The following is a 57,671-nucleotide window of genomic DNA, read 5'->3' on the forward strand; positions in this document are numbered from 1 at the left end:
AAGAAGGAAAAGCAAAAATGGCAATTATTACAGGTAATTTAGTCGCAACAGGGTTAAAATTCGGCATTGTGTGTGCGAGATTTAACGATTTTATCAACGATAAACTGTTAAGCGGTGCGATTGACACACTCGTTCGCCACGGTGCAAGCGAAAGCGATATTGATACCGCTTGGGTACCTGGGGCATTTGAAATTCCGTTGGTTGCGAAAAAAATGGCGGAAAGCGGTAAGTATGACGCAGTAATCTGCTTAGGCACAGTAATCCGTGGCTCAACTACGCACTATGATTACGTTTGTAACGAAGCAGCAAAAGGCATTGGTGCAGTGAGCTTACAAACAGGTGTTCCGGTTATTTTTGGTGTATTAACTACCGAAAATATCGAACAAGCTATCGAACGTGCAGGCACAAAAGCTGGCAACAAAGGCTCTGAATGTGCGTTAGGCGCGATTGAAATGGTGAATGTGTTAAAAGGTCTATAATTTGCAAAATAGTAAGCGAAACTGACCGCTTGTAGAAACAATGAGGGGCTGACATCCCAGCCCTTATTTTTATGTTTAACTTAACGGCTTATTATTCATATTGATTTTCCGCCCACCAGGCAGCACCGATCAAACCGGCATCTTGTGCATAATAGGCTGGGATAATTTCCGGTCTGTATATCGATGGCATTTGCGCTAAAAAATGCTCAACGCGCGCTAAATAACCACTTGTCAAACCGACACTTCCACCCAATGCAATCCGTTGAATATCCAAACCGATTTTTAAATCTGCGATTAAATTGGCAATAGCTTTTGCCGATTTATCCACCAACATTCCTGCCTGCGGATCACCGGCTCTAAAACGTTCGAACACTTCCGGCGGTTCACACGGGTTTTCCCATTTTGCCGCTGCACGCGCAATCGCACGCCCAGCAGCGACTGCTTCTACACATCCGACTCTCCCACAGCCACAAAGCTCCCCGTTTGGATCCGCTAAAGTATGACCGATATGCCCTGCAACACCATTTGTACCAGTAAATAATTTACGGTTAAGAATAATTCCGCCTCCCACACCGGTAGATACCGTAATAAAGGCAAAATTTTCAATATCCTCTTGGCGCAGAAATTCCGCACAGCCGGCAGCTTGTGCGTCATTGAGCAAGGTAATCGGCTTATCCGTATGTTTTGCAATACTTTGTTGTAAAGGGAAAAAGGCAAGATTGCCTAAATTTTTCGGATTAAGTGCGGTTAATATACCGTTCTGAATAATCCCCGTGGATGCCACTGAGACTTTTTCGAATTGTCCTGAAAATTTCTGTAGGACTTCCGCTAACGCATTATCCAAAGCCTCTGCACTCGGGTTTTGCGGTGTGTGAATTTGAATGCGTTGTTCCACCAGTGCATCTTTATCTTTTAAGGTGACCAGCGCAGCCGCAATTTTCGTTCCACCGACATCAATCGCTAAACAAGCGGTCATTTTAAGCTCCTTTTTTGCAATTATCGATCGCACTGACAAACCAGCTGACTATATGCTCCAAGCGGGTCAATGCCGATCCGACCGTAACGGCATATGCACCGTTTTCAATTGCCGCAGCCGCCAGCTCCGGCGTATTGTACCGTCCTTCCGCCATGACACGACAACCACTTGCGACCAAATCACGTACAAGTTGTACATCAGGTTCATCAGGCGTTTCACCGCCGGTATAGCCTGACATGGTGCTGCCGATCAGATCAACTCCCAGCGCTTGGCAATACATACCTTCTTTATAGTTTGAACAGTCGGCCATCGACATGGCGCCGAGCTCTTGAATGCGCTTTGCACAGGCTTCAATCGTCGTCGGGCGAATGCGATCCGTACCATCGAAAGCAATAATATCCGCACCGGCATGATAGAGATCATCGATATCTTGTAAAAACGGTGTAATACGTACCGGGCTGTCAGGCAGATCCCGCTTAACGATACCAACGATAGGGACATCAACAACAGCTCGTACCGCTTTTAGATTATCAATGCCTTCAATACGTAATCCTGACGCCCCTCCTATGACTGATGCTTTTGCCATTGCCGCCACGATTTCCGGTGAATCCATCGGACCGTTATCCACGGGCTGGCAGGAGGCGATTAGCCCGTTTTGTAACTGCGCTAAAATTTGTGCCTTGGTTAATCTAGACATAATTACTCCACAATTTATTATAAAAAAGAAGATTTACTCCAAATAATAATCCTGTTAAATACACAAATCAATAAATACCGCTTAAAAGTGAGAGGTAGATCAAATTTTTTATCTTTGCCTGCCATAATACTGATATAACTATAAAATTTTGAAGATTTTGACAAAAAAAGGCGGTATCATAAACACCCTTTTTCATGGTTGCTGCGGTGTTCTTATTTGGCAATCAATTTTCTGTTAAACTTTTTCGAGGTTGTAAAAATGGATACATTTATGAGCCTGTTAGGCATTGTTGTACTCCTTTTAATTGCGTTCTTGTTATCCAACAATAAAAAAGCAATTAACTATCGTACCGTTTTCGGTGCGCTAGCAATTCAAATCGGTATCGGCGCTATTATTCTCTATATCCCGGCTGGACGCGATGCTTTGCTTGCCGCATCAAAAGGGGTCAGCGCCGTGATTAACTACGGTAATGACGGTATCAGTTTCTTATTTGGCGGTTTAGTCAGTGATAAGATGTTTGAAGTATTCGGTGGCGGCGGTTTCGTCTTTGCTTTGCGCGTGCTTCCACCGATTATTTTCTTTTCGGCATTAATTTCCGTACTTTACTATCTTGGTATTATGCAGATTGTCATCAAGCTCCTTGGCGGTGCGTTACAAAAAGCATTAGGTACATCAAAAGCGGAATCGATGTCTGCGGCGGCAAATATCTTTGTCGGTCAAACCGAAGCCCCGTTATTGGTAAAACCATATATCAAATCAATGACGGACTCTGAATTGTTTGCCGTTATGTGTGGTGGTTTAGCCTCCGTCGCCGGCGCGGTAATGATTGGTTATGCCGGTATGGGGGTTCCGCTTCCGTACTTAATCGCAGCATCATTTATGGCAGCGCCGGGCGGTTTGCTCTTTGCCAAAATTCTACACCCGCAAACAGAATCGTTTAAAGATGAGTTAAGTGAAGACGATATGGATGACAAACCGGCCAATGTCATTGAAGCGGCGGCAGTCGGTGCATTCTCCGGTTTACAACTTGTCATGAATGTCGGTGCAATGCTATTAGCGTTTATTGCATTAATTGCGATGTTAAACGGCTTTATCGGTTGGGTTGGTGGCTTAGTCGGCTTCGAAGGCGTTACATTACAATCTTTATTAGGTTATGTTTTCCAACCGCTTGCTTGGATTATCGGCGTACCTTGGGGAGTCGAAGCACAAGTAGCCGGTTCGTTAATCGGACAAAAACTGGTCGTAAACGAATTCGTTGCTTATGCCGATTTTGCCAACTACTTAAAACCGGAAAGTGCGCCGGTCGTATTAGGTGAAAAAACGATTGCGATCATCACCTTTGCACTTTGTGGCTTTGCAAACTTGAGTTCTATTGCTATCCTTATCGGCGGTTTAGGCGGTATGGCACCGAATCGTCGTAGTGACGTAGCGCGCATGGGAATCAAAGCCGTTGCGGCGGGTACACTCTCCAACTTAATGAGTGCGGCCATTGCAGGTTTATTTATCGGTATCGGCGGCGCCGTATTGTAATCGATAAAAACACATTCTCAACACCACAGGAAACTGTGGTGTTGTCGTTTATAGCCAAGTTAAACGATTGCGTTTATAAGGAGTAACCATGAATTTGAAACAAATCGCACAACAAGCCTTATCTTTAATGGATTTAACTACATTAAACGATAATGACACAGATGACAAAGTTATTGCGTTATGCCAACAAGGTAAAACCGAATTCGGTACGCCGGCAGCAGTGTGTGTTTACCCACGTTTTGTCCCTATTGCACGTAAAGCGTTAAAAGCGCAAGGTACGCCACAAGTGAAAATTGCTACAGTAACCAATTTCCCTCACGGTCACGATGATATCGACATTGCCGTTGCCGAAACCAAAGCGGCAGTGGCTTACGGCGCCGATGAAGTAGATGTAGTTTTTCCATACCGAGCCTTAATCGCCGGCAATGAGAAAGTAGGATTCGAATTGGTCAAACAGTGTAAAGCGGTTTGTACTCAAGCTAATGTTGCTTTAAAAGTCATTATTGAATCGGGTGAATTAAAAACACCTGAATTAATCCGTCAAGCCAGTGAAATTTCGATTAAAGCGGGAGCGGATTTTATCAAAACCTCAACAGGTAAAGTGCCTGTTAATGCGACGCTTGAATCTGCACGTATTATGCTTGAAACGATTCGTGATTTAGGTGTTGCGGATAAAGTCGGCTTTAAAGCGGCCGGCGGCGTCAAAACCACCGAAGAAGCGCAACAATATCTTGCCTTGAGTGCTGAAATTTTAGGAAAAGATTGGATCAACCAAGCGCATTTCCGCTTTGGCGCCTCCAGTTTATTAGCAAATTTGCTTGCAACCTTAAAGGATGAGCAAGTAAATCAAAACGTAACGGGATATTAATCTCTCCATTCTAACTAAGAGGAACATAACATGACTCCACATATTAACGCACCTGCCGGTGCATTTGCCGATGTCGTTTTAATGCCGGGCGATCCGCTTCGTGCGAAATATATCGCTGAAACTTTCTTAGAAAACGCAGAACAAGTAACGAATGTACGCAATATGTTCGGTTATACCGGAACTTATAAGGGGCGCCGTATTTCTGTAATGGGACACGGTATGGGTATCCCGTCTTGCTCTATTTATGCCAAAGAGTTAATCACTGAATACGGCGTGAAAAAAATCATCCGCGTCGGTTCTTGCGGAGCGGTTCGCCAAGACGTGAAATTACGTGAAGTGGTTATCGGTGTCGGTGCTTGTACGGATTCAAAAGTCAACCGTATGCGTTTTAAAGATCACGACTTTGCGGCAATTGCCGATTTTGATATGACGGCAGCGGCTGTTCAAGCGGCAAAAGAAAAAGGCGTAAATGTCCGTGTCGGCAACTTATTCTCCGCCGATCTTTTCTACACACCGGATCCGTCTATGTTTGATGTGATGGAAAAATACGGCATTTTAGGGGTTGAAATGGAAGCCGCGGGAATTTACGGCGTTGCCGCAGAATTCGGTGCCAAAGCATTAACTATCTGTACCGTTTCGGATCACATTCGCACTCACGAACAAACCACGGCAGAAGAACGTCAATTAACTTTCAATGATATGATTGAAATTGCATTGGAATCCGTTCTTATCGGTGACCGAACATAATTTGCAAAATAATGCACCAAAATAACCACTTGTAAATAATGGCACAGTAGACAAAAAATGCCGAATAATAACGTATTCGGCATTTTAATTTAACTCTTCAAGTTTAGCACTAGATAAAGACTTGCCCTTGAACTTGAAAACCTTGCGGTACTTCGGCTTTATCTTCAAAAGTGACAAATTCCCACGCAGTTTCATCCGCTAACACAGTCCTAAGCAGTTTATTATTTAAACCGTGACCGGATTTGTATGCGCTGAAATCACCTAAAATATTATAACCACACATAAATAAGTCACCGATTGCATCAAGCATTTTATGGCGAACCAATTCATCTTTAAAACGCAAGCCTTCTTCATTCAAAATACGGTATTCATCTAATACGATAGCATTATCCAAACTACCGCCTAAAGCTAAACCGATTGATTGTAGATATTCTACGTCTTTCATAAAAGTAAAGGTTCTTGCACGACTTAATTGTTGAATAAAATGTTGTGCTGAAAACTCCATTTTATAGTTACGCACATCTTTAGTAATCATAGGGTGCGTAAAATCAATGGTAAAATCTAATTTAAAACCGTTATAAGGCTTAAACTCAGCCCATTTATCCCCTTCTTCAACACGTACATTATGTTTAATACGGATGAATTTTTTAGTAGCATCCTGCTCTTCGATGCCGGCGTCAAGTAATAAATAGATAAACGGGCTTGCACTGCCGTCCATAATCGGAATTTCAGCCGCATTCACTTCTACAATAAGGTTGTCTAAGCCTAGTGATGCCATTGCTGCATTTAAATGCTCTACCGTTGAGATACGTACTCCGTCATCGTTAATCATACAGGTACATAAAGTAGTATCACGAATAGAATCCGCACTTGCAGGAAAATAAACGACAGGATCGAGATCCGTACGCGCATAAATAATTCCTGTATTGGCTGGCGCAGGACGCAGAGTTAGCGTCACTTTTTTGCCGCTATGCAAGCCAATACCGGTTACTTTAGTCGCTTGTTTAAGGGTTCTTTGTTTAATCATATCGTTTCCTTATTTCCCCAATGGTATTTTACTGACCATTTCTCATAAACCCGGGAATCGAGCTCGGGGAAAACATTTGAGAACTATCTACTTGTTGCGGTTTTTGCGCAGATTGTTGCTGCTGTTGCTGCTGCCCAAACTGATTTTGTTGTGGGTAACCACTCATAAAACCGGATTGCTGCTGATATCCACCTTGATGATGCATTGGTTGTTGCTGAGGATAGCCCTGCTGTTGAACCGGTTGCATTTTTGGTGGCATATGTAATGTTTCATCCGGTTGACCAATACCGGTCGCCACTAAAGTTACACGAATTTTACCTTCCATTTCAGGATAAAATGCTGAACCGAAAATAATAGCAGCATCAGGATCCGCAAAGCTAGTTACATATTCCATAATAGTGTTTACTTCTGCAAGTTCAATATCTAAACCTGAAGAAATATTTACTAAAATGCCTTTTGCACCGGATAAATCCACATCTTCCAATAATGGGCTGGCAACAGCTTCTTTTGCAGCATTTTCAGCTCGGTTTTCACCTTCTGCAATACCTGTTCCCATCATAGCGCGTCCCATTTCCGACATCACTTTTTTCACATCGGCAAAGTCAACGTTAACCAAACCTTCCGAAGTAATCATATCGGTAATACCTAGTACTGCATTGCGTAATACATCATTAGCAACACCAAAAGCTTCATTAAATTTAACGTTTTTAGGCAATACTTTTAATAATTTGTCGTTTTGAATGATAATGAGAGAATCAACATGTTTAGCCAGTTCGCGAATACCTTGATCTGCGTATCCTGAACGTTTTTTACCTTCAAAGGAAAAAGGTTTAGTAACAATACCTACTGTCAATGCACCTTGACTTTTTGCAATTTCCGCGATGACTGGGGCTGCACCGGTACCGGTACCACCACCCATACCGACTGCAATAAACACCATGTCCGCACCGGCAATCATATTGCTTAAGGCTTCACGGTCTTCTTCTGCCGCCTGATGACCAACATTCGGGTCTGCGCCGGCACCTAATCCTTTAGTTACGCTTGCACCTATTTGAATTGTATTACGCACTGCACTACTACGTAATACTTGCGCATCAGTATTAACTGAAAAAAACTCAACGCTCCCAACATCTGTTTGGGTACTGCTTACCATGTGATTAAGCGCATTACCGCCGCCGCCGCCGACACCGATAACTTTAATTACCGCATCTTGAGTTGCTTCGTAAATAGGTTCAAACATTCTTGATTCTCCCTAAATGTGCTGATAACAGATCAACACTCATTAAAAACTTGATTTTGCCCAATTATAAACTTTCTTAACACCACGACCAAAAATATCAATAATGCCACCGACTTTCTCACCGATTTCACCGCTTGAACTATTATCAGCATCGTTGTAATGACTATATTGCAAAAGTCCTAATACCGTTGCATATTGTGGTTTATTCACATAATCCGTTAATCCGGTAATATTTAACGGGTAACCGACACGAACCTGTGAACCAAATACAGATTTTGCACATTCTACAATATCTTCAATTTGAGAACCACCACCAGTTAAAACAATTCCCGCAATTAATTCTTGTTTTATACCTTTTTGTGACAACTCACTACGTAATTGTATTAATTGTTCGACGACAAGCCCCAATAAATCGTTATAACATTGAGCCGTGACTTTAGACAATTGTTCTTTAGTAAAAGTTCTTGGCATTCTGCCGCCAAGCCCGGCTACATCAATTTTCTTCTCAGGGAAATGGGTAGGAGGAGTAATTGCACTACCGTATTGTACTTTTATATTTTCAGCCTCATTACGAGAAGCCGCAAACATCTGAGCAATATAGTCCGTCACATTATTACCGCCGAAGGGGATAACTTTACTAAAACGCAAAGCACCATCGGTATAAACCAGCACATCCATCGTACCGCCACCAATATCAATTAAACAAACGCCTAATTCTCTTTCATCATCAGTCAATACGGAATAACTGGATGCCAAACCCGAAAAAACGATTTGATCGATTTTTAATTTACTGCGCTCCACCGCATTTTTCAAATTACGCAGCCAATCATTATGACATGCAATTAAGTGCGCCTGAGCCTGTAAGCGCATACCGGACAAACCCAACGGGTTTTTAGTTGCGGGCAATCTGTCTACTCGATATTCCTGAGGGATAATATGTAATGTTTCTAATCCGTCAGGTAATTTTACCGAACGGGCAATATGAATCGCATTATCCAAATCTTCAGGATTCACTGCCCCGGTAAGCGGAACTGTGCCACTCTCATTTAAAGCGGTAATATGCGGACCGGAAAGTGCTAACGTCACGCCCATAATCTTACAATCCGAAACAGACTCCGCTTCTTCAATAGCTCGTTGAATGGAGCTTACCGTAGCATCAAGATCAACGACGCCACCGCCATATACGCCTTTTGACGGACTAACCCCCGAACCGATTACATTAATAACGCCGTCGGGTAATACTTCCCCTACAACCGCTACTACTTTATGAGTACCGATTTCTAAGCCAACAACTATTTTAGATTCTGCTACTTTTGTCATGATTAATTATGTTTGCGAATAATAAATTATTTAATACTAAACCCTACGGATGCTCCGTGCTCATAACGGAGATCTACATAGGACAACCGTTTTCCTTCCGGAATTTCAATTTCCGGGAATATTGTTACAAAGCGATCTATTTTCGGGAGCCAGTTTCCACGACCTAACCTCAATTCTACGCCGTTATCTAACGTAATAGTCCAAGAGCCTCGACTATTCATTGCAATTGAAGCCAACTCTAAATTACGCGATTTCAGGTCATGCTGTATTTTTGACCAAGCCTCTAATACTACTTTGCTTTCGGAGTCAGGACCGGCTAATACCGGCAGCCCGCTTCCGTCAAAACGCCCTTTGGGCAAACTGAATACCACGCCTTGATCGGAAAGATATTGTTCTTTATTCCAAAGAGCGACGGGACGATGCTCCAATAATGTAATACTTAAACGATCAGGATAAACCTTTCTCACTACAACGTCTTTAATCCAAGAAACCGCTAAAAACTTATCTTTAACTTCTTGAATATCTTGTTCAAAATAGCCTTTCAACAGAGGTTCTTTCGATAAGATTTCACGAATATCCGTATTTGTTGTAAATTGAGTTTTATGAGTCAGCGCATACGATTTAATCGGTGTTTTATCTAATCTGGCTAACCAATTCGACCAATTATTATAAATTACATAAATAAAAACGGCACATAATAGCACAATAATCGGCTTAATAAACATTAACCAATTTGTACTATTTTTCGGCTTACTCAAATTTGTTCGAATCACCGAAGTCGGTTTTTTACGAAAAACCACCGCCATTAAACACTTAACTCCAATACACGCTCAACTAAACGCTCAAAACTGTAACCGACAGTTGCTGCAGATTTAGGGAAAATACTGTGGCTTGTCATACCTGGGCTTGTATTCACTTCAACCAAACGGAAATTGCCTTTTGCATCTTCCATGACATCAATTCTGCTCCACCCACGACAACCCACTACATCATAAGCCTGTTTAACCAACTTGGCGACTTCTGCTTGACGTTCGTCATTTAATACCGGACAAATATATTGGGTATTGTCCGAAATATATTTTGCATGATAATCATAGAATTCGCCTTCCGGGATGATTTGCACCGCCGGCAAAACCTCACCGTCAAGTACCGGCACGGAGTATTCTGCACCAGCCAAGTTCTCTTCCACTAAGACGATAGCATCATATTTTAACGCTTCCTCAATTGCCGGAAGGAGTTGCTCGGCTGTCTTCACTTTGCTGACACCAACGCTTGAACCTTCACTGGCAGGTTTAACAAAGAGAGGTAAACCCAATTTTGCAATAATTTCGTCACAACTGACCGCTTGTCCGCGCTGCACAACTACCATGTCGGCCGTCGGCAGACCTATTGCATTCCATAATAATTTGGTACGAAATTTATCCAACGTAATTGCCGAAGCCATCACACCGCAACCGGTATAAGGAATACCAAGCTGTTCCAATGCTCCTTGTAATACACCGTTTTCACCAATACCGCCGTGCAAAATATTAAACACGCGCTGAATACCTTTTTCTTTTAGTTTTTCAATCGGAAATGTTTTAGTATCAATCGCTTCTACGTTATAGCCCAAACTTTGTAATGCGCTGACTACCGCCGCGCCTGAATTCAGTGATACTTCACGTTCGGCAGAAACACCACCAAACAATACCGCAATTTTTTCGTTTTTTAAGCTCATTCTCTTTTACCTTACCACCTGTTAACTCAAGCTTCCTACTTATGCTAAAAACGCTTGTATCAGGCTTATATTTCTATTAATTTTTCCAACTTGCTGCCAAATCACGTGAAAGTTTACTCACATTTCCCGCCCCTTGAGCCAAAATCAGGTCACCATCATGAATAATTCGATCAAGCACTTCACCTAATTGCGTACTGTCGGACACCAAAATCGGATCAACTTTACCCAAATTACGGATTGAACGACATAATGCCTTACTATCCGCCCCGACAATCGGCGCTTCCCCCGCTGCATACACGTCTAACATGACCAAAGCGTCCACCTGTGAAAGCACCTGCACAAAATCATCGAACAAATCACGAGTCCGTGAATAACGATGTGGTTGGAATACCATAACCACACGTTTGTTTTCCCAACCTTGACGGGCAGCTTTGATAGTCACATCTACTTCCGTTGGATGATGACCGTAATCATCAACCAACATTACTTTACCATTCGGACGAATAAATGAACCTAATTGATCAAAACGACGCCCCGCACCTTGGAAATTCGCCAGTGCGGCTAAAATTGCTTCATTACCGAGCCCTTCTTCTTTTGCGACGGCCAATGCCGCAGTCGCATTGAGCGCATTATGTTTACCCGGTACGTTAAGTAATACTTCAATACGTTCACCAGACGGGCAAATAACGGAATAATGTCCTTGAAAACCGGTTTGTTGATAATCTTCGATACGATAATCCGCTTTTTCACTAAAGCCATAGCTAATAACTTGACGACCAACTTTCGGTGCAATTTCCATCACGACCGCATCATCGGCGCACATTACCGCTAAACCGTAAAACGGCAAGTTACGTAAAAAGCGCACGTAAGTCTCTTTCATTTTTTCAAAATCACCACCATAAGTATCCATATGATCCGGCTCAATATTCGTTACTACCGACACCATTGGCTGTAAATGTAAGAAAGACGCATCACTTTCGTCTGCTTCTGCGATCAAATAACGGCTTGCGCCTAAATGGGCATTTTTTCCGGCTGATTTCACCAAACCACCGTTTACAAAAGTCGGGTCAAGCCCCGCTTCTGTATAAATCATGGATAACATTGCGGTTGTTGTCGTTTTACCATGCGTACCGGCAACCGCAATACCATGACGGAAACGCATAATTTCCGCCAACATTTGTGCGCGTTGAATAACTGGAATACGCAACGCTTTTGCCGCAACCACTTCAGGATTGCTGTCATTAATCGCACTGGAAATAACAACCACACTTGCTCCGGCAACATTATCACCTTGGTGACCGAAATAAATTTTCGCCCCTGCTTTAGCTAAACGTTGAGTGACCGGACCGTCGGCAATATCCGAACCACTGATTTTATACCCTTCGTTTAATAGAACTTCAGCGATACCGCTCATGCCCGCACCGCCAATCCCGACAAAGTGAATTTGGTTTACACGGCGCATTTCCGGTACAAGTGTTTTGATTTCATCTTGGAAATTTTTCATTGTTATTACCTTATGTTATTACAAGCGGTCTGTTTGCAAGCTTAATTTGCAAATCTCCGTTCCTAACTGACCGCTTGTACTAAAAAATATTAATTTGCTTCTTGAGTGATCACTTCAGCAACACGCTTGGCTGCAAGCGGTGTCGACTTTTGGCGCGCTTTCACTGCCATTTCAGTGAGTAAACGGCGATCCGCCACTAACGGTTGCAGAGCCTTCAATAAACTTTCCGGAGAAAAATCTTTTTGTTCGATAATAATCGCCGCTCCGGCTTGTGCCAAATATTCGGCATTTAAAAATTGTTGGCGATCTTTATGTTGAAACGGCACAAAAACAGCAGGCAACCCGGCAGCGGCAATTTCACATACCGTTAATGCGCCGGAACGACAAATCACTAAATCCGCCCATTCATAAGCGGCTTTCATATCATCGATAAATTCGCTGGCGATACCATTACCGGTTGCTTGATAAACTTGTTCGACGCCCTCTAATTTGCCTTTACCGACCTGATGGCTGATAAAGACGCTTTCCCCTAAACGTTTTGCAACTTCCGGCACGGTTTTATTAATGACCATTGCCCCTTGGCTGCCTCCCATCGCCAAAATATTGATCGGATAACCTTTTTCAGCGAAACGTTGCTCCGGCGGTGCAATGTGAAAAAGATCTTGTCTTACCGGATTGCCGACCACTTCCGCATTAGGAAATGCCGATGGAAACGCTTGTAACGTTTTACGGGCAATTTTGGACAACCATACATTGGTCAAGCCTGCTACTGCATTTTGCTCATGAAGAATAATCGGCACACCGCATAATTTTGCCGCAATACCGCCCGGACCTGACACATAGCCCCCCATTCCCAATACCGCATCAGGTTGGTAATTTTTGATGATTTTACGCGCTTGTAATACCGCACGGAAAATCGCAAATGGAGCGGTAAGTAATGCTTTAATCCCTTTACCTTTCAAACCTGAAATCTGAATAAACTCAATCGGGATACCGTGTTTCGGCACTAAATCTGCTTCCATACGATCTTGAGTTCCTAACCAGCGGATTTCCCAACCTTGCTGCTGTAACTCACGGGCAACGGCAATGGCGGGGAAAACATGCCCGCCTGTTCCGCCTGCCATAACTAATAATTTCTTTGCCACTTTTTATTATCCTAATACTAATCGTCAATTAAATGAGCGTGTCCCACTTTCGCCAGACGGTTTTCATGATCTATTCTTAATAACACCGCAATGGCAATCGACATAATCACTAAACTTGACCCACCATAACTTACCAATGGAAAAGTTAATCCTTTGGTCGGTAATAGTCCGGAAGCCACGCCAAGATTTACAAAGCCTTGAATAAAAATCCAAACGCCGATACCAAAGGCAAAAAAACCTTTAAAACGTTGCTCTAAAATTAATGCTTCACGGCTGATTTTCAGTGCACGTAACGTTAAGGCAGTCAATAACAGTACAATCACGCCGATGCCGAATAAGCCAAATTCTTCACCAACCACGGCCATTACAAAGTCCGTGTGAGCTTCCGGTAAATATTCTAATTTTTGTACAGAATTACCTAATCCTCTTCCCCACCATTCTCCCTGACCAAATGCCATTTGTGAGTTGGATAATTGGAAACCGTCACCATAAGCGTCGGCAAAAGGATCCATAAAGGACGTTACACGTTTTAAACGATATTCGGAACTCAATACCAAAAACGCAAACGCTAATCCGCCGGTAATCACTAATAAGAGGAACTGGAACTTTCGCGCTCCCATAATAAACAACATTGCAAACGTGAGAACAAATAATACCGCTGTACTACCTAAATCAGGTTGCAATAACAGTAATATACTAAACAGCCCTAAAATCACCATTGGTCGGACAAAACTAAAACTTCTGGTACGCATTTCATCAAATTTACGCACATAAAAACTAGAGAAATAACAAATTACCGCTAATTTTGCCAATTCTGCCGGTTGGAAGTTAATGGGACCAATCGGAATCCAACGAGTCGCCCCGTTTACGTTTTTACCGACGAATAAGGTTGCCAGCAACAAACCTAAAGAAATAACGAAAAACCAGCCGTTAAATCGCTCCCAACGTTCGCTCGGTACCTGTACAAAGAATGCACAAGCACAAATTGCCGCAATAACATACAGACCGTCACGAACAGCAAAGTGAAACGGATCATTATACAAACGGGTACTGATCGGAATGGAGGCCGATGTTACCATCACTAAGCCAATCATCAGTAACACGATAAACAGCCAAATCAAACTGCGATCATAAAGAGCATTCGGAGGGGTTAAATTCGTCCACTTTGCCCATTCCTGTTTCACACTCTCAAGCATTAGGAGACTACTCCCTGCGCAAGTTCGGCAAATTGTTTACCTCGTACTTCAAAATTCGGGAATTGATCCAAACTAGCGCACGCAGGTGAAAGCAAAACCATATCACCCGCTTTCAATTGCGGACGAATCGCTTCTACCGCCTCTTTCATCGTTTCAATCAACACGCTTCGTTCACTTAATTGCGCGAGCTGCGCACCATCTTTACCGAAGCAGTAGCAAATAATATTTTCTTTATTAATCAAAGGTTTCAATTCAGTGAAATCGGCATCTTTACCATCACCGCCCAACAATAAATAGAGCGTTCCATCCACTTTTAAGCCGTTCAACGCTGCTACTGTACTGCCGACATTAGTCGCTTTAGAATCATTAATCCAACGCACTCCGTCATGAGTCGCTACAGGCTGGAAACGGTGCTCCAAACCACAATAACTTTTCAGGGCTTTCACAATACCTTCGCGCGGAACGCCTGCCGCTTCAGCCAACGCTATTGACGCTAAAGCGTTCATCTCATTATGGCGACCTTTAATTACCATCTCTTTTATCGCAATTATCGGCTCTTCACCGGAATACAGTACCCCATCACGGACACTGTAATCTGCCTCATGTTCTGCAAATTTACGCAAAGATCCGACCGCTTGTAACGGGTAAGTTTGCGGATCCTCACCGTTTACAATGATATGTTCCGCATTTTCATAAATGTTGAGCTTCGCTTGGCGATAATCTGCAATACTGTCGTAACGATCCATGTGATCTTCACTCAGATTTAAAATCGTCGCCGATTTTGCTTTTAATGAATGGGTTGTTTCTAATTGAAAACTTGAAAGTTCAAGCACATAGAGATCATAATCGCCACTCAATAAACTTAAAGCCGGCACACCGATATTACCGCCCATACCAACTTTAATTCCCGCCTGTTTCGCCATTTCGGTCGTTAAAGTCGTCACGGTACTTTTACCGTTTGAACCGGTAATCGCAATAATCGGCGCTTTTGCTTCACGACAAAACAACTCAATATCGCCCACCACTTCAATGCCTGATCGAATAGCTTGCTGAATTTCAGGTGTAGCAATCGCAAGCCCCGGACTGATTACAATCAGATCAGAGGCAAGTAACCATTCAAGATTAAGACTTCCGGTATGTAGCGGAATATCTTTCGCCAACTTATCTGCACCGGCAGGCTGCTGACGGGTATCAATGACCTGTACTTTTGCCTTTTTCTCTACTAAAAAATCGACACAAGATAAGCCGGTTTTTCCTAAGCCGATAACCGTTACTAATTTGTCTTGATATTGATTTTGCATATTTTATTCTCTTCCAATTTTTTGAATTTGGCGGATAAAACCCACCATGCAAATTTTTAACGCAGTTTTAATGTCACCAATCCAATCAACACTAACATTAATGTGATAATCCAGAAACGGACGATAACACGAGGTTCCGGCCAGCCTTTCAGTTCAAAGTGATGATGAATCGGTGCCATACGGAAAATACGTTTTTGGCGAAGCTTATAAGAACCGACCTGTAAAATTACCGACAAAGCTTCCACCACAAATACACCGCCCATTACAACTAACAGTAATTCCTGACGAACCAATACTGCAATGACACCCAAAGCACCGCCCAGTGAAAGTGAGCCGACATCGCCCATAAAGACTTGTGCCGGATAGGTGTTAAACCACAAAAAGCCTAAACCAGCCCCAATAATTGCGGTACATAAAATCACCAATTCACTGCTATATTTGATATAAGGAATATGTAAGTATTGAGCAAAATTATAGTTCCCCGTCGCCCAAGCGATAAGTGCAAATGCACCCGCTACCATAATGATCGGCACGATCGCCAAGCCGTCTAAACCGTCGGTTAAGTTCACTGCATTACTGGTGCCGACAATGACAAAATAGGTCAATACAATGTAGAACAAGCCAAGTTGCGGCATCACATCTTTGAAAAATGGCACAACGAGCTGAGTTGCAGCGGTATCTTTTCCAATCGCATACATACCAAAAGCAGAAATCAATGCAATGACCGACAACCAAAAATATTTCCAACGGGCAATCAAACCATCGGTGCTTTTACGCGAAATTTTCCAATAATCATCAACAAAACCAACAACGCCATAGCCTAACAAAATAAATAATACAAACCAAACATAAGGATTTCTCAAATCCGCCCAAAGTAAAGTACTCGCACCAATCGCAAATAGAATCATTACCCCGCCCATTGTCGGCGTGCCGCGTTTTTTGTAGTGGCTTTCCGGACCATCGTGGCGAACTTCTTGACCGAATTTTAAAATTTGTAAGCGACGAATCACCGTCGGACCAATCCATAAACCAATAATCAGCGCAGTTAATAACGCCATAATTGAACGGAAAGTAATATAGGACACCACATTAAACGCAGTATTAAACTGCACAAGATACTCAGCTAGCCAAACTAACATTGCTAAATCCTTAAAAGAACAAAAAATAAAAAATCTAAAAAACTCGAGTTAAATGCCTAAGGAACGACATAATGCAGCCACTAACTCTTCCATCTTACGGCTACGAGAGCCTTTTACTAATAATACAAGCGGTCGGTTTTGCGCAATTTTTTGCAAAATAATCGGCAAAAGAAAATCATGCATCGCCGTTTTATCCGTAAAATGATGTGCCGAATTGTGACTGATTACCCGGCTTTCATTCCCGAAACTCACCACTAAATCCAGCTCTGCATCAGCAACGAAATCCGCGACATCTTGATGACAAGCCGCACTTTCTTTGCCCAATTCCGCCATATCTCCGACCGCCAAAATGCGGAAAGCCGGATAATTTTTCAACACCGACACTGCCGATTTCATCGAATCGACATTGGCGTTGTAACTGTCATCAATGAACAGCACATTTTGATTGATTTCTATCGGATAAAGACGCCCTTTTACCGCCGAACGCTGTTCTAATCCTGCTTTCACTGCAAGTAAGTCAGCGCCCACTGCCATCGCTAAAGAAGCTGCCGCCAAGGCATTACTGACATTATGCGCCCCCAAATAAGGCAAATTGATCTCCATTTCCCCTTGCGGCGAATGCAGCACAAAACGCGAACCGTTTAGCAGCAATTCCACATTTTCCGCCCAATAATCAGCGTAAGAATCTTTATCTTCACCGCTATAACTGAACGATTGTAACGGATGATCACCAATTTCTTTCTGCCACTGCGGGTAATAATGAGCAAGGTTAACAATCGCAATACCTTCCGGTTTTAAACCGCGATAAATCTCGCCTTTTGCTTGCGCTACGCCTTGTAATGAACCAAAACCTTCCAAGTGAGCGGGTGCTACGTTATTGACTAAACAAGCGTCCGGCTGAGCAATCGCCGTGGTATAGGCGATTTCACCGATATGGTTGGCACCTAATTCAATGACAGCAAACCGATGTTGCGGAGTCAAACGCAATAACGTCATCGGCACACCCAAATCGTTATTAAGATTACCAAAGGTATAAAGCACTTCATCTTCGCAAGCGGTCACTTTTTGCAAGATTTTTGCAGTCATCTCTTTTACGGTCGTTTTACCTGAAGAACCTGTCATCGCGACGGTTTTCGGATTTAACTCCGCTTTAAGCCATTTTGCCAGTTCGCCAAGAGCCAAGCGGGTATCTTCCACAATAATTTGCGGCACATTCACCGCCAATTCACGCTCAACGACTAAGGCGACACAGCCTTGTTCAATCGCTTTTTCCACATAATCGTGAGCATCAAATTTTTCGCCTTTTAATGCAAAAAATAAACCTTTTTCAACCGCTTGACGGGTGTCTGTACTGACGTTTTCAACAATAATCTCGCTACTACCGAGTAGTTTACCCTTTAGGATTTGGGCGAGTTGTTGGGTGGTTTGTTGTATCATTTATTACCTTATTTGTATTAACCCACCATACTAGATATGGTTCGGTAGAAATTAAAGGCATAGTTCATGCCGTAGGTCATCACCATCATCACAGCGACGATGTTAATGACGAAAAAGAACATCACCACTTTAGCATTACCTTCTTGCCAAAATAACTTCACCGTTTGCCAAAAACTCAGCGGTGTGTTGACTTCTATATTCTGCAATTCTTGTAAAGCTTTTAATGCTTTCTTAGCAAATGAGGCGATATTAACCGCCATAGTGCTGATTGCAATAAAGAGTGATCCTAAAGAAAACAACACCATGCCTACTTTTTCAAGGCTCCAATTTGGATTCTCTAATTCAGGCAATCCAAAAAACGCCAAAGAAAGAAAAAGTACCGTTGGAGTAAGATTCCTTAAAAATCCTAAATAATCGTCACCTAATTTAAAAATAAAGGCAGTAATCGTAATTCTTTGTTTATTCATCGATCCTAGCCAAGAAATTTTTTCGCCCATTCTTGATCCGAAAAGTGATATTTCTTCGTGCCAATAATTTGGTAATCTTCATGTCCTTTACCCGCAATTAAAATCACATCTTTTGGCTCGGCTTGGGCGATCGCTTGTTCAATAGCATATTGGCGAATATGCATAGACTGTACCGCTTTTGGTTTGCGGAAACCTTTCATAATATCGTTAAAAATCACATCAGGATCTTCGGTACGTGGGTTGTCATCGGTCACAATCACTCTGTCTGCTAACTGTTCGGCAATGCGAGCCATTAACGGGCGTTTACCGGAATCTCTGTCACCACCACAGCCGAAAACACACCATAAATTACCGTCACAATGTAAACGCGCTGCCTCCAACGCTTTTTCCAATGCATCCGGAGTATGTGCGTAATCAACAATCACCATCGGCATTTCGGCATCGGTTTCGCTGACCAAGCACTCCATACGCCCGCTCACACCGCTAAGCTGTGGTGCAGTTTCAATTAATTTTGCCAAATCATAGCCTAAAGCCAATAAACCGCCGAGTGCAGTCAACAGATTGCTGACATTAAAAACGCCGATTAAACGGCTCTCCAATTTGCCTTTTCCCCAAGAAGAGTCAAAAGTAATGGTTGCGCCTTTTAAGGTAAATTCGACCGTTTGTGCCTGAACCCATCGCTGTTGTGATAATTTATTTTTAGGATCGATGCTGATCGCCACCGCTTCCGGTAATTTCGCTAACCATTCACGTCCGATTTCATCATCGGCATTAATCACCTGCTGTTTGGAAGTCAGTTCACTGAACAGGCGAAATTTTGCCTGCGCGTACTCTTCCATGCTGTTGTGGTAATCAAGATGATCACGACTTAAATTGGTAAATAACGCTAAATCAAAATCTAATGCTTCGGCTCGATGCTGTACCAAGCCGTGGGAAGAAACTTCCATTGCACAAAAATCTGCGCCTTGTTCGACAAAACGGGCCAAATTATGCTGAATTTCAATAGCTGAACCGGTAGTGTTTACCGCTTCTTGTACTTGTCCGTATAACCCGTTCCCGATAGTCCCCATTACCGCAGATTTCCCGCCGAGTAAATTATTCCATTGAGCGAAAAGTTGAGCCGTGGTAGTTTTACCGTTGGTGCCGGTAATGCCGACTAACGTCAGTTTCTTGGAAGGTTCGCCATAAAATGCACCGGCGACGGCAGAAAGAATTTGTGGAAGGTTTGGCACGGAAAGGACTTTACAAGCGGTACGATCCGCATTGAATTTTGCAAATTTCGGCTCTAATTCAACTGCTTGTTGAGGCGCATTCGCCTCGGCTAACACTAATTTTGCCCCTTGTGCAATGGCTTTTTCAATAAATTGGCGACCATCAACCTGATGCCCTTTTAAGGCGACAAATAAGTCACCTTGCTGAACTTGGCGGCTGTCTAAAGTCATATTATTTAAATCGGTCAGTTCAGTCCAAGTTGTCAGTTCCGGGAAAAAAGGAAGTAAACGGTTCATTATTGCCTCTGTTATCTTATATTGATGCAACGATGTTGGTTGCACCGAATTTTCTGCTGTTTTAAAAACGCTCAAGGCACGAGCAATGCTCGCGCCGAGATATTTGTACTAGTTTGTTTGATGTCCCCGAATTTCCCTTACGGCACTTTTCATATCCTCCGTCAGGTTATCGGGTTTTATATTACGTGCCTTAAGTGTATAGCCCATAATGCTTGAAAATAACGGTGCGGAAATTGCTCCACCATAATAGGCACCAGCTTTCGGTTCATTAATCAGTACGACTAAAGCAAAACGCGGATCGCTCGCCGGCGCAATACCTGCAGTGTAAGCGATATATTTTTCAACATATCTGCCTTTTTCCAATTTACGCGCCGTACCGGTTTTGATTGCTACACGGAAACCGTCTACCGCCGCTCGCGCACCACCCTCACCTTTATGGGCGACACTTTCCATCATATGAACCACTTCACGGGTAATTTTTTCAGGAAGTACACGCTCACCAATCACCGGAGGATCGACTTTAGTAATCGAAAGTGGACGATAAATCCCAAAGCTTCCTAATGTTGCATAAGCTCTTGCTAACTGTAACGGTGTGACATTCAAACCGTAACCGTATGCCATAGTGGCTCGCTCAATTTCCGCCCAACGTTTGCGGTCACCGTTTGAACCGCGTTGCTCACCTAGCCCTAATCCAGTATCTTTACCAAAACCGACTTTAGAATAGGTATCCACTAATGCAGTTGAAGGCATACGCAAAGCTAAACGGCTCACACCAATGTTACTCGATTTTTGCAAAATACCGGTCAAACTTAAACTTTCACGCGGTGCAACGTCTTTGATCGTATGCCCGTTTACCACAAACGGACGAGTGTTGATTACTTCACTCAGATAAGTGACTTTATTTTGTAAAGCCGTTAATACTACCAATGGTTTAACCGTCGAACCCGGTTCAAAGGTATCGGTAATTGCTCGGTTACGCGCTAATTCCGATTTGAATTCACTTCGATTATTCGGATTGAACGACGGTGCGTTTGCCATTGCCAACACTTCGCCGGTTTGAATGTCAACCAAAACCGCCGTACCTGACTCTGCTTTATTTTCAATTACGGCTTTTTTGATTTCACGATAAACCATTGATTGCAGTTCTTCGTCAATGCTTAGTATTACATCTTGCGCATCATATTTTTTCTCATCACGCACATTTTCAATCACATTACCGCGTGCATCCTTACGGATAATTTTTTTACCGTCTTTACCAATCAATAATGAATTAAAACTACGTTCTAAACCTTCACTACCGTTTTTATCGTCTTTATCGGTGAAGCCGACTAATTGCGAGACTTCCTCTGCCAACGGATAAAATCGACGAGATTCAATTTTTAACACTAATCCATTAATTTTTAAGGCTTTTGCATAATCCGCCATCGTTTCTGATTCATGACGTGAAATATAAAAAAAGCGATCATCTGAAGCCTCATATAATTTGTCCATTAAGGCGTTATATTTCATCCCCAAACCTTTAGCGAGTTCTTGCATTTTCTCACGATCAAGGGATGCGGCTGAGTTTTCAGCATAGATGAAAGCAGAGTCCGGATTATTACGTACTTTCGCAATTAATTCGTTATAATCCAAGCCTGTAGAACGGGCAAGTAAGGTCCAATAACCTTCATTTTTTGTATTCAAAATAACCCGCGGATCATACTTTTTCTCTTTCTTTTTGCTATCGGTTTTACTTTTAATAAAATTATTTACACTTGCTTCTATTTTTCCTGCAGACACGCCCATTTCCATCGCCAATTTACGCCATTGATCTTTGTTGCGTCGCAACTTAGTATCAAAATATTCTTTCGGATCAATGGTAATTGAATACATCGGCACGCTGATAGATAATACCCGACCGTTACGATCTAAAATCTTGCCCCGTGTAAAAGGAAGCTCTGTCGTGCGAAGAGAACGGTCATTTGCCTCAGAAATTAAACGTGCTGAATCCGTCACTTGTAGAAAGAAGCTTTGAGCGATCAATGCAACAACCATTACGGCAATAAAGACATAAACCATCCAAAAACGCGAAGGTAAGAAACTCGGCTCGCTTTTAATACTTGCCGCTTTTTGTGATTCTAACGCCGATACCTCTTTTTTTGGCTTAAACTTAACTGACTTTCTCATTGTTACTCTACTAAGATAATTTCTTGTGATTTTTGAACAGGCTGTAAACCGAATTTTTCAGCGACCGCTTCAATTCGGGATTTTTGGCTTCTGGAATTTTCTTCTAGTTGTAAATGTATATATTGGCTTTCCAATTTTTGATGTATTTGAGCTAACTTTCCTTGCTCTGCCGTTAATAAACGGGTGTGATGAGTGAGCCAAATTGTTGCAATTGCACTTACAATCACCCCCACCAATAAAATTAGAGCAACTTTATTGTGGCTGGTTAAATCGTCTAAGATAATTTGACGTAACGGATAGCGTTCATTTGACATTATCTTTTCTCCGCAACTCTAAGCACGGCACTACGTGAGCGAGGGTTCGCATCAATTTCCGCATCACTTGGCATAATTGCTTTACCAATTGTTTTCAAAGGAATATTTTTATTTAATTCACTTTCTAAAATCGGTAATCCTTTCGGCACACTTTCCCCTTTACTCTGTTTTCGCATAAATTGTTTTACCATTCGATCTTCGAGAGAATGGAAACTGATAATGGATAAACGCCCTTCCGGCGCCAACACCTTTACTGCCGATTGCAAGATTTTTTCAAGTTCATCTAATTCGCTATTAATAAAAATACGGATTGCTTGAAAAGAACGCGTTGCCGGATGTTTATGTTTATCCTTAAACGGCACGGCGTCGGCAATAATTTGCGCGAGTTGTAATGTGCTTGAAATCTTCTCATTTGCAAATTTATTGAAAGAAACGACCGCTTGTGCGATACGTTTTGCAAAACGTTCCTCTCCAAACTCTTTTAATACCCAAGCGAGATCTTCAACACTCACTTGCGCCAACCATTCCATTGCGGATAAGCCTTTGGTAGTATCCATTCTCATATCCAACGGACCGTCTCGCATAAAGCTAAAGCCGCGTTCCGCTTCGTCAAGCTGTGGAGATGAAACACCTAAATCCAATAAAATACCGTCAACTTTACCGATCAGCTGTTGCTCTTCACAGATTTGCGGAATCTCTGAAAATGTGGTGTGAATGATCTGAAAACGAGGATCGTCAATAGTTTGTGCTTCTGCGATCGCTCTCGGATCACGATCGATTGCGATTAAGCGACCTTTTTCTCCCAATTTACTCAGAATCAGACGAGAATGTCCTCCTCGTCCAAAAGTACCGTCAATATAGATACCGTTTGGCTGAATATTTAATCCATCAACGGCTTCATGTAATAATACCGTGATGTGTTTTTGGGTATCGCTCATCTTATTATTTTCCAATCTCTACGTTTTCTAATGACTACAAAGAGAGATTTTTTAACGCATCACAATTCAGCATTTCCGCCGAACTGCCTAAAGCAAGATCTTCGGCAATTTGTGATTGCCATTGTTTGTCTTGCCAAATTTCAAATTTATTTAACTGCCCGACCAACATAATGTGTTGTTCTAATTCTGCATGTTGACGTAGCGCCGGACTTAATAAAATACGTCCTGCCGAATCCATTTCACATTCCGTAGCAAAACCTTGCATCACTCGCTGAATTCGACGCTGCATCGGATCAAAGTTAGAAAGCGCTAAAAGTTTTTGCTCAACAATTTCCCATTCATGTAACGGATAAAGCAGTAGACAAGGTTGGCGAATATCCACCGTACAAATCAATGCACCTTGATGTTTTTCAAGCAATTCTGCACGGTAACGCGTTGGAATTGCCAAGCGCCCTTTGCTATCCAAATTGATTGAAGCTGCTCCACGAAACATGACTGCCGTACCTTAAAATCGATCCTTTAACGTTAATATTGATGTTAAGAAATGAAAAAAGTTCTCCACAAAACACCACTTTTTACCACTTTTTTGGAATTCTATCGATTTAACATTAGAGGAGCAAGCTGTTTTCAAAAATAAACGAGATAAATCTTAAAAACGGCGTCGAATGAAATGGTTAAAAAGTGAAAAAAGAAAAAATAAATAGATGAGGCAATTAATGATTATTTTTTATTCAACATAAAAATGACGGTAATTTATACACTGTACTATGCCTATAAAAAAACCTCCTGATACAATATAGGAGGTTTTAATAATATATAAATTTAATTAATCACTACTATATTCAGTAGGTTAGATAAATTTAACCGCCAAAATTTGCCGGTAAATTCTTTAACATATCAGTCCAAATTGACGTACTCATTTGGCGATTAAGCGCCATACAATTTGCAGCTCTAACCGGATCATTACTTTCACAAGCGGCTTTGAGCTCCTGATAAAAAGCAAAGATTAATTGACGCGATCTCGGTTCAGCAAAAAATAGTGTGGCTATTTGCAGATAAAGATCTTTAAAACTGTTTAAGATCAATCCGTAAACCGGTTTATTCGCAATAAAGGTAAAACTGCGATAAAGCGCATAATCAAATTCAGCATAATCTTGGGCAGAGTCTTGTAAAGTATCGAGAGGTTTGAAAAGTTCAAGGGAAGATTTGGAATCAAGGCGAATCGCTTCCGGAATATAATATTCCCCCATCCTTGTACGCAGTGAAACGACGTTTGCAATAATCATCGGTACAACGGAAGCATCTAATTTTATCAAAGTACTAATAATATTAGGTCCGGCTGTTTCCCATACATTATTCACCCTGGTAGGTTTACCGTGTTGAATATTCAACCATCCATCCCGAGCCAACCTTTGCAAGACTTCGCGTAATGTTGTTCGAGTGACGCCGATAATATCGGCCAATTCCCGTTCGGCTGGTAAATCTGAACCTGCTGGAAAATGATTATTCCAAATACTTTTTACTATATATTCTTCAGCAAGAGCCGCTGGGCTTTGTGCTTTTAAAATGTCAGACTTATCCATAGTGAGATCCTGATAAAGAGTTGGAGAAGAACTCCATAATAATCATCAAAAGTGTGATTTAGTTATCAAAAATGAAAATGTTATACTGCTAAGATAACTTTCTGTATTATCCTTTAAACCAAACTATATTACAATCCGCATATCTTTATCTTAGCTAAAAATATACTATGACTAACGCTGATGCTTTTTTTAAGAATTTTTTAGGTAAAACGCCAGAATGGTACAAAATTTGTATTATCGGTTTTCTGATCATTAATCCCCTACTTTATTTTTTTATCAGCCCTTTTGTCGCAGGGTGGGCATTAGTTGCCGAATTTATATTCACTCTTGCAATGGCATTAAAATGCTATCCTTTGCAACCGGGCGGATTACTTGCCATTGAAGCCGTCATTATCGGCATGACAAGTGCGGAGCACATAAAAAAAGAAATTATGGCAAATTTTGAAGTCGTCTTACTTTTAATGTTTATGGTTGCCGGTATCTATTTCATGAAGCAACTTTTGCTTTATGTCTTCACAAAATTAATCATCTCCATCCATTCCAAAAAAGCCTTATCTTTAGCATTCTGTTTAAGCGCGGCTTTCCTTTCTGCTTTCTTAGACGCATTAACCGTTATTGCAGTAATAATCAGTGTGGGGATCGGCTTTTACGGTGTGTATCATAAAGTGGCTTCCGGTAACAGTTTCGAAGATTCTACCGATATTACCAATGATGATAAAATCATCACTAATAAACAAATTTTGGAACAATTCCGCGGTTTTCTACGCAGTTTGCTGATGCATGCAGGTGTCGGCAGTGCGCTAGGCGGCGTAATGACTATGGTCGGCGAACCACAAAATTTAATTATTGCCGCTCAAGCGGATTGGGGCTTCAAAGAATTCTTCTTAAGAGTTTCACCGGTCAGTTTTCTTGTGTTGATTTGCGGCGTGGCTACTTGCTATTTGGTTGAAAAATACAAATTATTCGGTTACGGCGACAGATTACCGCGTAAAGTGTGGATTGTTCTTGCTCAGTATAATATCCAAAAAGAACGTAAAATGACGAAACAAGATCGCTTAAAACTGGTCGTTCAAGCGGTTGCCGGCGTTTGGTTAATTATTGGTCTTGCTTTGCATTTGGCCGAAGTCGGCTTAATCGGTTTAACCATTATTATTATTTGTACCGCATTCTGTGGTATCACAGACGAACATGCATTAGGCAAATCCTTTCAGGACTCATTACCGTTCACTGCATTATTAGTGGTATTCTTTTCCATAGTTGCGGTAATTGTAGATTTAAAATTATTCGATCCTATCATTCAGTTCGTGCTTTCCGCCGAGCAAGATTCACAATTAGCGCTGTTCTACGTTTTCAACGGATTACTCTCAACCATCTCCGATAATGTTTTTGTCGGAACCGTCTACATTAATGAAGCAAAAAATACGTTTGCTTCCGGAGCCATTAACCGTGAACAATTTGATTTAATTGCTGTCGCAATTAACACGGGAACAAATCTTCCTTCCGTTGCAACACCAAACGGACAAGCTGCATTTTTATTCCTTTTAACATCATCGCTTGCTCCATTAGTAAAATTATCGTACGGTAGAATGGTCTATATGGCATTACCTTATACGATTGTACTCTCTGTGGTCGGCTTCTTATGCGTAGAATTTGTACTGCCGCCATTAACTGCATTAATGAATAACTGGGGTTGGATATTGACCCGCTAGTATTTAAGGATTCTTATGTTTCAATATTTTAAAGAGCTTTCTCTGACTCGAGGCGCATGGTTACTCTTAGTCATCAGTTGCGCCGTTTTGGAAGGAATTGCGCTTTATTTTCAACACGGTATGGGATTAAATCCCTGTGTGATGTGTATTTATGAACGCATTGCATTATTAGCCATTTTAATTGCGGGTCTGATAGGTTTACTTGCTCCGCGCTTTGCGATTATTCGTTGGTTAGCATTATTACTCGGCTTATACGGCGCAGGTAAAGGCTTAGCGTTGGCGGTTAAACATACGGACTATCAACTCAACCCCGCTCCGTGGAATCAATGTTCGCCTTTTGTAGAATTTCCGTCTACATTACCATTAAATAAATGGTTTCCGAACTTATTTGAAGCAACCGGAGATTGTAACCAAATTACTTGGCAGATGTGGGGGCTTTCCATGCCACAGTGGTTGATTGCCATTTTTGCGGTTTATTTAGGGATCCTCCTTTTAGTCACATTAAGCCAATTTAAACGTAGCCGACGCCGAGGACGCGATCTGTTCCACTAGCATCAATATAACAAGCGGTCTGTTTTCTTGATAATTTTGCAAAATATCCTTGAAATCCGACCGCTTGTTATTGGCTTTCCCTACACAATCTCACCTATTTCCGTTACAATCCTCACAATTTTGAATAAAAACGGTAAAAATAAAATGTCGAATAAACAACGCAAAATTTTAGTCACTTGTGCTTTACCCTATGCTAACGGCGCAATCCATTTAGGTCATATGCTTGAGCATATTCAAGCGGATATTTGGGTTCGCTTCCAACGTATGCGCGGACACCAAATTTACTTTGTCTGTGCCGATGATGCACACGGCACACCGATTATGCTGAATGCCAATAAATTAGGCATTACCCCGGAACAACTTATCGAGCAGGCAAAAACCGATCACATCGCTGATTTCTCCGGTTTTAATATCAGTTTTGATAACTACCACTCTACTCACAGTGAAGAAAATCGCGAAATCACCACATCGATTTATAATACCTTGAAAGCCAACGGTTTTATTAAAAATCGTGTGATTTCACAGCTCTACGATCCTGAAAAAAATATGTTTCTGCCGGATCGTTTCGTGAAAGGAACCTGCCCGAAATGCAAAGCGGAAGATCAATACGGGGATAACTGCGAAGTTTGTGCCTCCACCTATAGCCCAATGGACTTAATTAATCCCCGTTCTGTCATTTCCGGATCTACACCGATCGTGAAAGAATCCGAACACTTCTTTTTCGATTTACCGGCTTTTGAGGAAATGCTTAAAGAATGGACTCGCTCCGGTTCTCTACAACCGCAAATTGCCAACAAAATGCAAGAGTGGTTTGAAAGCGGCTTGCAACAATGGGATATCAGCCGAGACGCACCTTATTTCGGTTTTGAAATTCCGGATGCGGAAAATAAATTTTTCTATGTTTGGTTGGATGCACCTATCGGCTATATGGCCTCTTTCAAAAATTTATGTAACCGTACCGGCATAAATTACGATGAATTTTGGCAAAAAGATTCCGACACAGAGCTTTATCACTTTATCGGTAAAGATATCGTTTACTTCCACAGCCTATTCTGGCCGGCAATGTTGGAAGGCAGCAATTACCGTAAACCGACGAATGTTTTTGCGCACGGTTACGTCACCGTTGACGGCTATAAAATGTCGAAATCACGCGGCACCTTTATACAAGCAAGTACATACTTAAAACACATCGATCCGGAATGTTTACGCTACTACTACGCGGCAAAACTCAATGATCGTATTGAAGATCTGGATTTCAACCTTGAAGATTTTGTCCAGCGCGTTAACAGCGATATCGTGAATAAAGTCGTGAATTTAGCGTCGCGCAATGCTGGCTTTATCACCAAACGCTTTGAAGGAAAATTAGCCTCCGAATTAGAAAATCCGCTACTTTTCGCCGATTTTGTTGCACAATCGGAGCAAATTGCCGCTTATTATGAAAATCGCGAATATAATAAAGCGATTCGTGAAATTATGGCGCTAGCGGACAAAGCGAATAAATATATTGATGAAAAAGCACCGTGGGTGATTGCCAAAGAAGAAGACAGAGATGCCGAACTTCATGCCGTTTGCTCAATGGGCTTAGAAATGTTCCGAGTGTTAATGAGTTACCTCAAACCGGTTTTACCCGAACTGACCGCCCGCGCAGAAAGTTTTCTACAAACCGAACTACGCTGGGACAACATCGACACACCATTATTCGGACGTTCAATCACACCGTTTAAATCGTTGTTCTCCCGCCTAGAGAAAAAACAGATTGATGCCGTTGTGGAAGAAACCAAAGCGCTTTTCGCAGAAGCGAATAAAGCGGAATCTGCAAAAAATCAAGCAAAAGAGACCGCTTGTAATCACCTAAAAGTCGAGCCAATCGCTGCTGAAATCACGATTGATGATTTTGCCAAACTCGATTTACGCGTGGCGAAAGTGCTCAAATGCGAAGCGGTACCGAAATCAGACAAACTATTACGTTTCGAGCTGGATTTAGGTGATCACACCCGCCAAGTTTTCTCCGGTATTAAAGCTGCCTATCACAAACCGGAAGAGCTGGAAGGTCGTTTTGTGATTATGATTGCCAACCTTGCGCCACGTAAAATGTCATTCGGTATGTCGGAAGGAATGATTCTCTCTGCCGGCAGCGGCGGTTCCGATCTATTCTTACTCTCCGCCGATGCCGGTGTCACAGCAGGTATGCAGGTTAAATAGTTTTACAAGCGGTCGTTTTTGCACAGAAATTTGCAAATTCTGCCTTCATGGCCGATGCCAAATTCATTCTTTATTAGCGCTCTTTAGAAGGAGAGTAAAATGATCCAACAAACGCTCGCAATCATCAAACCCGATGCAACAAGCCGCCATCTTATCGGTGAAATTCTCGCCCATATAGAAAAAAATGGCTTGACGATTAAAGCGCTAAAAATGCTCCAACTTACTCCGGTACAAGCTGAAGGTTTTTATGCGGAGCATAAAGGTAAAGCATTTTTTGAACCGCTGATTGAATTTATGCTTTCTGCACCGATTGTCGTTGTCGTACTTGAAGGAGAAAATGCCATTGCACATTATCGCGAACTAATGGGTGCAACAAATCCTGAACAGCGTAAGCCCGGCACTATTCGCAAAATGTATGGCTTAGGAACAACACAAAATTCAGTGCACGGCTCGGATTCTGAGGAATCCGCAAAACGTGAAATTGCCTATTTTTTCACTCCAAATGAAATAATTCATTAACCCTAAAATAAATCTTCCTCCATTACAATCCTTTTTTGTGATCTATCTCACAAAAAAGGATTTTTTATTTAAGAAAAGATTGATTAGCTAGATCGATTTAGCAAAAAATAGAGTACAATCCGAGTAATTATTTTATTTTTTAAATTAAATCCATAAGGAGTTTCAATGCTAAATTTATCTGCACAAAATATCCGTTTAAACGGCGTAGCCGGTAATAAAGATGAGGCTATTCGCCTTATTGCTGCCGGCTTAGTCGAAAATGGTAATGTTGCCGAAGGTTACGAAACGGGAATGCTTACCCGTGAAACCCAAACCTCAACATTCTTAGGCAATGGTATTGCGATTCCGCACGGTACATTAGATACTCGTGATTTGGTAAAAAATACCGGCGTGCAAGTTTATCAGTTTCCACAAGGCGTTGAATGGGGAGAAGGTAACACCGCTTATGTCGCGATAGGCATTGCCGCTAAATCGGATGAACATTTAACATTGCTCCGCCAATTGACTAGTGTATTAAGTGATGAAGCCGCCGCAGAAACCTTAGCCAAAACAACAAATTTAGATGAATTTATTGCAATATTAAGCGGTAAACGTAACGAACCACTCACTTCAACTGACCTCATTTCTTTAAACGTCGATACCACAAGCCTCATCACGCTCTCTGCAATTAACGCTGCCAAACTCCAAGAAAAAGGTTATGTAAACCAAGCCTTTATTAGTGAAGTTGTCGCCAATGCACCGTTGGCTATCGGTAATAACGTTTTTATTGCTGACAGCGCAAAAGGCAATCAAATTAATTGTGTTGCCGTTGCCCGAGCGAAAGACGGAAAAACATTGTTAACCGTTGCAGCAACCGATGATAGCCTCCAATCGCAACTCACGAAACTATTAAAAATCGCAACCCGCCAGCAACTCACCGTGGCACCGGCCGAACAAATTTTAGCGTTATTCGGCATAAATACACCGGTTAAAGAAAGCTCGGCACCGGTGGCTGCAGAGCCTGTAGCAGAAACTTCTGCCGCAGCGGGGCAGGTAATCGGTACATTTACCGTCCGTAACGAACACGGTTTACATGCTCGCCCTTGCGCAGTCTTAGTCCAAACGCTTAAACCATTTGCGGCAAAAGTCACGGTGGAAAATTTGGATCGCCCTACTGCACCGGCAAATGCTAAAAGTACTATGCGCGTTGTAGCATTAGGCGCAACCAAAGGTCATCGTTTACGTTTTGTGGCTGAAGGTGAAGATGCGCAACAAGCTCTCGAAGCATTAGGCAAAGCGTTTGCGGAAGGTTTGGGTGAGCCGCCTAGCGTTATTCCGACGGTAGAGGACACGATTGAAGTTAAAGGTTCCGCCGGTGTTGCAGCGACCATTGCGACTGTTGCAACAACCGCGGCAACAGCAGTACAAGCGGTCGAATCGGTAGCAAAATTTGCAAATAGCGATGAAAACGAAGTGGAAGCCACATTTACCGTGAAAAACGAACACGGTTTACACGCCCGCCCTGCAGCCGTATTAGTTAACGAAGTTAAAAAATATAATGCTACCGTTCAAGTACAAAATTTAGATCGTGAAGGTCAATTAGTGAGTGCGAAGAGCTTAATGAAAGTGGTCGCACTCGGTGTACAAAAAGGTCATCGTTTGCGTTTTGTCGCAACCGGTGAAGAAGCGCAAAAAGCATTGGACGGTATCGGAGCCGCAATCAATGCCGGTTTAGGTGAATAGCAGCGAATAGGTGGACAACATGGCTCAACAATTACGTATCGCAACCGTCACGCTCAATCCCGCGTTTGATTTGGTCGGGCGTTTAAAACGTATCGAAATCGGTGAAGTAAATACCGTGGAAACACTGGGATTATATCCGGCAGGCAAAGGGATAAACGTGGCGAAGGTGCTTGCTGATTTAGGTGTAAAACTAAGCGTAACTGGTTTTTTAGGCAAAGATAATCAGGGAGATTTTATCCGAGCCTTTGAAGAAAACGGCATGAATGATCAGTTTTACCGCATTCAGGGCAAAACCCGTATTAACGTAAAAATTACCGAAACGGAAGCCGACGTTACTGATTTAAACTTTTTAGGCTTTGAAATTCAACCAAACGATTGGGCGGAATTTACCAAACTCTCCCAAAATTGGCATACTCAATTTGATCTGATTGCCGTTTGCGGCTCCTTACCACGCGGCATAACACCTTCACAATTCGCCGATTGGTTGAAATCATTGCATAACCAAGGTTTAAAGGTCGTCCTTGACAGTAGTAATGAAGCACTTACATTCGGTTTAAAAGCAAATCCATGGTTGGTCAAACCGAATCGCCGTGAATTGGAAGTATGGTCAAACCGTTCATTAAATACGTTAGAAGAGATTATTGATGCCGCACAACAACTACGTGCCGAAGGTATTGAAAACGTCATCATTTCTATGGGTGAAAAAGGTTCCGTTTGGCTAAACCGTGAAGGGGTTATTCAAGCGCAGCCTCCGCGTTGTGAAAATGTAGTGAGCACAGTCGGTGCCGGAGATTCTATGGTTGCGGGCTTAATTTACGGCTTTGCTCAAGGTTGGAGTAAAGCAGAAATTTTAGCTTTTGCCAGTGCTACGTCTGCGTTAGCCGTTTCCCAAAGCAATGTCGGCGTAAGTGATAAAGCCGCATTAGACGCAATCTTGACTCAGGTAAAATTAACAACCGTGTAATGATGATAAGGTGAGGATTCTCTCATCCTTAACGGATACAAAAATTTATCAACTATTAAAAGGTAATCGACAATGAATATTTCATTTGTATTTCCGGCACAAGTTGGCAAGGCTCGTTCATTCCTTGTTAATGAAGTGCTTTCTGCCGCCGCAAAGCAGCAAGGTCACAATGTAGTTGCGATAGAGCAAGCGGATTTTGTGGTGTTATTTGACGAACACATTCCGGCTAATGTTGCAGGTAAAAAAGGTGCGGTCGTTAGTCTTGATCAAGCGTTTACCCAGCCTGAGACGGTGCTGCAACAAGCGGTCACTTCTGCTCGAAATTTTGCAAATGCCACTGTTCCAGCAGCAGACGCCAGCGCTTCAACCGTAAAAAATATCGTGGCAATCACGGCTTGCCCAACCGGTGTAGCACATACCTTTATGTCAGCGGAAGCGATTGAAAACTATGCGAAAGCACAAGGCTGGAACGTAAAAGTCGAAACGCGCGGTCAAGTCGGTGCAGGCAATCCGATTTCCGCCGAAGAAGTCGCTGCGGCAGATTTAGTCTTTGTGGCGGCGGATATTGATGTCGATTTAAGTAAATTCCAAGGCAAACTGATGTATCGCACATCAACCGGTTTAGCGTTGAAAAAAACCGCTCAAGAATTTGAAAAAGCCTTCAAAGAAGCGAAAATCTACACCGGTGGTTCTTCTGCGTCACAAGCTTCCGGTGAAGCCAATACCGGCGAGAAAAAAGGTGTCTATAAACACTTAATGACCGGTGTTTCACATATGCTACCGTTTGTTGTTGCGGGTGGTTTGTTAATCGCAATCTCGTTTATGTTCGGTATCGAAGCATTCAAAGATCCTAGCATAGCTGGCGGCTTACCTAAAGCGTTGATGGATATCGGTGGCGGAGCAGCGTTCCACTTAATGATTGCGGTATTCGCAGGTTATGTTGCCTACTCCATCGCTGATCGTCCGGGTTTAACTGCCGGTTTTGTTGGCGGTATGCTGGCGACAACGGCGGGGGCTGGTATTTTAGGCGGTATCATCGCCGGTTTCCTTGCCGGTTATGTAGTGAAATTCCTCAATGAGAAAATTCAACTGCCACCAAGTTTAACCTCACTAAAACCGATCTTAATCCTACCGCTTTTAGGCACGACAATCGTAGGTCTTGCTATGGTTTACTTAATTAACCCACCGGTTTCAAGCATTATGGAAGCGCTTTCTAACTGGTTGAAATCCATGGGTGAAATCAATGCCATCGTATTGGGAATCATCCTAGGAACTATGATGTGTACCGATATGGGCGGTCCGGTAAACAAAGCGGCTTATACCTTCTCCGTCGGTATGTTAGCGTCTGATGTCAGTACACCAATGGCAGCAGCAATGGCGGCAGGTATGGTTCCACCTATCGGTATGGCGATTGCAACTTGGATTGCCCGTAACAAATTCACTGTAAACCAACGTGATGCGGGTAAAGCATCATTCGTACTAGGTCTATGCTTTATCTCTGAAGGTGCGTTACCGTTCGTAGCGGCAGACCCTGTACGTGTAATTGTGACCTCAATTTTAGGTGGTGCGACAGCAGGAGCAATCTCGCTTGGTTTGGGTATTAGCTTACAAGCACCACACGGCGGTTTATTCGTCATTCCATTCGTTTCACAACCGTTGATGTATTTGGCTGCGATTGCAATCGGTTCATTAGTTACCGGAGTGCTCTACGCAATGATTAAACCTAAAGCTGAATAATTTCAATATGTTAGCCCCCTTTAAATTTAAAGGGGGTTTTATTTACGTCTTTTTTTCTTTCTATAAACTAGCGTATAATTGCCGGCAATTTTTGTTCATACAGGATCAGGTTATGAATCATCTATTGAGTGCAAATGCGGCATTGGATCTCTATGCACAAGCAATTACCCGTCTTAATCAAAATCTTTCAGATAATTTTAATCAAGTTGTTGAAATGATCTTACATTGCGAAGGTCGTGTTGTCGTTGCCGGCATCGGCAAATCCGGATTAGTCGGAAAAAAAATGGTGGCAACCTTCGCGTCAACCGGTACACCAAGCTTTTTCCTTCACCCAACGGAAGCCTTTCACGGTGATTTAGGCATGCTTAAACCGATCGATGTTGTGATTTTGATCTCTTATAGCGGCGAAACCGACGATGTCAATAAATTGATTCCAAGTCTGAAAAACTTCGGTAATAAAATTATTGCCATGACCGGTAATCCGAAATCGACACTTGGAAAACACGCCGATATTGTGTTGGATATCAGTATCGAACGCGAAGCCTGCCCGAATAACCTTGCTCCGACTACATCCAGCTTAGTGACAATGGCATTGGGCGATGTGCTGGCGATTGCATTGATTAAAGCCCGTGATTTCAAAGCGGAAGATTTTGCCCGCTTCCACCCGGGTGGCAGTTTAGGGCGTAAGCTGCTCTGCCGTGTACGTGATGTTATGCAGAGCCGCTTACCGTTGACCACACCAAGCAGCTTATTTACCGAAATTTTAAATGTGATTAACGAAGGCAGGATGGGGGTAGCGGTTGTGATGCAAGGCGATCAACTGCAAGGCATTATCACTGACGGAGATATCCGTCGCACATTAGCCAAATTCGGAGCCGAAAGCCTGAATAAAACCGCAGAACAAATCATGACACGTAATCCAAAAACAATTTTGGATTCAACGTTCCTCACTCATGCGGAGGAATTTATGAAAGCGCATCACATTCACTCATTAATTGCCGTTACAGAAGAAGGCAAAGTGTCCGGTATCGTGGAATTCTCAAGCTAATGACAAAATCAAATCATATTACTCGCGCCGGCTGGCAAGCTCTTGACCAAGAACTAAAATATCTGTGGAAAGATGAACGCCCGAAAGTCACTCAAGCCGTTTCAGATGCCGCAGCGTTAGGCGATCGCAGCGAAAACGCCGAATATATTTACGGTAAACGCCGATTGCGTGAAATCGATCGACGAGTGCGTTTCCTCAGCAAACGTTTAGAGGTACTACAAATTGTGGATTATCATCCAAATCAAGAAGGTAAAGTATTTTTCGGCGCTTGGGTTGAACTTGAAAACGAAGAAGGTGAGGTCAAACAGTACCGTATTGTCGGAGGCGATGAATTCGATCCTGCCAAACAATGGATTTCTATTGATTCACCGGTTGCTCGGGCGCTCATCGGCAAATCGGTTGATGATGAAATCCGTGTTGAAACGCCGTTGGGTAAGGTAACCTTTTACATCAACAAAATTTGGTATGAAAAATAAAGCAAAACGGCACATAACATGTGCCGTTCGACTATTTAATCGCCTCTAACCGCTTAATCAGCGCCTCTGCCGGTACGGACTGAATCTTACGCATATTGTAATAGAGCAAACCCGCTGCAATGCTCAACGAAATACAAAAAACCAACCAAAACCCGGCTGCCGCCATCGGCTGAGTCAACCAATCCGTACGGGAAAGTATTGTACCGAGCGGCATTCCTATTGCCCAATAACAGATTAATGTAATAAACAATACCGGTTTAGTGTGTTTATAACCGCGCAAAATTCCGTTACAAACCGCTTGAATCGCATCCGGAATTTGGTAAACCGCAGCAAAAATCAGCAACGCTGCAGAAATTGCAATCGAGGTTGGATCGCTGGTAAAAATATACGGAATCATCTGCCTAAAGGCTAAAATAATCACCGCCATCAACAGTGCCATCCAGATACCGGTAATAATAGCGTGGTAACTAAGATATTTTGCGTTCTCGACTTCTTTTTTCCCCAAAGTTTGTCCAACCAAAATGGTAGTAGCAATACTGAATGAAAGCGGAATCATAAAAAACAACGAACTGGTTTGTAATGCAATTTGATGACTCGCCACAACCTGTGAGCCTAGCGGAGACAGAATTAATGCCGAAGCGGAAAACAGCATGACTTCGGTAAACAGCGCAAAACCTATCGGCATACCCAGTTTAAATAATTTGAGTAAAGTTGTACCGTTTGGTCTTTCCAACCATGTTGAAAACACATGAATATCTTTTTGTGCGCGATTCGTTGCACAATAATGCACCATCATACCGAACATCAGCCAATTTACAATTGCCGTTGCAACGCCACAACCGACCGCTCCTAATTCAGGCAAGCCGAATAAACCGAAAATGAAGATATAGTTCAACGGAATATTAAGCGTTAAGCCGATAAAGGTAATCACCATGGCCGGTTTCGGATTAGACAATCCATCGTTCATACAACGTAGATTTATCGACAACAGCGCCGGAATAATGCCGAAAGAGAGCGCAAAAATATACTGCTTCGCTTTTTCTGCAAAAACAGCCGGCGTGCCCATAAAATCTAAAATTACGCCGCAGCTTAAATAAATGGCAATCAACGGAATACTTAACAGCAGAACAATCCACCCCCCCTGACGTACCTGATGTCCGATTAAATGTCGTTGGTTTGAGCCGTTCAGATATGAGACCGTCGGCGTAATGGCATTTAAAATGCCGAGCACAAGCAGAAACAGCGGAAAATAAATTGAGTTGCCGACAGCAATTGCCGAAACATCATCATCACTGACTAATCCTGCCATAATCACGTCCGCCAACCCCATTCCCGATGCGGCAAGTTGAGAAATAAAAATCGGCACCGAGAGTCTAAGTAAACGCTTGGTATTTTCAGGATACTTTTGCCATTGTAAATTCATAAAAACCTCTAAAAGTAGAACGGCATTATACGCAACAAGCGGTCTGTTTCTTGCAATTTTTTACAAATTATTCATCGAAACAGACCGCTTGTCGGGCGACTGACGTTAAAAATCCGCTGCTGCGCTAAAGGTCATCGGCTCACCGCTAATCGGATGGGTAATCGAAAGGGATTCTGCGTGTAGGCAAAGACGCGAAGATAAGCTCCGTGCCAACGGATTGGCATAGAATTTATCGCCAACAATCGGATGCCCTAAAGATAAACTATGTACGCGCAATTGGTGAGAACGACCGGTATAAGGCGTTAGTTTTACCCTTGTCGTATTATTCGGATAATGTGCAAGAATTTCGTAAAAAGTAACCGCTTGTTTACCGCGCTCATAACAAACTTTCTGGCGCGGGCGATTTTCCCAATCACAAATCAACGGCATATCAATTTTTCCGGTTTCACCCACTTTTTCGCCTAATTTTCCCCAAAGCAATGCAATATAGTGTTTTTTCGGTTCACGCTCACGAAATTGGCGTTTTAACTCTTTTTCCGCCACTTTGCTTAATGTAAACAACAATAAACCGCTTGTTGCCATGTCTAAACGGTGCGCCGGTTCAGTAAATCCGTATTTCTGTTGTACGCGGGTCATCGCACTGTCTTGATATTCAGGACGATTACCCGGTACGGAAAGCAAGCCGCTTGGTTTATTAATTACTAAAATGTGGTTATCTCGGTAAACTTCGTCAAGCCAAGGTTCTGTCGGTGGGTGATATTCGATTAATGCCATAATGATTCGAAGTTAAAAAATTTTGACTATCTTATCATCTTATCAAAGATAAACCGATTCCTAAAACGAATCGCAAAAATCGCTTGTTTTTTATTTAAAATCGAGTATCTTTCCGCCGTTCACTATGAACATTACAATTTGTTTACATTTCTTTTTGGAGAATACCATGAAAACTCTTTTTGCAAGTCTTGCAACTGGTTTCACCGCACTTTCCGTGCTATTCGGCTCAGTTGCTCACGCTAATTCTACTCACCAAACATTTAAAATCAGTGCCATTCCTGACTATAACGCGACAGAAATGACCCGTTCATTCGATAGTTTTGCTGATTATTTAAGCAAAGAAACCGGTTTAACCGTGCAATATGTCCCGGTTACCGACTATGCCGCCGTTGTTACTGCATTTCGTCGCGGTGAAATTGATTTGGTTTGGTTCGGCGGTTTAACCGGGGTACAAGCCCGTGCCCGTGTTGAAGGTTCTGAAGCCATTGCACAACGTCCTCAAGATGAAAAATTCAAATCCGTATTTATTAAACAAAAAGGATTGGATGCAGTGAAAGAGCTCAAAGATGTGAAAGGTCATACCCTTGCATTCGGTAGCGAAAGTTCAACGTCCGGTCACTTAATGCCTCGCTTTTTCTTAACTGAAGCCGGTGTTAACCCTGAAAAAGATTTAGATGCACAACCGACTTACAGTGGTTCTCATGATAAAACTTACGGCTTAGTTGAAGCCGGTACGGTACAAATCGGTGCGGTAAACAAGCAGTACTGGGATAAAATGGTCAACGAAGGCAAAGTAGATAATACGAAAGTAGAACTGTTTTATACGACATCGGACTACTACGACTACAACTGGACTATAAACCTCGTAGATAAAAAATTCGGTGAGGGTACCAAAGAGAAAGTCAAAGCTGCATTATTAAAAGCTGACGCATCCAGTTCTCAGGTGATGAATTTATTATCCGCCGACAAATTTATCGAAACCAATAACGACAACTATAAAGACATTGAAAAAGTTGCCAAAGAATTAAAGTTAATTAAATAGTTTTATGTCAATCGGTTTGCTATGTACCTCGATAAAGGTGCGTAGCACCTTTTATCATCTAAATCCGGTGCTGAAACAATGTCTCAATCACTTCTTTCCTTCCGACACGCCATCAAACGCTTCGGTGATAAAACTGTATTAAACGGCATTTCCCTTGATATCCGACCGGGTGAAATTGTCGCATTAGTCGGACCAAGTGGCTCCGGCAAATCAACTTTAATGAATGCAATTATGCGCGCAGTCTCGCTCAGTGAAGGAGAGATTTTTCTCGATAACCAAAATATTCAGAATTATCGCAATAATAAAATTTACGCCCAAAAAGTTGGTATGTTGCATCAACAATATGATTTAATCAAACAGCTTGAAGTGGTGCATAACGTGCTGGCTGGTAGGTTAAATCAATGGGGATTCTTTCAATCTCTATTATCTCTGATTAAACCGCAACAACGTGAAATTGCAGAAAAAGCATTGGCGTCGGTCGGTTTAGCCGAAAAGATTAACCAACCGACTGGTGAGTTGTCCGGCGGTGAACAACAACGTGTAGCGATTGCACGCTTGTTAGTACAAAATCCAATGTTGATTTTAGCCGATGAACCGATTTCTGCTCTAGATCCGATCAATGCTCAAAATGTATTGGCATTATTAACCGAACTAGTGCGGAAGCAAGGCAAAACCTTAATCGCCAGTATGCACTCGGTGGAATATGCCAAAGCCTACTTTGACAGAATGATCGGTATTCAAGCTGGTAATATTGTGTTTGATCTACAAACTAACCAAGTTACTCAGACTCAACTCAATGCATTATATGGATTGGTCCAAGATGAAAATCCGTCTGAATGAACGTCGCAATCGACTTACCGCAATCTTATTGCTGGTTTTTGCACTTAGCCTTTTCACCGTAGATAGTGAAAAAGGGCTGATGTTTCCCGGTGGTTGGGCAACCTTACAGCGACTATTTGCCAGCTTGCTTCAACCCGATTTTTCTGCCGATTTACTCAAACTGGCTTTTAAATCCAGCCTGCTAACCTTTGCTTATGCTCTGATCACCATTTCTCTCGCGTTAGTCGGTGGTTTTTTGTTATCGATTTTCGCCTCAGGCATATTAGTTCCATCCATTTTATTACAAGGCTTGGCCCGGGCTATTCTCGGTTTCTTACGCGCTATCCATGAGTTAATTTGGGCATGGTTTTTTGTTGCCGCTGTGGGATTGAATCCGATTGGTGCGGTCTTTGCATTGGCAATTCCCTATTCGGGTTACTTGGGAAAAATCTTTGCCGACACCTTACAAGCGGTGCCAAACAAGCCGATTTTTGCACTTAAAGAAGCGGGAGCCACACCGTTACAACTGCTAATTTACGGCTACCTTCCGCAAGCCTTCCCTAGTATGTTGAGCTATACAATGTACCGTCTTGAATGTGCAATTCGCTCATCTTCGGTACTTTCGTTTGTCGGCTTAGGCGGTATAGGTATGCAAATTCAACTTTCTCTGCAAGATCTCAAATACGACCAAGTCTGGACATTTCTACTCTTTTTAGTCGGATTGATCGTTTTAATTGACCGTTGGAGCTATGCGGTAAGGAAGCGGGTGAAATAATGAATACTTTCCGACATCATATCGATCGTCATTTTATTAAATACTCTTTTTTTACCGTACTCTGCTTGATCGCATTCTCTTGGCTCTATATTTTAAAAGATCAACCCTCTGCACTTGCCGATCTGTTTCGTGCCGACAACTGGATTTATCTGCGTGAATTTATTGAAAGTATGCTTGGAATCGGTGAAGAAATACCGGCTTATTTAGATCCCGAAATGTGGCAAAATGCCTTGTGGCTCAGTGGTGAAACCTTTGTGATGAGTATTCTTGCCACAGGTCTTGCTGGCATCGCAATGTTCATTTTAGTTCTCCCTTCCGCCCGTAATATGGCGCAAGGGAAATTAGGTTTCAAGTCCTGTTGGTATCATAAAATTGCCTATCATATCAGCCGATTCTTGTTTCTCTTCAGCCGTGCCGTACCGGAGCTGATGTGGGCAATGATTCTAGTCTTTATTTTTAAACCGGGTATCGTACCGGGTGCGCTTGCTTTAGCTATTCATAATTTTGGAGTATTAGGAAAATTGTGTGGCGAAGTTATCGAAGATATGGACGAAAAACCTATTCGCCATTTGGCACAGAACGGAGCATCGCAAGCACAATTACTGTTCTACGGTATTTACCCGATGGTAATGCGTTCGTTTCTAAACTATATTTTATATCGAATGGAGAATATTATCCGTGCGACGTTAATCGTCGGTTTTGTCGGAGCAAGCGGATTAGGTATGCAATTCAAATTAGCTATGAGCTTTTTCCATTATTCGGAAATTACACTTTATTTGCTCTGCTATTTAATTTTGGTTTATATTACCGACCTGCTTTCGGCAATCGCCAAAAAATATATTGCCGAAAAGTAGTGAATTATTTGATAAAAACTTTGTCTATTGCACTATCGTCTTACACTCAAAAAAGGAAACAATATGAACTTCAACGATATTCTTAACGGCGTATTAAAATCTGTCGGCAACACGGCTAATCAAAGCAAGTCCGACTTAGGCAGCTTACTTGGTTCGGTATTAAATACCGCGAAAGATTCTGCCAGAGAAATCAAACAAGGCAATACCGATACCATCGCAAAAGTAGGTGGCGGTGCGGCATTAGTCGGTATTTTATCTATGGTATTGGGTCGTAACGGCGGTGCAAGCTTAACTAAATTAGGTTCACTTGCAGCCCTTGGCAGCCTGGCTTACAAAGCATATCAAGACTACCAAAAAAACAAACCTAACCAAGCAACCGATCTTTCTGCAACCGCATTTGAAGATGACAGTTCGGAAGAAAAAGGGGCGATCTTATTACGTACAATGATTGCCGCAGCTGTGTCTGACGGTGCATTGGATGAAAATGAAGAAGCATTGATTTTAAAAGAAGGCGGCAATGATCCCGAATTACAACAATGGCTTATTCAAGAAATGCACAATCCGATTTCCGTGACAGAAATCGCACGTGTTGTCGGCGAAGATACTGCCCTTGCATCACAAGTCTACTTAGCGGCACGCTTAGTTTGCCAAGACTTGTCCCGTAAAGAAATTGTGTTCTTATCACAACTTGCCGAAGCACTCGGTTTAGATGACGCGTTAGTGGAACAGTTAGAAAAACAAGCCGGTTTCTAATTTATATTTCATTTAACCTAACGGCAGATCATTTCTGCCGTTTTTTATTTTACAAGCGGTCAGTTTTAGCCGAAAATTTGCAAAAAAATCGCTAAAACCGACCGCTTGTATCACCGATAAATCAAAATTATCGGATTACCGTCACTCTTTATTGCTCACAATCACCCTTAAACTATCTAACCGCCAGTTGGCTTGTTCAAGTTGCGCGAGAGAGTCTTCCCTGAGCTGCTCTAAAGCCTTAACCTCATCTACTCGGATATTTTTATTAACCGCTTGCAAAGACGTTAAACGATGCCATTCAGCAGTTAACGTATGATCGGCATTGTGCTTCGCCTGAGCAATCAAGCTTTCCGCTTGAGGGGCAATTTTTGTTTCCCCTAAAGTAATCAGTTTCTCAATTTCCGTACGAGCCATTTTGGCAATTTTGTTTGCCATTTGCTTATTCACCGGTTTAAGCTGCTTTTCCAAACCGGCAAAAGAAACTTGTGATGCGATATCGTTGCCTTTAGCATCCAACAATACTCGCACCGGTGTCGGCGGTAGGAAACGGGTTAATTGCAATGCTTTCGGCGCCTGCACCTCCACAATATAAATCAATTCAAGCAACAAGGTACCGGCAGGTAGATTTTTGTTTACCAATAACGAAATCGCACTTTTACCGATATCTCCCGAAGTAATCAAATCAATACCGTTACGAATCATCGGGTGATCCCAAGTTAAAAACAGCACATCTTCACGCATGAGTGCTAACTCACGGTCGAAAGTAACGGTATTGCCTTCCTCGGATAGTCCGGGAAAATCAGGCACGAGCATATGCCCCGTCGGGTTAATCACAATACTTTTTTCACCCAAATCTTCCTGTTCCAATCCTATAACATCAAAAAGATTTAGTGCAAAATTAATGAGTTTAGGATTTTCATCCTGCTCTGCAATTGCTTGAGCCAGCTGTTGTGCCGATTCTCCACCGTTTGAATTGAGTTCAAGCAAGCGGTCACGCCCTTTTTCTAACGCGAATTTCAACTGTTGCTGGCGTTTATAGGTTTGTTCAATAAAGCGTTCGAATTCTTCCGAACGTGCCGGATTTTGTAAGAAATAATCTAAACTTTCGCCAAATTCACGGAACAGATTCGCGCCCATCGGACAAGTTTCTTCAAACGCATTTAAGCCGCGTTGATACCATTCTGCCAATACCATTTGCGCGGAATTATCAAAGCATGGCACATGAATTTGGACATCGTGTTTCTGCCCGATACGGTCTAAACGCCCTATACTCTGCTCTAACAAATCAGGGTTATCCGGTAAATTAAACAGCACCAAATGGCGGGCAAATTGGAAATTACGACCTTCGGAACCGATACTCGAACTTATCAGCACTTGAGCACCGTCCTCTTGTTGGGCAAAGTAGGCAGAGGCTTTATCTCGCTCTACAATCGACATTTTTTCGTGGAATACCGCAGAACGAATGCCTTCTTTTTCACGCAAAATTTGTTCAAGCTGAATCGCAGTATCTGCATATTTGCAAATAACTAAAATTTTCTCACTACGATGATTTTTCAAAAACGTAATCAGCCATTCAATACGAGGATCAAACTCAAACCATTTGGCATTCGGATTCATTCTTTGGAATATTCGTTCAGGATAAAGCCTATCTATTTTCTGATTCCCGGGCTCTAATCCTAATGTATTCAACACACTATGATATTCATTCGGCATATCTAAGGTGATTTGATTAAACAGACGATGCGGGAAACCTTTTACTCCTTGACGGGTATTTCGGAATAAAACACGACTGGTTCCATGGCGGTCAATCAGCTCACTAATCAGTTCTTGACGAACGTCTAAACGCTGTTCGGGGTGAATATCCGTCGCATTAATAATACGAAACATCGGCTCAACATCTTCTTCCGCCAGCAATTCGCTGATACTTTCCTGTTCTTGGGCGTTGAGCGGTTTATCGTTTAATAAGCTCATCACAGCATCTGCAACGGGCTGATACTGTTTTTGTTCTTCTACAAAGGCTGAATAACTGTAAAAACGATCCGGATCTAATAGCGATAACCGGGCAAAGTGGCTTTCCTGACCAAGCTGCTCCGGAGTTGCGGTTAGCAATAATACCGATGGAATTTGTTTAGAAAGCGTTTCGACAAGCTGATAAGCAACACTCGGTTGTATTTCATTCCATTCTAAATGATGGGCTTCATCTACAATCAGCATATCCCACTCGCTTTTTAACACTTGTTTTGCACGTCGCGGGGTTTCCGATAACCAATCAATCGAAGCAATCACAAGGGATTCACTGTCGAACGGATTCTCGCTGATATCATTGCCGTCATCATCCTGTTTATTAAAATCGGCGCAACGTTCCTCATCAAATAACGAAAAATTCAGACTAAAGCGACGGAGCATTTCGACCAGCCATTGATGCTGTAAACTTTCAGGCACAAGCACGAGAACACGGTCAACACGTCCTGAAAAAAGCTGTTGTTGCAAAATCATGCCCGCTTCAATCGTTTTTCCCAATCCGACTTCATCGGCAAGCAACACTCGCGGGGCAAGGCGCTGCCCCACTTCTTTGGCGATATGTAATTGATGCGGAATTAAGCTCGCCCGAATGCCACGCATACCGCGTAAAGCAGATTGAAATTGAGCTTGCTGATGCTGCAATGCCCGATAACGTAACGCAAAACGATCACTACGATCGATTTGCGCAGAGAACAAGCGGTCTTGTGGTTTGCTGAAACTAATCTTATGGTCTAACAACATTTCAGGCAGAACGCTCTCCTCTTGCGTATCTGCCCGTTTACCGAGATAAATAGCCACACCTTGATTTTCTACTACCTCCGTGACATCTAACTGCCAACCGTCCTGACTGGTAATCCTATCGCCTTTTTGAAACTGAACGCGAGTGAGTGGCGCGACTGCCACTGCATAAACACGCTGTTCCTCCGATGCGGGGAAAAAAATAGTGACAGTACGATTATCGACTGCTTCAACAATACCTAATCCTAAATTATTTTCCGACTCACTGATCCAACGTTGCCCGACAACAAAGCTCATACCCACCTCTCTGTTCTTATATTTTTTTGATTGTTGTAAATTCGTCATTATTTTAACTGATTTTAACGCAACAAGCGGTAGGATTTATTCAAAGATTTGCAAGGCTGAATGCGTTTTGCCAGCTTTTTTACTATAAACTTTGATACAGCTTAAACGCCTGCCCGTCGGACATACTCGCCAAATAATCACAAATCACGCGCGGGCGTTTTTTTTCTTCCGTCTTTAGCCAACGTTCGGAAACAGTCTTCGGCAATAAACGGGCGGGATCACAACTGAGCATATCGAACAAATCCATTAAAATCCGCTGACCTTTATATTCCACTCGTTGTGTTACCACATCACAAATCACATATTGATAAACAAACTCTTTCAACACATCCAACACGGCTTGAACATCTTCCGGCAATACAGCGTTGAATCGCAATAACGGCTCACTGAAATCGGCAGTTTCCTGCCATTTCACATTGGTAACAAAATAGTTCACCAATGCACCAATCACATCTTTACGCTCATAACGATGGGAAGAAAACAGTTTTTCACTGATTTGCGGAAGCATCTTTTGAATCCACGAGGATTTACATTTCAATAATTCCGTCTCGGCATGTTGCCACGATTGTGGTGTAACCATTCCGCCAACAATGGCATCTTCTAAATCATGTACGCCGTAAGCAATGTCGTCGGCAAGCTCCATAATGCTGCAATCTAATGATTTATAAAGTGTTTTACTTGGCAGCTGTGGGTCATTGCTTGCTTGAATAGTGCCAAGCAATGCACGATCTGTTTCGCACAGCGGTGCAAGTACCCAATCAAAAAAAGGCTTATCATCACGGAACAGCCCTTTGCTGGTTTTAAGATCGTGTAAATTAATAAAACGAGCGGGGGGAATCGGCTTCGGATTCACCGGCAACGTTTGATCAAGCATCACCGGATATTTAATGATGCCGAGCAAAGTACGGCGGGTTAAATTCATTCCGGCGTGTTCCGTATAAGGCTCTAATTGCGTCACGATTCGAAACGATTGCGCGTTACCTTCAAAACCGCCGTGAGCCTGCATTTTATAATTCAACGCCATTTCTCCGCCGTGTCCGAACGGTGGATGCCCGATGTCGTGAGCAAAACAGAGGGATTCGATGAGGCTTCGGGAAGGCAGCAATGTACTCAGGTTATCGGCAAAATTTGCAAATTTCGGCGCCAAACAGACCGCTTGAAAACCTGACTGATCTTCTTCCAGCTTGGCGCGCAAGCTATTACCGATTTGAGCGACTTCAAGAGAATGCGTAAGACGAGTGCGGTAGAAATCATCTTCACCAACGGCATGAATCTGAGTTTTTGCCTGTAAACAGCGGAAAGCTTCTGAATGCAAAATTCGCCCGCGGTCGCGCTGAAAAGGTGAACGGTGATCATGTTCACGTTGTTTATCGGCTAAATAGCGCGCTGCCCAAATGGTTGAAATCATCGTTTCTCCTTATTATTTTCTCTTTCAAGAGGTTAAAGGGATTTAACTCACATTTTTCGCTATAATACTCCAATATGATTTCTGTTTAAACATGACTCGCATGGCACTCTTTTACTCTGAAAAATTTGCAAAAAAACCGACGAAACCGACCGCTTGTCAACGACTTACCATTCAAGATTTGGATTATCAAGGCTTAGGTGTAGCCAAAGTCAACGGCAAAACTTGGTTTGTTGAAAATGCGTTGCCGGGTGAGCAAGTTGAAATCAAAATTTTGGAAGAAAAGCGTCAATACGGGCGAGCGCAAGCGGTCGGATTTTTACAAAAAGCTACAAATCGCCGCACACCGAGTTGCCCGCTCTACGGTAAATGCGGAGGGTGCCAAATGCAGCACATCCCGCTGGCGTTACAACGGGAAACCAAGCAAAAAGCACTCTTTCAACGTTTGCAGAAATTACAACAAACGCCGATCCGATTTCAGCCGATGATTGCCGGTGAAGATAAGAATTATCGCCGTCGGGCAAAATTGAGCATTGCTTTACAGAAAAAGACTTTAGTACTCGGCTTCCGTCAAGCAAATTCTCAAGAAATTATCCCGCTTAATCAATGTGAAGTTTTGAACACGGAGTTAGCCCAACTTTTAACGCCGTTACAAGCGTTGTTTGCCGATTGGAAACAAAAAAAACAGCTAGGGCATATCGAACTGGTTCTCGCCGATAACGGTATCACACTACTCTTACGCCATATCGGTCCACTTCATCAACAAGATCGGGAAAAATTGATGGAATTTGCACATCTGCAAAAATTAATGCTGTTTGTCATGACCGAGAAAGATAACATTGAGCAGTGGTTCGGTGAGCAGCCTTACTATCAAATTGACGGACTCACACTTTATTTCTCCGTTCGTGATTTTATTCAGATTAATGCAACGCTGAATCAACGAATGGTCGATACGGCGATAGAATGGTTGGCACTTTCTGCGCAAGATCGTGTTTTGGATCTCTTTTGCGGGATGGGTAACTTTAGCTTACCGATTGCAACGAAAGCGGGCAAAGTTGTCGGGATCGAAGGCGTTGCGCCGATGGTGATACAAGCGCGTTTTAACGCTGAAGTTAACCGAATCCATAACGCCGAATTTTATCAAACCGATTTAGATCAACCGTTCGCTAATCAGACTTGGGCGGGTGAGCCGTTTAATAAAGTCTTGCTCGATCCCGCGCGTAACGGCGCTTATTTTGCGTTAGATCATTTATGTCGATTACAACCTGATTTGATCGTTTATGTGTCGTGTAATCCCGCCACATTGGTGCGAGATGCGGAAAAATTGATCGCTGAAGGCTACCGTTTAGAAAAATGCGCAATGATCGATATGTTTCCGCATACCGGGCATTTGGAGTCAATTTCGCTGTTTATGAAAAACTAACTCGTTTATTGCCCTTCACTCTGCCTCATGTTCATCCAGCTCATCCGCCATAGCGCTTAATGCATCACGGGTGAGCTGCGCCAATGCTTTATAGAAACCGTTATCAAAAGCTTCAACCTTACCTAAAAATTGACTTAAACAAGGTAATAGGAAAAATTCAAACAAAGCCTTTTGTGCGGTGGTGGAATCTAAATGATCTTCAATCCATGACGCAGTCAGCAATAATAGTGCTACATGATCAGCTTGATCCAATACCGGCATTCCACGTTGTTGACGGAAAAGGAGAAATTCTTCGACCGATAATCCATAGGCAGAAATTGTTGTAGCAATATCTCCGTTTACAGCAAAAAGTGCTTGATAACTTGCTTCAAGTTCCGTAGGGTTGGCAAGTTTTTCAACAATATTCAGTGCGTGTTCACTCTGTGCATCTGTTGATAATGCCCAGTTTTGACGAAGATTACCTTGCTTCAACCAAGCAAAAGTGCCGCTCAAAATCGGATCGGTCGGGTGACGATAAAATAAATTACCAAATAAACGGCAAAGTAGTGAAAAATCATTAATGGTTGTATTACTCATCATTTAGCTCGTATAAAAAGAAAAGCGTATGTTACACCAATCGCAGAAGGAAAATAAGATGAAATATATCGGTGCGCACGTAAGTACATCCGGCGGCGTTGAAAATGCCGTGTTACATTCAGTAGAAATCGGAGCGAATGCATTTGCGCTCTTTACTAAAAATCAGCGTCAGTGGAAAGCTCCTGCACTTAAAGAAGAAACCATTGAAAAATTTAAACGTTTTTGTAAAGTTCACCACTTTTCCGCGGATCATATTCTGCCTCATGACAGCTATTTAATTAACCTCGGCAATCCGGAAAAAGAAAACTTAATTAAATCCCGTGAAGCCTTTATTGATGAAATGCAACGTTGCAATCAACTTGGTTTAAAATTACTGAATTTCCATCCCGGCGCTCATCTCAATAAAATATCGGAACGCGATTGTTTAGCGCGTATTGCCGAATCAATCAATATTGCGATTCAAACAATACCCAATGTGGTTGCTGTAATCGAAAATACGGCAGGACAAGGTTCTAACCTTGGCTGGCGTTTTGAACATCTTGCTGAAATTATTGAACACGTGGAAGACAAAAGCCGTATTGGCGTATGTTTAGATACCTGTCACTTATTTTCTGCCGGTTATGACATCAGCTCCTATGAATCAAGCGGTCTGGTTTTTGAAGAATTTTGCAAAATCATTGGTTTTGAATATCTGCGCGGAATGCATTTAAACGGTTCTAAAACACCATTGGCTAGCCGAGTTGACAGACATCACAGTTTAAGAGAAGGCACAATGGGTACTGAAATATTCAAATTTATTATGAAAAACAAGCAGTTTGACGATATTCCGCTCATTTTAGAGACGATTCAGCCTGAAATTTGGGCAGATGAAATAAAATTTTTACGTGCATTGGAACAAAATTAAAGTATACTAGTCTCAGTTCTGAGGCTCTGTGCGATACAGAGCCTTTTCTTTTTTCACCATTTTAAGGTATTACCTACTAGGAGCACTTCGCTTTTTTTGTTCTGGCGAGACCGGTTTATATTATGCAAAAATCCTTTTTATCTTTAGCAAAACCGCTTTTTTTATCTGCACTAATTATTATTTTCAGTGGCTATTCTTCCAGCACTTTCGCAAGTTTAAGTACTAAGCCTGCGACTCCAAGCCAAATTATCAATAAAGTAAAAAAATCGACAGAAAAGTCGCTTACAAAACACAGCCAAGCCAATGCAAGCCAAAAAGTATTAGCGGCTTACCGTAACTGGGCAGGAACCCGTTATCGCTTAGGCGGTACGACTAAAGCAGGAATCGATTGCTCGGCATTTGTTAAAGCCACGATGAACAGTGCATTTAATATTCATCTTCCCCGCTCTACTGCTGAACAAAAACACGCGGGCAAATCCATTTCTAAATCTGATTTACGCCCGGGAGATTTAGTCTTTTTCCGTAAAAACCGTCACGTTGGGGTTTATATCGGTGGAGGTAAATTCATTCATGCCAGTTCAAGCCGCGGAGTTACGACCAGTTCGTTATCGGAAAACTATTGGGCAAGAAACTACACCCAATCGCGTCGCGTACTTTAATCAGTACTACTGATGAATATCCGAATTACGCCGCATATTTTACTTGGTGAGATGTGCGGCTTCTCATTTGATGTACGACATTAGTAATTACCCCAGCGATTTGTATATCACTCCATCGTTTGATACGTAAATTCGGTTCACTGACATCCAGTGAAAACAAAATTTTTTCACCGTCTATTTCGCTGAAAAATTGATAAAATTTGTATTCCCCGGCTTTTTCAATGACAAACAAATCGTTTACAAGTGGCAATTCACTGTTTTCTACAATCAATACATCATTTAATTCAATTCCCCAAGCAATTAAATTCGGGTTTTTAACATGAATAAAGAACGTTTCCGTTGGTCTTCTGATACAAAGAGAATTTAGATCTAGTTTGATCGAACGATCACTATTAAAGTCACGATAAAGCGGCATCGGTTGATAGGAAAGTTCATGGGTTAAGCTTCTTAAATGTGCCATAATAGCCTCCAATTGATTAAACTGTGTGTTTATACAGGTACATTTTACTGTCTAAATAGACAGTGTCAATAATAAAGATCGATTTTCGTGTAATTATTTACAGTATTTCATACCCAAGATCATATTGAGCTCCTGAAAAGAAAAGGCACACATTTATAATGTGTGCCTTAAAGAAGTATGACACTAACAATTTTATTTGGAAAGCAACAAATTGGCTAAGGTTTTAATCCCTATTCCCGTTGCACCCACAGCCCATAAATCGCTTGCAGTTTTACGGAATGTTGCCGAACAATCGATGTGTAACCAATTTTTTTGATAATTTTTCACAAAATAGGATAAAAATGCGGTCGCGGTACTTGCTCCTGCACCGACCGGTACAGAGCCTGTATTACTAATATCAGCGAAAGCAGATGAGATTTGCGAACGGTGAAACTCTTCAAAAGGTAAACGCCAAAACGGCTCACTTTCTTTTTTGGCAGCGTTTAACAGATCCGAAACTAATTCATCATCCATTGACAGGATCGAATGATAGTCATTGCCTACCGCCACTTTTGCCGCACCGGTTAAGGTAGCGCAATCAATAATCAACTGTGCACTCTGTTTATCGGCTTCAATAAGACCGTCCGCCAATACTAAGCGGCCTTCTGCATCGGTATTATTCACTTCTGCGGTCACGCAGTTACGGTAAGTAATAATATCGCCCAATTTAAAAGCCCGGCTGCTCACCATATTTTCTGCACAGCATAAATAGAGTTTTACCCTTTTATTTAAACCGCGAGCAATCGCCAAACCTAAAGCCCCGGTCACTAAACCTGCGCCGCCCATATCAGTACGCATGGTACTCATTGATTCACTCGGTTTTAAGCTATAACCGCCGGTGTCAAAAGTAATGCCTTTGCCAACTAAGCAGGCAAGTACCGGAGCATCCGGATTTCCCGTTGGGTTATAGTCTAATTGTAACATTGCCGGCAAGTGTGCAGAACCTTTGCCTACCGTCCAAATACCATGATAACCGCGTTCGTCCAATGCTTCGCGTGCAATGATTTCAAAGGAAACTTTGCCTTTACCGACATATTTATCTGCCTGATGCAAAATAAACTCAGCCGCTTTATGGGCAAGTACTTCCGGTGTCAGTTGATCCGATGGTGCATTAATTAAATCACGGGTAAAGGTTGAACAAGCTAGGCGCGCGTCCAACTCTGCCTGTTCTACGGCAAGATGAGGAAAGAAAACCTTGCCGGCATTTCTGACACTAGTAAATCCCTGATGAAATGCCCAACATTCTTCCAATCCCCAACCTTCTCCATATAAGCTAACATTCAAAATACCCTGATTTTTAATTTTACGCGCTGCTTTTTGGATAGTAATAAGCGGATTATCGTTTACATGTACGCGAATTCCTGCATCATTTACCGAGATGATCGCATTTTTTCCCCAGACTTCTGCCGCAGGCTGATTTGACAGCATAATATTCATTGTAGTCATAGTGTTTCCTTATTATTGAAGCGATTACAAGCGGTATGATTTTAACAGAAATTTGCAAAAAAATACCCTGCATCAAAGCAGGGTTCGAGCGGAAGATATGAAATCAATTTGAATATTTTTCTGCAGATTCTTGCAGTTTACCGCCAGCTTTTTCAACATCTTTGCCAAAACCGGATACCGTATTGCACGCTGTGAGCATGGTTAAGCTCGTTAATACGATTAAAACAAGTTTTTTCATTATTAAGCTCCTTAAGCAAAAGTGATCTTTACGACACGCCATTTCAGGAATGCCACAATAAAAGACAATTTCTACTAACGTAAGTTCTAAGCTCGCGATTTTGCGAATAAGGTTAGAATCGCGGCATTCTCATATTCGTATTACCGACTTTTTCATCCGAAGCGCGTTGTGCCGTAATCACTTTATCGCCCTCTTTCAGACCCGAAATAATTTCAGTATATAAACTGTCGGCAAGCCCTGTTTCCACTTGCTTATCAACAGCTTTATCATTTTCCAATACTTGCACGAAAGTTTCTTGACCGCGTTTTTTCAATGCCGTGGTCGGCACCAATAACACTTGCGTTTTCTCGGCAATCGCAATACGACCTTGGGTCGTCATTCCGATACGTAAACTGTGGTCGACATTATCTACAACCACATTGGCGTAGTAATAAACCGCTTCGCTGTTACCGGACTCTTCGGTATAACTATTGTCGGTGAGCGTGGTTAATGCCGGGTCAATGGACTTCACCTGACTTCTATACGTTCGGTTCGGCTCTGCAAGGGTTGTAAAACTCACATCCTGTTGCGGTTTCACTTCGGCAATATCGCCCTCTGCCACTTCCAACTTAATCAGTGCTTTAGAAAGATCCGCGACTTGAACAATAGTCGGGGAAGTTTGGTTGGAGTTAACCGTCTGTCCTTCCGATACCGGCACGGAAACAATAATACCGTCAATCGGAGAAACAATTTTGGTATAACCCAAGTTGGTTTCCGCAGTACGAACTGAAATTTCAGCCACTTTAATTTGTGCTTTTACATCATCTAAATTCGCTTTTGCCGTCGCCAATTCATTTTTTGATGTTTCCAAATCATCCAAAGAAGCACTTTTTTGATTATATAGCTTGCTGATACGTTGATAATTAGACTCCGCCACGTTCAACGCCACTTGTTTTGCGTTGAGCTGCGCTTTATACGCTACGAATTCCGCTTGTGCCGTATCAAGATCATTTTGTTGGGTTTCGGAATCGATATCGGCAATCATATCACCGGCTTTTACCGACTGCCCTAATTCAACATACAGTTTCAAGATTTTACCCGACACCTGAGCGCCCACTTCTGTGCGCTGATACGCTCTCACAGAGCCGGTTGCCAACACGCTCTTATTCAGATCGCCGACTTTTACCGGCTCGGTGATATAGTGAATCTGTTGACTATCGCTACTACCCATAATATACGGATAAGCGAAGAAAGCGGCTAAAGCAAGCAAGGCTAAAAATAGAATGGGTTTCAGTATTTTCATTTTAAGTAATAGATCAAATGAGAGTTGTTAATTAAGCGATTGGACAACATCGCATTATATAAAATTCACGCTTTTATCCGCAAAATTTTTGCCATAATTTGTAAATCAATCGTAGATACAAGCGGTCGGAAATACCCTCAAATTTGCAAATTTCTTGACAAAAACACGCTTTATTAAAGACCTCTCAAACAATACCAAATACCGCACGGATATAACTTGCAACCGCTTCATCCTTATGACTACCGATGATTTCAAGCTGCGGTAGTGCCTGTTTTAAACGCGGATCCGCATTACCCATTACACATCCTTTGCCAACCTGAGAGAGCATTTCAATATCATTCATTCCGTCCCCGAAGGCAATACAATCACTCAAGTCATAACCGCGTAATTGTACCAATTTTTCAAGCGTATTCGCCTTACACACACCTTTATTCATCATTTCTAAACAATATGGTGTCGAATAGGTTAACTGTAATTCCCCACCGAATTTTTCCTTTATATTCTGCTCAATCGGCGCCAAATCTTCCGCGGTTTTACCGATAAAAAATACTTTTTCAGTCTGCTTACCGTGATGTTTACTGAAGTCGACCACTTGATACATAAAGCCCGAATCTTGGTGGTATTTTCTAAGATGTTCGATATCGACATTGATAAACCATTCATCACCTTGATAAGTATTTAAACAGACCCGTTTCGGATCAAAAGGAATATCGTTCATTAAATTTAATGCAATTTCAGCCGGAATATAGTCACTCGATAATAAATCACCCGCCAAATTATTACCTCTGGCTCCGTTTGAAGTCACAAGCATTGCCTCTTTAACATTGACTTTGCTGATAATATGCTTCACATCGGGCAAATTTCTGCCCGTTGCAAAAAAAATATCTACGCCTTTTTGAGCCAGCTTTCTTAGGGTTTCAATAGTGAAATAACCGATACGGTGATGAGTGTTCAGCAATGTGCCGTCTAAATCCGAAATAATGGCACGAAATGGTTGAGGCATGAGAATTCCTTAGTGGATTGAATGAAATAGTAAAGAGGAAAGCAGGCTAACAAATTTGCTTATGAACTTCAAAGAAAATCATCATTTCTCTTATCCCGGCTCAAAGTTGATTAAAAAATAACAAAATGATTCAACCGAATGAAAGGTTACTTTCCTCTGAATTACATTATTTTTATACGGAAAAATATATCATCAAATATATAAAAATCTATAAAAATAGATTTTTTAGCATAAAAAACCAAATCGCACATCACAAAATTACTGGTAATCGTTTGCGCAAAGCATAATATGCTATTGACATCACTTCTTTTAAAGTTAATATAGCGACCATTTCCGAATAACAATGCAAACATAAAACACACACAACAATGGTAAAACACGTTTCTCTTAACCTGCTTCTACTCCTTACGCATTCGGTGCGAGGATAAGACTCGGTTAGAGAAAATGTTCACTATCCACACTTAGCCCGCACGTCAAAATGCGGGCTTTTTTTTATCGTTGCAAAAACCGGATAATACACACTTACATTCTATGAGGAGATTTTTATGAGTAACAACATCATTATTTTTGATACAACATTACGTGACGGCGAGCAAGCCTTAAAAGCAAGTTTAACCGTAAAAGAGAAGTTACAAATCGCATTGGCACTGGAACGTTTGGGTGTAGATATAATGGAAGTTGGCTTTCCTGTTTCTTCCTCAGGTGATTTTGAATCCGTGCAAACTATTGCCCGCCATATTAAAAACAGTCGTGTTTGCGCACTTTCCCGTGCAGTTGATAAAGATATCGATGCCGCCTACGAGGCGCTTCGCGTAGCAGAGACATACCGTATTCATACCTTTATCGCCAGTTCCGCATTGCATGTTGAAGCTAAATTAAAACGGTCTTTTGACGATGTCGTTGGGATGGCTGTCGCTGCCGTAAAACGAGCCAGAAATTATACGGACGATGTAGAATTTTCCTGTGAAGATGCAGGTCGAACCGGTATCGACAATATCTGCCGTATCGTTGAAGCGGCTATCACTGCGGGAGCTACCACCGTGAATATTCCGGATACTGTCGGCTACTGTTTACCCTCCGAATACGGTAATATTATTCATCAAGTAATGAACCGCGTACCGAATATTGATAAAGCGGTGGTTTCAGTTCACTGCCATAACGATTTAGGCATGGCAACCGCTAACTCTTTGACTGCCGTTCAAAACGGTGCCCGTCAAATCGAATGTACGATTAACGGTATCGGTGAACGTGCGGGCAATACCGCTTTGGAAGAAGTGGTGATGGCAATTAAAACCCGTCAAGAATTATTTGGCATTGATACCCGTATCAATACTCAAGAAATCCACCGTACCAGCCAAATGGTTAGTCAACTTTGTAATATGCCGATTCAACCGAATAAAGCGATTGTCGGTTCCAACGCTTTCGCTCACTCTTCCGGTATTCACCAAGACGGAATGTTGAAAAACAAAAATACCTACGAAATTATGTCCCCTGAAACCATTGGCTTGAAGAAAGAGAAATTAAATTTAACCGCACGTTCCGGACGTGCCGCAGTACGTGGTCATATGTTGGATATGGGTTACCAAGATAGCGATTACGATTTAGACAAACTTTATGAAGCCTTCTTAAAACTTGCCGATAAGAAAGGTCAGGTATTTGATTATGATTTGGAAGCGCTTGCATTCATCGATATGCAACAAGGCGATGAAGATCGTTTGAAATTGGATGTGATCACATCACAACTGATCAGCGGTTTACCGGCTTCGGCATTCGTACAAGTTGAATTGGACGGAGTACGTTTAAGCCAGACTTCCCAAGGTGGCAATGGTCCGGTTGATGCGGTATATAACGGTATTATGCAGATTGTCGGTATGGATTTAAAAATGTCGCACTATAATTTAACCGCAAAAGGTGAAGGAGCGGAAGCATTAGGGCAAGTGGATATCGTCGTTGATTTTGAAGGTCGTAAGTTCCACGGCGTCGGCTTAGCGACAGATATCGTTGAGTCCTCGGCTCGCGCATTAGTCCATGCTATCAACGCTATCTACCGTTCACAAAAAGTAGCTGATTTAAAAGCGAAAAAGTAATCCTTACTAAAACGACACTAAAAACCCGACATTCTTGTCGGGTTTTATTTTTCCGATTTATTCACTTTGACACAAATCAAACAGAACTGATTTTAATCGGTCAAGTTGCTCAAATCACTCATCGTTTTCAGACATAATAGTGTCACCGTTCACTATGTCAAACAGGAGATAATCCCAATGAAACAGATGCTACTAATGAGTGGTTCAAAATATAGAGAATCGGATTATTTGGAACATACGATTCCTTGGTTAAACACGTTTTTACAAGATTATAAAGGTAAAAAAGCGGCATTTATACCTTACGCCGGTGTACGCCAATCTTACGATCAATATGAGGAGAAAGTACAAAAAGCTTTAGCAGAGCTGAAGCTCGATA

General features: G+C 42.2%; 53 protein-coding genes (1 of these 53 running past the window's edge). 23 read left to right on the plus strand and 30 right to left on the minus strand.

The window, feature by feature from the left end; all coding sequences use genetic code 11:
• Nucleotides 1–17 precede the first annotated feature (17 nt).
• Nucleotides 18–479, plus strand: a complete 462-nt coding sequence (gene ribE, locus ACEYJ7_RS10685) for a 6,7-dimethyl-8-ribityllumazine synthase (protein ID WP_042905789.1) — start codon at nucleotides 18–20, stop codon at nucleotides 477–479.
• Nucleotides 480–570: 91 nt separating this feature from the next.
• On the opposite strand, the gene ACEYJ7_RS10690 is transcribed toward ribE, so the two are convergent.
• On the minus strand, nucleotides 571–1,455 hold the full coding sequence (locus tag ACEYJ7_RS10690) for an N-acetylmannosamine kinase (RefSeq protein WP_373779084.1): 885 nt from the start codon (nucleotides 1,453–1,455) through the stop codon (nucleotides 571–573).
• Nucleotide 1,456: 1 nt separating this feature from the next.
• Nucleotides 1,457–2,152, minus strand: coding sequence for an N-acetylmannosamine-6-phosphate 2-epimerase (locus tag ACEYJ7_RS10695; RefSeq protein WP_373779085.1), 696 nt, complete (start codon nucleotides 2,150–2,152; stop codon nucleotides 1,457–1,459).
• 258 nt (nucleotides 2,153–2,410) lie between these two features.
• On the opposite strand from ACEYJ7_RS10695, the gene ACEYJ7_RS10700 reads away from it, so the two are divergent.
• From ACEYJ7_RS10700 to deoD, 3 genes are all read left to right on the plus strand, one after another.
• Nucleotides 2,411–3,682, plus strand: coding sequence for a NupC/NupG family nucleoside CNT transporter (locus ACEYJ7_RS10700; protein ID WP_373779086.1), 1,272 nt, complete (start codon nucleotides 2,411–2,413; stop codon nucleotides 3,680–3,682).
• Nucleotides 3,683–3,770: 88 nt separating this feature from the next.
• Nucleotides 3,771–4,550, plus strand: coding sequence for a deoxyribose-phosphate aldolase (gene deoC / locus ACEYJ7_RS10705; RefSeq protein WP_373766215.1), 780 nt, complete (start codon nucleotides 3,771–3,773; stop codon nucleotides 4,548–4,550).
• Nucleotides 4,551–4,580: 30 nt separating this feature from the next.
• A complete protein-coding gene (gene deoD / locus ACEYJ7_RS10710; protein WP_373779087.1) occupies nucleotides 4,581–5,297 on the plus strand; it encodes a purine-nucleoside phosphorylase in 717 nt (238 codons plus the stop codon).
• Nucleotides 5,298–5,406: 109 nt separating this feature from the next.
• On the opposite strand, the gene lpxC is transcribed toward deoD, so the two are convergent.
• The 18 genes from lpxC to fadR form a co-directional block, all read right to left on the minus strand.
• Complete coding sequence (gene lpxC / locus ACEYJ7_RS10715; protein ID WP_373779088.1) at nucleotides 5,407–6,324, minus strand: UDP-3-O-acyl-N-acetylglucosamine deacetylase; 918 nt, start codon at nucleotides 6,322–6,324, stop codon at nucleotides 5,407–5,409.
• 28 nt (nucleotides 6,325–6,352) lie between these two features.
• Nucleotides 6,353–7,564: a cell division protein FtsZ gene (ftsZ, locus tag ACEYJ7_RS10720; RefSeq protein WP_373779089.1), complete on the minus strand. Its 1,212-nt coding sequence runs from the start codon at nucleotides 7,562–7,564 to the stop codon at nucleotides 6,353–6,355.
• Between the two features lie 42 nt (nucleotides 7,565–7,606).
• Entirely contained in the window at nucleotides 7,607–8,884 is a 1,278-nt protein-coding gene (gene ftsA, locus ACEYJ7_RS10725) for a cell division protein FtsA (protein WP_373779090.1), read from the minus strand.
• Nucleotides 8,885–8,910: 26 nt separating this feature from the next.
• A complete protein-coding gene (locus tag ACEYJ7_RS10730) occupies nucleotides 8,911–9,690 on the minus strand; it encodes a cell division protein FtsQ/DivIB (RefSeq protein WP_373779091.1) in 780 nt (259 codons plus the stop codon).
• Nucleotides 9,690–10,601, minus strand: a complete 912-nt coding sequence (locus tag ACEYJ7_RS10735) for a D-alanine--D-alanine ligase (RefSeq protein ID WP_373779092.1) — start codon at nucleotides 10,599–10,601, stop codon at nucleotides 9,690–9,692. Before ACEYJ7_RS10735 ends, ACEYJ7_RS10730 begins: the two co-directional genes overlap by 1 nt.
• A 76-nt stretch (nucleotides 10,602–10,677) precedes the next feature.
• Nucleotides 10,678–12,105, minus strand: a complete 1,428-nt coding sequence (gene murC / locus ACEYJ7_RS10740; RefSeq protein WP_373779093.1) for a UDP-N-acetylmuramate--L-alanine ligase — start codon at nucleotides 12,103–12,105, stop codon at nucleotides 10,678–10,680.
• An 89-nt stretch (nucleotides 12,106–12,194) separates the two neighbouring features.
• Nucleotides 12,195–13,250 (minus strand): undecaprenyldiphospho-muramoylpentapeptide beta-N-acetylglucosaminyltransferase, encoded by a 1,056-nt coding sequence (gene murG / locus ACEYJ7_RS10745; protein WP_373779094.1) that lies wholly within the window; start codon nucleotides 13,248–13,250, stop codon nucleotides 12,195–12,197.
• A gap of 17 nt (nucleotides 13,251–13,267) precedes the next feature.
• The gene (gene ftsW, locus ACEYJ7_RS10750) at nucleotides 13,268–14,446 is read right to left on the minus strand and encodes a putative lipid II flippase FtsW (RefSeq protein ID WP_373779095.1); all 1,179 of its coding nucleotides are present in this window, start codon (nucleotides 14,444–14,446) and stop codon (nucleotides 13,268–13,270) included.
• Nucleotides 14,446–15,747: a UDP-N-acetylmuramoyl-L-alanine--D-glutamate ligase gene (murD, locus tag ACEYJ7_RS10755; protein WP_373779096.1), complete on the minus strand. Its 1,302-nt coding sequence runs from the start codon at nucleotides 15,745–15,747 to the stop codon at nucleotides 14,446–14,448. Before murD ends, ftsW begins: the two co-directional genes overlap by 1 nt.
• Before the next feature lie 56 nt (nucleotides 15,748–15,803).
• Entirely contained in the window at nucleotides 15,804–16,886 is a 1,083-nt protein-coding gene (mraY, locus tag ACEYJ7_RS10760; RefSeq protein ID WP_373779097.1) for a phospho-N-acetylmuramoyl-pentapeptide-transferase, read from the minus strand.
• Between the two features lie 48 nt (nucleotides 16,887–16,934).
• On the minus strand, nucleotides 16,935–18,323 hold the full coding sequence (murF, locus tag ACEYJ7_RS10765) for a UDP-N-acetylmuramoyl-tripeptide--D-alanyl-D-alanine ligase (RefSeq protein ID WP_373779098.1): 1,389 nt from the start codon (nucleotides 18,321–18,323) through the stop codon (nucleotides 16,935–16,937).
• 17 nt (nucleotides 18,324–18,340) lie between these two features.
• Nucleotides 18,341–18,790: a hypothetical protein gene (locus tag ACEYJ7_RS10770; protein ID WP_373779099.1), complete on the minus strand. Its 450-nt coding sequence runs from the start codon at nucleotides 18,788–18,790 to the stop codon at nucleotides 18,341–18,343.
• A 5-nt stretch (nucleotides 18,791–18,795) separates the two neighbouring features.
• Nucleotides 18,796–20,298 carry a UDP-N-acetylmuramoyl-L-alanyl-D-glutamate--2,6-diaminopimelate ligase gene (gene murE, locus ACEYJ7_RS10775; protein ID WP_373779100.1) on the minus strand — a complete coding sequence of 501 codons (1,503 nt, stop codon included), beginning with the start codon at nucleotides 20,296–20,298 and terminating at the stop codon, nucleotides 18,796–18,798.
• Nucleotides 20,299–20,406: 108 nt separating this feature from the next.
• Nucleotides 20,407–22,464, minus strand: coding sequence for a penicillin-binding transpeptidase domain-containing protein (locus ACEYJ7_RS10780; RefSeq protein WP_373779101.1), 2,058 nt, complete (start codon nucleotides 22,462–22,464; stop codon nucleotides 20,407–20,409).
• Nucleotides 22,465–22,466: 2 nt separating this feature from the next.
• Nucleotides 22,467–22,781, minus strand: coding sequence for a cell division protein FtsL (ftsL, locus tag ACEYJ7_RS10785; RefSeq protein ID WP_373779139.1), 315 nt, complete (start codon nucleotides 22,779–22,781; stop codon nucleotides 22,467–22,469).
• Nucleotides 22,778–23,716, minus strand: a complete 939-nt coding sequence (rsmH, locus tag ACEYJ7_RS10790) for a 16S rRNA (cytosine(1402)-N(4))-methyltransferase RsmH (protein WP_373779102.1) — start codon at nucleotides 23,714–23,716, stop codon at nucleotides 22,778–22,780. The genes ftsL and rsmH overlap by 4 nt, the downstream gene beginning before the upstream one ends.
• Before the next feature lie 34 nt (nucleotides 23,717–23,750).
• Nucleotides 23,751–24,209, minus strand: a complete 459-nt coding sequence (gene mraZ / locus ACEYJ7_RS10795) for a division/cell wall cluster transcriptional repressor MraZ (RefSeq protein WP_373779103.1) — start codon at nucleotides 24,207–24,209, stop codon at nucleotides 23,751–23,753.
• A 367-nt stretch (nucleotides 24,210–24,576) separates the two neighbouring features.
• Nucleotides 24,577–25,299 (minus strand): fatty acid metabolism transcriptional regulator FadR, encoded by a 723-nt coding sequence (gene fadR / locus ACEYJ7_RS10800; RefSeq protein ID WP_373779104.1) that lies wholly within the window; start codon nucleotides 25,297–25,299, stop codon nucleotides 24,577–24,579.
• A 167-nt stretch (nucleotides 25,300–25,466) separates the two neighbouring features.
• Between fadR and nhaB the strand changes: the two genes are divergently transcribed.
• The 9 genes from nhaB (at nucleotide 25,467) to greB (ending at nucleotide 36,228) form a co-directional block, all read left to right on the plus strand.
• The gene (gene nhaB, locus ACEYJ7_RS10805; protein ID WP_373779105.1) at nucleotides 25,467–27,008 is read left to right on the plus strand and encodes a sodium/proton antiporter NhaB; all 1,542 of its coding nucleotides are present in this window, start codon (nucleotides 25,467–25,469) and stop codon (nucleotides 27,006–27,008) included.
• A gap of 15 nt (nucleotides 27,009–27,023) precedes the next feature.
• Nucleotides 27,024–27,560 carry a disulfide bond formation protein DsbB gene (gene dsbB / locus ACEYJ7_RS10810; protein WP_373779106.1) on the plus strand — a complete coding sequence of 179 codons (537 nt, stop codon included), beginning with the start codon at nucleotides 27,024–27,026 and terminating at the stop codon, nucleotides 27,558–27,560.
• A gap of 144 nt (nucleotides 27,561–27,704) precedes the next feature.
• Complete coding sequence (gene metG / locus ACEYJ7_RS10815) at nucleotides 27,705–29,762, plus strand: methionine--tRNA ligase (RefSeq protein WP_373779107.1); 2,058 nt, start codon at nucleotides 27,705–27,707, stop codon at nucleotides 29,760–29,762.
• Nucleotides 29,763–29,861: 99 nt separating this feature from the next.
• The gene (gene ndk / locus ACEYJ7_RS10820) at nucleotides 29,862–30,281 is read left to right on the plus strand and encodes a nucleoside-diphosphate kinase (RefSeq protein ID WP_373779108.1); all 420 of its coding nucleotides are present in this window, start codon (nucleotides 29,862–29,864) and stop codon (nucleotides 30,279–30,281) included.
• A 165-nt stretch (nucleotides 30,282–30,446) separates the two neighbouring features.
• Nucleotides 30,447–32,003 (plus strand): fused PTS fructose transporter subunit IIA/HPr protein, encoded by a 1,557-nt coding sequence (fruB, locus tag ACEYJ7_RS10825; protein ID WP_373779109.1) that lies wholly within the window; start codon nucleotides 30,447–30,449, stop codon nucleotides 32,001–32,003.
• 19 nt (nucleotides 32,004–32,022) lie between these two features.
• Nucleotides 32,023–32,967 carry a 1-phosphofructokinase gene (gene fruK / locus ACEYJ7_RS10830; protein WP_373779110.1) on the plus strand — a complete coding sequence of 315 codons (945 nt, stop codon included), beginning with the start codon at nucleotides 32,023–32,025 and terminating at the stop codon, nucleotides 32,965–32,967.
• A gap of 72 nt (nucleotides 32,968–33,039) precedes the next feature.
• Nucleotides 33,040–34,704, plus strand: a complete 1,665-nt coding sequence (locus ACEYJ7_RS10835; RefSeq protein ID WP_373779111.1) for a fructose-specific PTS transporter subunit EIIC — start codon at nucleotides 33,040–33,042, stop codon at nucleotides 34,702–34,704.
• Between the two features lie 112 nt (nucleotides 34,705–34,816).
• Nucleotides 34,817–35,752 carry a KpsF/GutQ family sugar-phosphate isomerase gene (locus ACEYJ7_RS10840; protein WP_373779112.1) on the plus strand — a complete coding sequence of 312 codons (936 nt, stop codon included), beginning with the start codon at nucleotides 34,817–34,819 and terminating at the stop codon, nucleotides 35,750–35,752.
• On the plus strand, nucleotides 35,752–36,228 hold the full coding sequence (greB, locus tag ACEYJ7_RS10845) for a transcription elongation factor GreB (RefSeq protein ID WP_373779113.1): 477 nt from the start codon (nucleotides 35,752–35,754) through the stop codon (nucleotides 36,226–36,228). The genes ACEYJ7_RS10840 and greB overlap by 1 nt, the downstream gene beginning before the upstream one ends.
• Nucleotides 36,229–36,259: 31 nt before the next feature.
• Here the strand turns inward: greB and ACEYJ7_RS10850 are convergent, their stop codons facing one another.
• A complete protein-coding gene (locus tag ACEYJ7_RS10850) occupies nucleotides 36,260–37,651 on the minus strand; it encodes an MATE family efflux transporter (protein ID WP_373779114.1) in 1,392 nt (463 codons plus the stop codon).
• Nucleotides 37,652–37,756: 105 nt separating this feature from the next.
• On the minus strand, nucleotides 37,757–38,425 hold the full coding sequence (gene rluA / locus ACEYJ7_RS10855) for a bifunctional tRNA pseudouridine(32) synthase/23S rRNA pseudouridine(746) synthase RluA (RefSeq protein WP_373779115.1): 669 nt from the start codon (nucleotides 38,423–38,425) through the stop codon (nucleotides 37,757–37,759).
• Between the two features lie 166 nt (nucleotides 38,426–38,591).
• On the opposite strand from rluA, the gene ACEYJ7_RS10860 reads away from it, so the two are divergent.
• The 5 genes from ACEYJ7_RS10860 to ACEYJ7_RS10880 all read left to right on the plus strand — a co-directional run bounded on the left by ACEYJ7_RS10860 (nucleotide 38,592) and on the right by ACEYJ7_RS10880 (nucleotide 42,668).
• On the plus strand, nucleotides 38,592–39,467 hold the full coding sequence (locus ACEYJ7_RS10860; RefSeq protein WP_373779116.1) for a putative selenate ABC transporter substrate-binding protein: 876 nt from the start codon (nucleotides 38,592–38,594) through the stop codon (nucleotides 39,465–39,467).
• A gap of 78 nt (nucleotides 39,468–39,545) precedes the next feature.
• A complete protein-coding gene (locus tag ACEYJ7_RS10865; protein WP_373779117.1) occupies nucleotides 39,546–40,307 on the plus strand; it encodes a phosphonate ABC transporter ATP-binding protein in 762 nt (253 codons plus the stop codon).
• Nucleotides 40,288–41,061: a PhnE/PtxC family ABC transporter permease gene (locus tag ACEYJ7_RS10870; protein ID WP_373779118.1), complete on the plus strand. Its 774-nt coding sequence runs from the start codon at nucleotides 40,288–40,290 to the stop codon at nucleotides 41,059–41,061. The genes ACEYJ7_RS10865 and ACEYJ7_RS10870 overlap by 20 nt, the downstream gene beginning before the upstream one ends.
• A complete protein-coding gene (locus ACEYJ7_RS10875; protein ID WP_373779119.1) occupies nucleotides 41,061–41,915 on the plus strand; it encodes a PhnE/PtxC family ABC transporter permease in 855 nt (284 codons plus the stop codon). Before ACEYJ7_RS10870 ends, ACEYJ7_RS10875 begins: the two co-directional genes overlap by 1 nt.
• 63 nt (nucleotides 41,916–41,978) lie before the next feature.
• Complete coding sequence (locus ACEYJ7_RS10880) at nucleotides 41,979–42,668, plus strand: tellurite resistance TerB family protein (protein ID WP_373779120.1); 690 nt, start codon at nucleotides 41,979–41,981, stop codon at nucleotides 42,666–42,668.
• 141 nt (nucleotides 42,669–42,809) lie between these two features.
• Here the strand turns inward: ACEYJ7_RS10880 and rapA are convergent, their stop codons facing one another.
• Together rapA and ACEYJ7_RS10890 are read right to left on the minus strand one after the other, a co-directional pair.
• Nucleotides 42,810–45,725 carry an RNA polymerase-associated protein RapA gene (gene rapA, locus ACEYJ7_RS10885; protein WP_373779140.1) on the minus strand — a complete coding sequence of 972 codons (2,916 nt, stop codon included), beginning with the start codon at nucleotides 45,723–45,725 and terminating at the stop codon, nucleotides 42,810–42,812.
• Nucleotides 45,726–45,855: 130 nt separating this feature from the next.
• On the minus strand, nucleotides 45,856–47,181 hold the full coding sequence (locus ACEYJ7_RS10890) for an anti-phage deoxyguanosine triphosphatase (RefSeq protein WP_373779121.1): 1,326 nt from the start codon (nucleotides 47,179–47,181) through the stop codon (nucleotides 45,856–45,858).
• A gap of 100 nt (nucleotides 47,182–47,281) precedes the next feature.
• Here ACEYJ7_RS10890 and rlmD point away from each other — a divergent pair, with 100 nt between their 5' ends.
• Nucleotides 47,282–48,601 carry a 23S rRNA (uracil(1939)-C(5))-methyltransferase RlmD gene (gene rlmD / locus ACEYJ7_RS10895; protein WP_373779141.1) on the plus strand — a complete coding sequence of 440 codons (1,320 nt, stop codon included), beginning with the start codon at nucleotides 47,282–47,284 and terminating at the stop codon, nucleotides 48,599–48,601.
• A gap of 15 nt (nucleotides 48,602–48,616) precedes the next feature.
• Here the strand turns inward: rlmD and ACEYJ7_RS10900 are convergent, their stop codons facing one another.
• Nucleotides 48,617–49,177 (minus strand): molecular chaperone, encoded by a 561-nt coding sequence (locus ACEYJ7_RS10900; protein ID WP_373779142.1) that lies wholly within the window; start codon nucleotides 49,175–49,177, stop codon nucleotides 48,617–48,619.
• Nucleotides 49,178–49,235: 58 nt separating this feature from the next.
• Between ACEYJ7_RS10900 and nfo the strand changes: the two genes are divergently transcribed.
• A complete protein-coding gene (gene nfo, locus ACEYJ7_RS10905; protein WP_373779122.1) occupies nucleotides 49,236–50,081 on the plus strand; it encodes a deoxyribonuclease IV in 846 nt (281 codons plus the stop codon).
• Nucleotides 50,082–50,200: 119 nt separating this feature from the next.
• Complete coding sequence (locus ACEYJ7_RS10910; RefSeq protein ID WP_373779143.1) at nucleotides 50,201–50,740, plus strand: NlpC/P60 family protein; 540 nt, start codon at nucleotides 50,201–50,203, stop codon at nucleotides 50,738–50,740.
• A gap of 25 nt (nucleotides 50,741–50,765) precedes the next feature.
• On the opposite strand, the gene ACEYJ7_RS10915 is transcribed toward ACEYJ7_RS10910, so the two are convergent.
• From ACEYJ7_RS10915 to ACEYJ7_RS10935, 5 genes are all read right to left on the minus strand, one after another.
• Entirely contained in the window at nucleotides 50,766–51,200 is a 435-nt protein-coding gene (locus ACEYJ7_RS10915) for a LexA family protein (protein WP_373779123.1), read from the minus strand.
• Nucleotides 51,201–51,392: 192 nt separating this feature from the next.
• A complete protein-coding gene (gene pepB, locus ACEYJ7_RS10920; protein WP_373779124.1) occupies nucleotides 51,393–52,685 on the minus strand; it encodes an aminopeptidase PepB in 1,293 nt (430 codons plus the stop codon).
• A 103-nt stretch (nucleotides 52,686–52,788) separates the two neighbouring features.
• Nucleotides 52,789–52,923, minus strand: a complete 135-nt coding sequence (locus tag ACEYJ7_RS10925; RefSeq protein WP_373779125.1) for an entericidin A/B family lipoprotein — start codon at nucleotides 52,921–52,923, stop codon at nucleotides 52,789–52,791.
• 112 nt (nucleotides 52,924–53,035) lie between these two features.
• Entirely contained in the window at nucleotides 53,036–54,205 is a 1,170-nt protein-coding gene (locus ACEYJ7_RS10930; RefSeq protein WP_373779126.1) for an efflux RND transporter periplasmic adaptor subunit, read from the minus strand.
• Between the two features lie 184 nt (nucleotides 54,206–54,389).
• Entirely contained in the window at nucleotides 54,390–55,208 is an 819-nt protein-coding gene (locus ACEYJ7_RS10935; RefSeq protein WP_373779127.1) for a Cof-type HAD-IIB family hydrolase, read from the minus strand.
• A gap of 545 nt (nucleotides 55,209–55,753) precedes the next feature.
• Between ACEYJ7_RS10935 and leuA the strand changes: the two genes are divergently transcribed.
• Both leuA and pepE read left to right on the plus strand, forming a co-directional pair.
• A complete protein-coding gene (gene leuA, locus ACEYJ7_RS10940) occupies nucleotides 55,754–57,295 on the plus strand; it encodes a 2-isopropylmalate synthase (protein ID WP_373779128.1) in 1,542 nt (513 codons plus the stop codon).
• Nucleotides 57,296–57,472: 177 nt separating this feature from the next.
• Nucleotides 57,473–57,671, plus strand: partial view of a dipeptidase PepE gene (gene pepE, locus ACEYJ7_RS10945; protein ID WP_373779129.1) — the 5' portion only. It continues 506 nt past the right edge of the window; the window shows 199 of its 705 coding nt (coding positions 1–199); the start codon lies at nucleotides 57,473–57,475; its stop codon lies off the right edge, out of view.

Source organism: Glaesserella sp. (genome assembly GCF_041814905.1).
In the GTDB taxonomy this organism is placed as follows: domain Bacteria; phylum Pseudomonadota; class Gammaproteobacteria; order Enterobacterales; family Pasteurellaceae; genus Glaesserella.

Excerpts from the sequence above, each read along its gene's own strand:
- fruB (WP_373779109.1), top strand. The coding sequence starts at position 30,447 with ATGCTAAATTTATCTGCACAAAATATCCGTTTAAACGGCGTAGCCGGT.
- lpxC (WP_373779088.1), bottom strand. The coding sequence starts at position 6,324 with ATGATTAAACAAAGAACCCTTAAACAAGCGACTAAAGTAACCGGTATT.
- fadR (WP_373779104.1), bottom strand. The coding sequence starts at position 25,299 with ATGGATAAGTCTGACATTTTAAAAGCACAAAGCCCAGCGGCTCTTGCT.
- ftsW (WP_373779095.1), bottom strand. The coding sequence starts at position 14,446 with ATGCTTGAGAGTGTGAAACAGGAATGGGCAAAGTGGACGAATTTAACC.
- ACEYJ7_RS10690 (WP_373779084.1), bottom strand. The coding sequence starts at position 1,455 with ATGACCGCTTGTTTAGCGATTGATGTCGGTGGAACGAAAATTGCGGCT.
- ACEYJ7_RS10700 (WP_373779086.1), top strand. The coding sequence starts at position 2,411 with ATGGATACATTTATGAGCCTGTTAGGCATTGTTGTACTCCTTTTAATT.
- rlmD (WP_373779141.1), top strand. The coding sequence starts at position 47,282 with ATGGCACTCTTTTACTCTGAAAAATTTGCAAAAAAACCGACGAAACCG.
- deoD (WP_373779087.1), top strand. The coding sequence starts at position 4,581 with ATGACTCCACATATTAACGCACCTGCCGGTGCATTTGCCGATGTCGTT.
- ACEYJ7_RS10835 (WP_373779111.1), top strand. The coding sequence starts at position 33,040 with ATGAATATTTCATTTGTATTTCCGGCACAAGTTGGCAAGGCTCGTTCA.
- dsbB (WP_373779106.1), top strand. The coding sequence starts at position 27,024 with ATGTTTCAATATTTTAAAGAGCTTTCTCTGACTCGAGGCGCATGGTTA.
- rluA (WP_373779115.1), bottom strand. The coding sequence starts at position 38,425 with ATGGCATTAATCGAATATCACCCACCGACAGAACCTTGGCTTGACGAA.
- ftsZ (WP_373779089.1), bottom strand. The coding sequence starts at position 7,564 with ATGTTTGAACCTATTTACGAAGCAACTCAAGATGCGGTAATTAAAGTT.
- metG (WP_373779107.1), top strand. The coding sequence starts at position 27,705 with ATGTCGAATAAACAACGCAAAATTTTAGTCACTTGTGCTTTACCCTAT.
- ACEYJ7_RS10735 (WP_373779092.1), bottom strand. The coding sequence starts at position 10,601 with ATGAGCTTAAAAAACGAAAAAATTGCGGTATTGTTTGGTGGTGTTTCT.
- leuA (WP_373779128.1), top strand. The coding sequence starts at position 55,754 with ATGAGTAACAACATCATTATTTTTGATACAACATTACGTGACGGCGAG.
- ribE (WP_042905789.1), top strand. The coding sequence starts at position 18 with ATGGCAATTATTACAGGTAATTTAGTCGCAACAGGGTTAAAATTCGGC.
- ACEYJ7_RS10890 (WP_373779121.1), bottom strand. The coding sequence starts at position 47,181 with ATGATTTCAACCATTTGGGCAGCGCGCTATTTAGCCGATAAACAACGT.
- ACEYJ7_RS10860 (WP_373779116.1), top strand. The coding sequence starts at position 38,592 with ATGAAAACTCTTTTTGCAAGTCTTGCAACTGGTTTCACCGCACTTTCC.
- ACEYJ7_RS10865 (WP_373779117.1), top strand. The coding sequence starts at position 39,546 with ATGTCTCAATCACTTCTTTCCTTCCGACACGCCATCAAACGCTTCGGT.
- ACEYJ7_RS10840 (WP_373779112.1), top strand. The coding sequence starts at position 34,817 with ATGAATCATCTATTGAGTGCAAATGCGGCATTGGATCTCTATGCACAA.
- ACEYJ7_RS10915 (WP_373779123.1), bottom strand. The coding sequence starts at position 51,200 with ATGGCACATTTAAGAAGCTTAACCCATGAACTTTCCTATCAACCGATG.
- rapA (WP_373779140.1), bottom strand. The coding sequence starts at position 45,725 with ATGAGCTTTGTTGTCGGGCAACGTTGGATCAGTGAGTCGGAAAATAAT.
- ACEYJ7_RS10780 (WP_373779101.1), bottom strand. The coding sequence starts at position 22,464 with ATGAGAAAGTCAGTTAAGTTTAAGCCAAAAAAAGAGGTATCGGCGTTA.
- rsmH (WP_373779102.1), bottom strand. The coding sequence starts at position 23,716 with ATGAGCGATACCCAAAAACACATCACGGTATTATTACATGAAGCCGTT.
- fruK (WP_373779110.1), top strand. The coding sequence starts at position 32,023 with ATGGCTCAACAATTACGTATCGCAACCGTCACGCTCAATCCCGCGTTT.
- murD (WP_373779096.1), bottom strand. The coding sequence starts at position 15,747 with ATGCAAAATCAATATCAAGACAAATTAGTAACGGTTATCGGCTTAGGA.
- murC (WP_373779093.1), bottom strand. The coding sequence starts at position 12,105 with ATGAAAAATTTCCAAGATGAAATCAAAACACTTGTACCGGAAATGCGC.
- deoC (WP_373766215.1), top strand. The coding sequence starts at position 3,771 with ATGAATTTGAAACAAATCGCACAACAAGCCTTATCTTTAATGGATTTA.
- ftsA (WP_373779090.1), bottom strand. The coding sequence starts at position 8,884 with ATGACAAAAGTAGCAGAATCTAAAATAGTTGTTGGCTTAGAAATCGGT.
- greB (WP_373779113.1), top strand. The coding sequence starts at position 35,752 with ATGACAAAATCAAATCATATTACTCGCGCCGGCTGGCAAGCTCTTGAC.
- mraY (WP_373779097.1), bottom strand. The coding sequence starts at position 16,886 with ATGTTAGTTTGGCTAGCTGAGTATCTTGTGCAGTTTAATACTGCGTTT.
- ACEYJ7_RS10935 (WP_373779127.1), bottom strand. The coding sequence starts at position 55,208 with ATGCCTCAACCATTTCGTGCCATTATTTCGGATTTAGACGGCACATTG.
- ACEYJ7_RS10730 (WP_373779091.1), bottom strand. The coding sequence starts at position 9,690 with ATGGCGGTGGTTTTTCGTAAAAAACCGACTTCGGTGATTCGAACAAAT.
- ACEYJ7_RS10875 (WP_373779119.1), top strand. The coding sequence starts at position 41,061 with ATGAATACTTTCCGACATCATATCGATCGTCATTTTATTAAATACTCT.
- mraZ (WP_373779103.1), bottom strand. The coding sequence starts at position 24,209 with ATGTTTCGTGGAGCAGCTTCAATCAATTTGGATAGCAAAGGGCGCTTG.
- ACEYJ7_RS10900 (WP_373779142.1), bottom strand. The coding sequence starts at position 49,177 with ATGAGTAATACAACCATTAATGATTTTTCACTACTTTGCCGTTTATTT.
- ndk (WP_373779108.1), top strand. The coding sequence starts at position 29,862 with ATGATCCAACAAACGCTCGCAATCATCAAACCCGATGCAACAAGCCGC.
- murF (WP_373779098.1), bottom strand. The coding sequence starts at position 18,323 with ATGATACAACAAACCACCCAACAACTCGCCCAAATCCTAAAGGGTAAA.
- ACEYJ7_RS10850 (WP_373779114.1), bottom strand. The coding sequence starts at position 37,651 with ATGAATTTACAATGGCAAAAGTATCCTGAAAATACCAAGCGTTTACTT.
- murE (WP_373779100.1), bottom strand. The coding sequence starts at position 20,298 with ATGAACCGTTTACTTCCTTTTTTCCCGGAACTGACAACTTGGACTGAA.
- ACEYJ7_RS10770 (WP_373779099.1), bottom strand. The coding sequence starts at position 18,790 with ATGAATAAACAAAGAATTACGATTACTGCCTTTATTTTTAAATTAGGT.
- ACEYJ7_RS10695 (WP_373779085.1), bottom strand. The coding sequence starts at position 2,152 with ATGTCTAGATTAACCAAGGCACAAATTTTAGCGCAGTTACAAAACGGG.
- pepB (WP_373779124.1), bottom strand. The coding sequence starts at position 52,685 with ATGACTACAATGAATATTATGCTGTCAAATCAGCCTGCGGCAGAAGTC.
- ACEYJ7_RS10880 (WP_373779120.1), top strand. The coding sequence starts at position 41,979 with ATGAACTTCAACGATATTCTTAACGGCGTATTAAAATCTGTCGGCAAC.
- nfo (WP_373779122.1), top strand. The coding sequence starts at position 49,236 with ATGAAATATATCGGTGCGCACGTAAGTACATCCGGCGGCGTTGAAAAT.
- ACEYJ7_RS10930 (WP_373779126.1), bottom strand. The coding sequence starts at position 54,205 with ATGAAAATACTGAAACCCATTCTATTTTTAGCCTTGCTTGCTTTAGCC.
- nhaB (WP_373779105.1), top strand. The coding sequence starts at position 25,467 with ATGACTAACGCTGATGCTTTTTTTAAGAATTTTTTAGGTAAAACGCCA.
- ACEYJ7_RS10870 (WP_373779118.1), top strand. The coding sequence starts at position 40,288 with ATGAAAATCCGTCTGAATGAACGTCGCAATCGACTTACCGCAATCTTA.
- ACEYJ7_RS10925 (WP_373779125.1), bottom strand. The coding sequence starts at position 52,923 with ATGAAAAAACTTGTTTTAATCGTATTAACGAGCTTAACCATGCTCACA.